Raw genomic sequence first — 57,671 nt, forward strand, 5'->3', positions numbered from 1 at the left:
TGCACGCCACCGGTGCCGTCGGGCAGCTGCACGGGGACCTGGGCCCGCAGTTCCCAGCCCAGCGGGCCCTCGACCTCGTCGATGACACCGCCCTGCTGGGTGATGCCACTGGCGATCTCCTCGCGGACCTCGCCCCAGATGCCTTCCTTCTTCGGCGCGGCGAACGCCTGCAGCTGCACGGCGCTGTCGCGCAGTACGACGGTGGCCGCGACGATCGCGTCGCCCGCCACCTCGACCCTCAGCTCCATGCCCTCGACTCCGGGCACGAAGATGCCGCCCAGGTCGACGCGGCCTTCCTCCGGCTTGGAGACCTCGGAGATGTCCCACGGTCCGTCGGGCCGGGGCGCCGGCGGAAGGTTCACCCGACGCGGCGCGCCGGCCGTGTCGACCTTGTCGACGACCTGCTCGGCCTCGCCCGCTGCGTCCTCAGCGGCACCGCTCTTCTTGCGACGTCCGAACACGTCACTGTCCTTCCCGGTCGGATACGACCGAAGCGTATCGATTCCCACCCGTTGTGCCGTCCACGGCGGCATGACCGCCGGTGGAACCGAAGCCCCCCTCGGCCCGCGCCGAGCCGGGAAGCTCCGCCACCTCGTGGAAGCGCACCTTCTCGACCTGCTGAACGACCAGTTGGGCAATCCGGTCGAACCGCTCGAACCGCACGCTCTCGCGGGGGTCCAGATTGACCACGATCACCTTGATCTCTCCACGGTACCCGGCATCCACGGTCCCCGGGGCATTCACCAGCCCAACCCCCAGCCGGGCGGCCAGGCCCGAGCGCGGGTGCACGAAGGCGGCGTAGCCGTCGGGGAGCGCGATGGAGACCCCGGTGGGCAGCACGGCCCGCTCGCCGGGGGCCAGGACGGCCGCCTCGGTGGTCACGAGATCGACCCCGGCGTCGCCGGGGTGGCCGTAGGCCGGAATCGGTACGTCCGGGTCCAGACGCCGGATGAGTACGTCGACAGGGTTGCGCATCAGGGGTTCACCTCGAAGGCGCGGGCGCGCCGGACCTGGTCGGGGTCGGACATGGCTGCCTGGATCTCCTCCGGGCGGCCGTTGTCGATGAAGTGGTCGACCTTGACCTCGATGAAGAGGGCGTCGGCGCGGACGGCGACGGGCCCTTCGGGCCCGCCGATCCGGCCGGTGGCGGTCGAGTAGATCTTGCGCCCGTGCACGGCGGTGACCTCGGCCTCCAGGTGCAGGACGGTGCCGACCGGGACGGGCCGCGCGAAGTCGGTCTCCAGTCGGCCGGTGACGGCGATGACCCGCAGCAGCCAGTTCAGGGAGCCGAGGGTCTCGTCGAGCGCGGTGGCGAGGATGCCGCCGTGCGCGAGCCCGGGGGCGCCCTGGTGGTCGGTGGTCACGGTGAACTCGGCGGTGACGGTCACGCCCTCGCCGGCCCGGGCCTCGAGATGGAGCCCGTGGGGCTGTCCGCCGCCGCACCCGAAGCAGTGCTCATAGTGCGCGCCGAGCAGCTCGCCGGGGGCGGGCGCGTCGGAGTGGCGTACCGGCGGTATGGCGTCGGCCGGCGGGGTGAGGGCGGCAGATGTTGCAGTCACAGCCGCAGACCTTACCCGCGCGGATAGGGGCGGGTCGCGCCGTGCCAAGCTTGGACGCATGCAGCCTTCCGTACCGTCCTCCGCGCCGCGCTTCGACGAACGTCTGACCGCTCCCCGCTCCTGGTGGGTCATCACGGCTCTGCTGGGCCTGTCGGGCGGTCTGGTCATGTTCCCGCTGGGGACGGTTCCGATCCTGGGCGGTGTGATCGCGGCGGCCGCGCTGGCGGCGGTGGTCGTCTCTTCGTACGGCTCCGCGCGCGTCCGGGTGGTCGCCGGTTCGCTGGTGGCGGGCGACGCGCGGATCCCGGTGTCGGCACTGGGGGCTCCCGAGGTGCTGGACGCGGAGGAGGCGCGCGCCTGGCGCACCTTCAAGGCCGACCCGCGCGCTTTCATGCTGCTGCGCAGCTACGTCCCGGGCGCGGTCCGTGTCGAGGTCACCGACCCGGCGGACCCGACGCCGTACGTCTATGTGTCCAGCCGGGATCCGGAGGGCCTGGTGGCGGCCCTGGAGGCCGCCCGTGCGGAGAGCGTGCGCACGGAGGCCTAGAAGCCGATCTCCTTGGGGTTCTCGGGCTGCTCCAGCGGGGGCAGCCCCTTCAGCTCGTCCCAGGGGACCTGGCGGCTGCGCAGATCCTTGCGCACGTGTTCGGCGAGTTTCTTGGTGTCCCGGCGGTTCATCACCGCTCCGACGGCGGCGCCGACCATGAACGGCGTCAGGCTGGGCAGATTGCGCACCATGCGCTTCGTGATCTGCTGCCGCAGTTCCCGCTTGAGCTGACCGCCGAGCGCCGCGTTGAGGGTGGTCGGCTTGGTGGGGTCGATGCCCCGTTCCTCCGTCCACGAGGTCAGATAGGCCGTCGAACGCTGGGTGAGCGAGCCGGGCGGCCGCAGTCCGTACACCTCGTGCAGTTCGGCGATGAGCTTGAGTTCGATCGCCGCGACTCCGGTGATCTCCGCGGCCAGCTCGGCCGGCATCGCGGGGGGTACGGGGAGCATCGCGGCGGCTCCGACGCCGGCGCCGACGGTCGAGCTGGCGTTGGCGGCGCCGGCGACGAGTTTGTCGGCGATCTGCTCGGGGGCGAGCCCCGGAAAGTGCTTGCGCAAGGTCGCCAGATCCCGCACGGGGACCCGGGGCGCGATCTCGATGATCCGGTCGGCGAGATAGCCGATTCCGGTTCTGGCGCTCTCGCCGCCACGCTTCACGCCGCGTTTGACGGCGTCGATCCGCGCGCGGTCGAGTTTCATGCGATCCAGCTGTGTGCGCGCCGGGCCGACGACGCGCTTGACGGCGCCGAGACGGCGGCCGCCGTGCGAGGCCTCCCGTTGCACCGGCTCCGGCGCCGTGGCTGCTTCGAGCGAGGCCGAGGGGCCTCGCCCGTCGTCACGTGCGCCGAGGGAGGGCAGGGGGGCGGTGTGCTCGGCTTCGGGGGCCTCGTGGGCACCCTCGGCCGGGCCTGGTCCGCCCTGATGCGCCTCCGGCTTGCCTGAAAGCCGGAAGCGCCGCTTCCGAGACGGGGTGTCGCCTGCCACAGCCGACCGATCTCAGTCGCAGTCGCGGCAGATCGGCTGGCCGTTCTTCTCCCGAGCCAGCTGGCTGCGGTGGTGCACGAGGAAGCAGCTCATGCAGGTGAACTCGTCGGCCTGCTTCGGCAGGACCCGTACGGCGAGCTCTTCGTTCGAGAGATCGGCGCCGGGCAGCTCCAGGCCTTCGGCGGCCTCGAACTCGTCGACGTCGACCGTCGAGGTCGACTTGTCGTTCCGGCGGGCCTTCAGTTCCTCAAGGCTGTCCGAATCGACGTCGTCGTCGGTCTTGCGTGGGGTGTCGTAATCCGTTGCCATGTCGCTCTCCCCCTCTGGGTGGTTGCGGTGTCTCCAGCGCACGTAACGCGTGAGAGGCCGGACTTGTGCCCGACCCGAGGCGGAGATTTTGCCTCACATCAAGGTCTGTTACTCAATCGACACCCAATCCGTCCTCTCGCGAGTGATCGGCTTTGGGTGGCGAACGGGACCGTACACGGTCCACCTGCCGTCCTTCACGGGCGCCACCCCGTGTACTTCCCGTCATCCAGACCCCCGGAAACCCGGACTTTTCCTGGTTTTCCGATGGAATTCTCGATCACGGAGAGTAGAGGGACGGATGCTCGCTCCTGTGATCGATCACACATGGTCGTCTCAGGAACGGGTTCCGAAAATTCCGCGCAAAGCGAACGGAACCGGCTGGTACCCGAAGTGTGTCAGATCGGCAGAGTGACACGCATCACGAGACCGCCGCCTTCGCGGGGCTCCGCGATGATACGGCCACCGTGGGCCCGCGCGACGGAGCGGGCGATCGACAGGCCGAGACCCACGCCCTTGTCGCTGCCGGTCCGCTCCTGCCGCAGCCGTCTGAACGGCTCGAAGAGGTTGTCGATCTCGTACGCGGGGACCACGGGGCCCGTGTTCGAGACCACCAGGACCGCCTGGCCGTGCTGGGTCTCGGTGGTGACCTCCACCCAGCCGTCCTCCGGGAGGTTGTACCGGACGGCGTTCTGGACCAGGTTCAGGGCGATCCGCTCCAGGAGGACGCCATTGCCCTGGACGACGGCCGACGCCCGTTCGCCACGGATCTCCACGCCCTTGGCCTCGGCCTCCCCGTGCAGCTGGTCGATGGCCTGGGAGGCGACCTCGGCGAGGTCGACGGGCTTGCGCTCGACGATCTGGTTGTCGCTGCGGGCGAGCAGCAGCAGGCCCTCCACGAGCTGCTCGCTGCGCTCGTTGGTGGCGAGCAGTGTCTTGCCGAGCTGCTGCAGCTCCACGGGCGCCCCGGGGTCCGAGAGGTGGACCTCCAGGAGGGTGCGGTTGATCGCCAGCGGGGTGCGCAGCTCGTGCGAGGCGTTCGCGACGAACCGCTGCTGGGCGGTGAAGGCCCGCTCCAGCCGGTCCAGCATCTCGTCGAAGGTGTCGGCGAGCTCCTTCAGCTCGTCGTCGGGACCGTCCAGCTCGATCCGCCGGGCGAGGTCGGATCCGGCCACCTGGCGGGCGGTCCGGGTGATCCTGCCCAGCGGTGACAGGACGCGGCCCGCCATGGCGTAACCGAAGGCGAACGCGATGATGCTCAGGCCCAGCAGGGCGAAGAGGGAACGCCGCAGGAGGTCGTCCAGAGCCAGGTCGCCCTGGTGCTGCAGACAGGCGGAGACGGCGTCGTTGAGCTGTTCTCCGGTGCCCTGGACGGGCAGCTGGCACCAGGAGGTGGTCGGCTGCACCTTGCCCTCGACGACCTTGAAGGGCAGCTCGGAGGCGCTCTCGCCCAGCGCCTGCGCGGTGAAGAGGTAGATGATCGACAGCAGCAGGATGCCGGCGATCAGGAACATCCCGCCGTACAGGAGCGTGAGCCGTATCCGGATGGTCGGACGCAGCAGCGGTCGGACCGGGTCCCTGGGGTCCCAGGTGGGCTTCGGGGGCGCCTGAGGAGGCGCCGGAGTCGCGGCCACCGGCGGTCAGATCCGGTAGCCGGAGCCGGGGACGGTGACGATGACGGGCGGCTCGCCCAGCTTGCGGCGCAGGGTCATCACCGTGACCCGTACGACGTTGGTGAAGGGGTCGGTGTTCTCGTCCCAGGCCTTCTCCAGGAGCTGCTCGGCCGAGACGACCGCACCCTCGCTGCGCATCAGCACCTCCAGGACCGCGAACTCCTTCGGCGCGAGCTGGACCTCCTTGCCGTCGCGGAAGACCTCGCGGCGGTTGGGGTCGAGCTTGATGCCGGCGCGCTCCAGGACGGGCGGCAGCGGCACGGTGGTGCGCCGGCCGAGGGCGCGGACCCGTGCGGTGAGCTCGGTGAAGGCGAAGGGCTTGGGGAGGTAGTCGTCGGCTCCGAGCTCCAGGCCCTCGACGCGGTCGCTGACGTCGCCGGAGGCGGTGAGCATCAGGACGCGGGTGGGCATGCCCAGCTCGACGATCTTGCGGCAGACGTCGTCGCCGTGGACCAGGGGAAGGTCCCGGTCGAGGACGACCACGTCGTAGTCGTTCACCCCGACGCGTTCCAGGGCGGCGGCGCCGTCGTACACGACGTCGACGGCCATGGCCTCCCGGCGCAGTCCGGTGGCCACCGCATCGGCGAGCAGCTGCTCGTCCTCGACGACGAGTACGCGCACGTCGTAATTCCTTCCTGCGAGCCCTTGTCCTCGGCCGTTGTGGGCGTGGACAGGGCGGTTCATGAGCATGGACTGTGCGTGTCCATCCTGCCCCGGACGCGCGTAAACCGGCTGTAAGACGGCTTCCGGCGGGAGGCCGGGAGGAGACGAGGGGCAGGTCCGGGCGGACGCCGGGACGGCGGGGGCGCCCGGGGCGCACCGGGGAGGGCCGTCGGGGGCGCGAGAAGAATTCACCTGATTCACGGGCTAGTTGAGGTTTCTGTGAGGAACGCCCAGGGGAGGACGTCTGCACACCCCGCGATCACGCTCTGTTCGTGCACGCCGCGAGCCGCTCTGTCCCCCAGAGGTTGCAGTGTGTGATCCACCCACCCTCGGCACACCCCCGTGCCACCGACCCATGACGAGGGGGCGCACGATGGACGCTTTCACCGCAGGACTGCTGCAGCGCATTAGGACTGCGCAGACCGACCTCACACGGGCTCGCGAGACGGGCGACGACTTCCTCGCGGACGTCGAGCAGGCCGAGCTCGACGACCTGCACCGCCTGGCCGCCGAGCACGGCGTGGAGGTCGGCGCCGCCAGCGCCTGACCCCTGGACGCGAAGGGCCCCGGTGCCGACGGCATCGGGGCCCTTCGCGTCCGAGCTCCCGCTAGTCGTGCCAGGCGCCGAGCTCCTCCAGGAGCTCCTGGAGCGGCTCGAAGACGCCCCGGGGGGCCGCGAGTGTCAGCTCGCCCGACGCGGGCTCACCGGGCCGTCCACCGGTCAGCGCGCCTGCTTCGCGGGCGATCAGGTCCCCCGCCGCGAGGTCCCACGGCATGAGGCCGCGTTCGTAGTAGCCGTCGAGGCGGCCGGCGGCGACGTCGCAGAGGTCGATGGCGGCGGAGCCGCCGCGGCGGATGTCGCGCAGCCGCGGGACGAGGTGACGGGCGACCTCGGCCTGGTGGGCGCGGCGGGTCTGGACGTAGGCGAACCCGGTGGAGATCAGGGCCTGGTCCAGCGGGGCCGGCGGACGGCAGGCGAGGCGGCGCTCGCCGAGGTGGGCGCCACCGCCGAGGACCGCGCGGTACGTCTCGCGGCGCATGGGGGCCTCGACCACGCCCACGACGGTCTCGCCGTCCAGTTCGGCGGCGATGGAGACGGCCCAGGTCGGCAGCCCGTAGAGGTAGTTCACGGTGCCGTCGAGCGGGTCGATCACCCAGCGGACGCCGCTGGAGCCGGGGCTGGATGCGCCCTCCTCGCCGAGGAAGCCGTCGTCGGGGCGGTGCTCGGCGAGGAAGCCGGTGATCAGCTTCTCGGCGGCGATGTCCATCTCGGTGACCACGTCGATGGGGCTGGACTTGGTCCTGGCCACCCCCAGGTCGTCCGGCCGCCCGTCGCGCAGCAGGGCGCCGGCCCTGCGGGCGGCCTCCAGGGCGAGGCCGAGCAGTTCGGCCCGCAGAGGGTCGGTCGGCGCGGGGTCGGACGGCGCGGAGTCGGTCGGCGCGGAGTCGGTCGGCGCGGGGTCGGACGGCGCGGAGTCGGTCGGCGGGAGGTCGGTCGGCCGGGGGTTCACGGGCTCGGTCACGGGCGCTCCTTACGCGTACGGGCTGTCGGCACCGGCCGCCGCCGGCCGTTCCGCCCTGGCCGGGCAGCAGCCGATCGGGCAGAGGTCGTGGGAGGCCCCCAGGGCGCCCAGGGCGCACCGCTCGGCCCTGACCCCGCGCTCGCGTGCCGCGCGCTCCAGGACGAGGTCGCGCACCGCCGCCGCGAACCGGGGGTCGGCTCCGACGGTCGCCGAGCGCCGTACCGGAAGTCCCAGCTCGGCCGCCTTCGCGGTGGCTTCGGTGTCGAGGTCGTAGAGGACCTCCATGTGGTCGGAGACGAAGCCGATCGGGACCATGACGGCGGCCGGGGCCCCGGCTCCGTGCAGCTCCTCCAGGTGCTCGCAGATGTCCGGTTCCAGCCAGGGGATGTGGGGGGCGCCGCTGCGGGACTGGTAGACGAGCTTCCAGGGATGGTCGACGCCGGTCTCCTCGCGGACCGCGTCGACGATCAGCCGGGCCACGTCCAGGTGCTGATTCACATAGGCACCGCCCTCGCCGTGCTCGCCCACCGGGCCGGAGGTGTCGGCCGCGGAGTCGGGGATGGAGTGGGTGGTGAAGGCCAGGTGCGCGCCGTCCCGGACGGACTCGTCGAGCTCGGCCAGCGAGGCGAGGACGCCGTCGACCATGGGACGGACGAAGCCGGGGTGGTTGAAGTAGTGCCGGAGCTTGTCGACCCGGGGCAGCGGCAGCCCTTCCGCCTCCAGCTCGGCCAGCGCGTCGGCGAGGTTCTCGCGATACTGGCGGCAGCCGGAGTAGGAGGCGTACGCACTGGTGGTGAGGACGGCGATGTGGCGTCGGCCGTCGGTGACCATTTCCCGCAGGGTGTCGGTGAGGTACGGCGCCCAGTTCCGGTTTCCCCAGTACACCGGCAGGTCGAGGCCGGCCCCCTCGAAGTCCGTGCGCAGCGCGTCGAGCAGCGCGCGGTTCTGGTCGTTGATCGGGCTGACGCCACCGAAGAGGAAGTAGTGCTGCCCCACTTCCTTGAGCCGATCCTTGGGGATGCCTCGGCCGCGGGTCACGTTCTCCAGGAAGGGGACCACGTCGTCCGGGCCCTCGGGGCCGCCGAAGGAGAGCAGCAGGAGGGCGTCGTACGGGGTGGGATCGTGCTGATCGGACATGGCACCGATCCTCCCACCCGGTGCTGACAGCCGGTGGCCCGGCCCGTCCGAAAAAGCTGCTGCCCGCATGCAGTTCAACACCGTAGGCTTTAGTAATTAATTACACGTGTTCCGTCGACACGTGACGAGCCGATGCCGGAGTACCTCTTGCCCAGTCCCTATCGCGCGATCTTCGCGGCGCCCGGCACCAGATCGTTCTCGGTGGCGGGGTTCTTCGGCCGTATGCCGCTGTCCATGATGGGCATCGGCATCGTGACCATGATCTCCCAGGTCACCGGGCGGTACGGCCTGGCGGGCGCCCTCTCCGCGACGCTGGCGATGTCGGCGGCCGTGATGGGACCGCAGGTCTCCCGGATGGTCGACCGGTACGGCCAGCGGCGGGTGCTGCGTCCGGCGACCCTCGTCTCGCTGGCGGCGGGCGCGGGGCTGCTGGTCTGCGTGCAGCAGGAAGCCCCCGACTGGACCCTGTTCGTGTTCACCGCCGTCGTCGGCTGTGTGCCGAGCGTCGGTGCGATGACCCGGGCCCGCTGGGCGGAGATCTACCGCGGCTCCGCGCGCGAGCTGCACACCGCGTACTCCTGGGAGTCGATCGTCGACGAGGTGTGCTTCATCTTCGGCCCGATCATCTCCATCGGCCTGTCGACCGTCTGGTTCCCCGAGGCCGGCCCGCTGTTCGCGGGGGTCTTCCTCGCCATCGGCGTCTTCTGGCTGACGTCCCAGCGCGCCACCGAGCCGCGGCCGCACCCCAAGGAGGAGCACACCGGCGGCTCCGCGCTCCGCTCCCCCGGCCTGCAGGTGCTCGCGCTCGCCTTCGTCGCCACCGGCGCGATCTTCGGCTCGGTGGACGTGGTGACGGTGGCCTTCGCCGAGGAGCAGGGCCACAAGGCCGCCGCCAGCCTGGTGCTCGCGGTCTACGCGCTGGGCTCCTGCCTGGCCGGCGCGGTGTTCGGACTGCTCCACCTCAAGAGCGAGCCGTCCCGCAGGTGGCTCCTGGGCGTCGGCGCGATGGCCGTGAGTATGATCCCCCTCCTACTGGCCGGGAACCTGCCGTTGCTGGCCGTGGCGCTCTTTGTCGCGGGCCTGTCCATCGCACCGACGATGGTGACCACCATGGCCCTCGTCGAAGCGCACGTACCGCGCACCAAGCTGACCGAGGGCATGACCTGGACAGGAACCGGGCTCGCCATCGGGGTGGCGCTCGGCTCCTCGGCCGCCGGCTGGGTCGTCGACGCGTCGGGTGCGGAGGCGGGGTACGTGGTGCCCGTCGTCTCGGGCGCGCTCGCGGTCGCGGTGGGACTCCTGGGGTACCGCCGGCTGCGCAGGCCGGTGCCGACTGGGGAGGGGCAGCGTGAGCGGGACCACAACGACGAGCACCAGGACGGCGAGCAGCCCGTGGCGTAACTGGGCGGGGAACGTCACCTCACGTCCGGTACGGGAGGTGAGTCCGGCCTCGGCCGAGGAGCTCGCCGAAGTCGTGCGGAAGGCCGCGGCGGACGGGCTGCGGGTGAAGACGGTCGGGACCGGCCACTCCTTCACCTCGATCGCCGCCACGGACGGCGTGCTGATCCGGCCCGACCTTCTGACGGGGATCCGGCGGATCGACCGCGAGGCGATGACCGTCACCGTGGAGTCGGGCACTCCGCTGAAGCGGCTCAACGTGGCGCTGGCCCGTGAGGGCCTGTCGCTCACCAACATGGGCGACATCATGGAGCAGACGGTCGCGGGGGCGACCTCCACCGGCACGCACGGCACGGGCCGCGAATCGGCCTCGATCGCCGCCCAGATCCGCGAGCTGGAGCTGGTCACGGCGGACGGACGCCTCATGACCTGTTCGGAGAAGGAGCACCCCGAGGTCTTCGCCGCGGCCCGCATCGGGCTCGGCGCCCTCGGTGTCGTCACGGCCATCACCTTCGCCGTGGAGCCGGTCTTCCTGCTCACCGCGCGCGAGGAGCCGATGACCTTCGACCGGGTCACCTCGGAGTTCGACGCGCTGCACGCCGAGAACGAGCACTTCGAGTTCTACTGGTTCCCGCACACCGACAACTGCAACACCAAGCGCAACAACCGCAGCGCGGGCCCCGCCGCCCCGCCCGGGAGGATCAGCGGCTGGATCGAGGACGAGCTGCTCTCCAACGGGATGTTCCAGGTCGCCTGCGCGCTGGGCCGCGCGGTCCCGCCGGTCATCCCGTCGATCGCCAGGATCTCCAGCCGCGCGCTCTCGGCCCGTACGTACACCGACATCCCGTACAAGGTCTTCACCTCCCCGCGCCGGGTGCGGTTCCTGGAGATGGAGTACGCCCTTCCGCGCGAGGCGGCCGTGGCGGCGCTGCGCGAGCTGAAGGCGATGATCGAGCGCTCGCCCCTGAAGGTGAGCTTCCCGGTGGAGGTGCGTACGGCCCCGGCGGACGACATCGCGCTCTCCACGGCCTCGGGGCGGGAGACCGCGTACATCGCCGTCCACCTCTACAAGGGAACGCCCCACCGCGCGTACTTCACCGCGGTGGAGCGCATCATGACGGCCCACGGCGGCCGGCCGCACTGGGGCAAGGTGCACACCCGGGACGCCGCGTACTTCTCCGAGGTCTATCCGCGCTTCGCCGAGTTCACGGCGGTGCGGGACCGGTTGGACCCGGACCGGCTGTTCGCCAACGACTATCTGCGCCGAGTGCTGGGCGCCTGACGGTCATTCGGCCGGCGGGGTCTGCTCTCCACCGGTGTCGGTGGACGGCGTCCCCGTCGGGTTCGGCGTGGCGGTCGGGGTCGGGGTCGGGGCCCCTGTGGACGGCGGGGGCGTGGGAGTCGGCGTCGGATCACCGCCGGTGGATCCGGAGGGCGTCGGTTCGGGGTCGGGAGTGTTCCGCCCGGTGTCCGGGGACGGGGTCACGCCGTCGCTTCCCTGCTCGCCCTGCTCGCGCTGCGGCTCGGCTCCCGGCTCCCGTGTCGGTGTCCCGTCGGTCGACGGCTCGTTCCGGCCACCGCCGTCGGCGCCACCGCCACTACCACTACCACCACCACGAACGGCCGACCCGAAGGTGGTGGCCCCCTTCGTACCGCCGAAGTCCTCTTCGGAGACCAGTTCGTAGGCGGTGATGCCGCCCATCGAGACCAGGAAGACGAGTGCGGCGGCGACGGCCGAGCGCTTCCAGCCCCGGACGCGGGTGCCGTGCGTGGTCGCTTCGCCGAACCCGTCGACGGGCGCTCCCCGGTGCGTGGTCGCCTCGCCGGACCCCTCGACGGGCGCGAGCATCCGGGTGCGGTCGAGGTCGGCGTCCCGGCGGGCCCTGGGGGGCTCGGTGTGCACGGCGGCCACCCGTATCTGCTCGCCCGTGCGCTTGAAGACATGGTGGAAGAGCGAGCCGCCACAGGTCGCGATGACACTGATCACACCGGCGCCCAGGATCGTGCCGTACACCCCCAGGGTGGAGCGAGTTTGGCGGCGACGACGGCGGCGACCGCGCTGCCCGATACCTGAGCGACGCTCAGGTCGAGCTTCTTCCTCGCGCTCTTCGGCTCCCCCTTCGCCTCACCCGTCGTGCCGTCCTTCTCGTGATCCATACCCGGCCCTTGCCTGCTCAGCTGTTCAACCATCTACCCAGAAAGGACAAATGGGCGAAGTGAATAGTTCCGTTTCTGTTGTTTCTGTGAAGAGCGACACGTGACGCCAGGGGTCACGGAGACTCAACTCCCGTACCTCCGGAGAAGTTGGGCGGCGTGCCGGTCCACCCAGGTGGCCCGAATGGAGTACTGTGTCGAGCCCTGGGTCCGTGCTCCCGCAAGGGCGCTCGGGGTCTACGGGAGGGAGCCGAAGGCGGCACTCGAACCGGCGGCGCCGCGGCACCGCACGGGCGCCTGCTGCACAGCGTGACCACTGGTCACTCTGCGTCGCAAACAGGTAACCGTGCCATAACGGCGTTCCAGGGTCCATGCCCGACACGCCGGGCAACTCGGCAAGGTTGTGGCAGGCTGCACCCGGGCAGGCCACACTCGACTAGCGGAAGCAGCGACGCACGTGACGTCGGCAGGCACCACCCGGGAGGTCCCCATGCCCGAACTGCGTGTCGTGGCCGTCTCCAACGACGGCACACGACTGGTGCTGAAGGCTGCTGACAGCACGGAGTACACGCTTCCGATCGACGAGCGGCTGCGCGCCGCCGTGCGCAACGACCGCGCGCGACTCGGTCAGATCGAGATCGAGGTGGAGAGCCACCTCCGCCCCCGCGACATCCAGGCGCGCATACGTGCCGGAGCCTCCGCGGAGGAGGTCGCCCAGCTCGCCGGCATTCCGGTCGACCGGGTGCGGCGCTTCGAGGGTCCGGTCCTCGCGGAGCGGGCGTTCATGGCGGAGCGGGCGCGCAAGACTCCCGTGCGTCGGCCCGGGGAGAACACCGGACCACAGCTCGGCGAGACCGTGCAGGAGCGGCTGCTGCTGCGCGGCGCCGAGAAGGACACCGTGCAGTGGGACTCCTGGCGCCGCGACGACGGCACGTGGGAAGTGCTGCTCGTCTACCGCGTGGCGGGCGAGGTCCACACCGCCAGCTGGACGTACGACCCGCCCAGGCGGCTCGTCCAGGCCGTGGACGACGAGGCGCGCGCGCTGATCGGCGAGACCGACGACACCATCGCCGCCGCGCCCGAGCCGAGCTTCCCGTTCGTGCCCCGGATCGCCCGGCTGCCGCGCGACAGGCCGCTGGACCGTGCCCTGGACCGCCAGCTGGAGCGGGCGCCCGCGCCCGCCCCGGAGCCGGAGGAGGAGCGGGACTCGCTGACCAGCCTGCTGGAGGCGGTACCGAGCTTCCGCGGCGACATGGTGGTCCCCGACCGGAACACCGAGCCGACCTCGAACGAGCCCTCCGACGAGCCCGAGGCGGAGGAGCCCCCGGCTCCGGCGGCCTCGGCCGGCGCGGGCGCGGCCTACGCCGACGTCCTGATGCCCCGCGCGGTCTCGGGTCACCGAGACCGCCTGACGGGCACCACGGACCGCCAGGCCGAAGCGGACGGTGTCCGTCCGGGCCGCCGCGCGGCGGTCCCGAGCTGGGACGAGATCGTCTTCGGCACCCGCCGGAAGAAGCAGGACTGAGGCTGTACGGGAAGGGGGACCGCGCCGGAACGGCGCGGTCCCCCTTTCGCACGCACCCGGGACGCCGCGGGGCGGACGCCTCCTTCGGGCGGCCGGACCCCACCGCTTCAGGGGCGGGGCCCGTCTACCTCGGGTCCCGGCCCGCCTAACTTCGGGTCGGGGCCGTTCTACTCCGGGTTGGGGCCCGTCTACTCCGGGTTGGGGCCCGGCACCTTCGGGTCGAGGCCCGATTACTTCGGGTCGGGGCCCTTCGCCACGGGGCGGGCCGGGTCGCGGGACCACTCCGACCAGGAGCCCGCGTACAAGGCCGCCGGGATGCCCGCGATCTCCAGGGCGAGTACCTCGTGGGCGCCGGAGACGCCGGAGCCGCAGTAGACGGCGACCTCCTTGTCCTCGCTGACGCCGAGTGCGGCGAAGCGGGCGGCCAGGGTCTCCGCCGGCAGGAAGCGGCCGTCCTCGTCCACGTTCTGCGTCGTCGGGGCCGACACCGCGCCGGGGATGTGTCCGCCGACCGGGTCGATCGGCTCCACATCGCCCCGGTAGCGCTCCGCGGCCCGCGCGTCGAGCAGCAGGCCCGAGTCCGCCGTGCCGGCCGCCCCGTCCGCGTCGAGCAGGCCGAGCGCCCCCGGTACGGGAACGAAGTCGCCCGGCTCGGGCTTCGGGGTCTCCGTCGACAGCTCCCCCGTCCAGGCCGCGAGACCCCCGTCCAGGACACGTACGTCCGGGTGACCCGTCCAGCGCAGCAGCCACCAGGCACGGGCCGCACCCCACCCGAGCCCGCCGTCGTAGACGACCACCGGCGTGTCGGCAGAGACGCCGGCCCGCCGCATCGTCGCCCCGAAGGCCGCCACGTCGGGCAGCGGATGCCGCCCCCCTGAGCCGGGCGGACCGGCCAGTTCCGCGTCCAGGTCGACATAGACCGCGCCGGGGAGATGACCGGCCTCGTAGGCGGGCAGTCCGGGCGGGCCGCCGAGCTCCCAGCGGACGTCCAGCAGGACCGGGGGCCTGGCCCCCGCCGACTCGCTCACGAGCTCGCTCGCCAGTTCGCTCGCGAGTTCGCTCGCGGTGATGATGGGCTTCATGGGTGCCATCCTCGCGCAGCACCCGCCGGACATCGGCACGAACGGCGCATCCGCCGCCGACGACAATCCAGGCATCCTCCTGCGGGATCGCGCCAAAAAGCGGCGCGGCCGTGGCGCACCGCGCGCCCGGTGGTGGAAGCATCGACACGGGCACGCGACCGATGCGTGCGTACGGCAGCCGGACGGCGGGAAGAGACCCACCACGGATCGACGACGGATCCCCACGGACCTCGTGTTTCCCGCCCTCGTCGCCCGGTACGAGCTCGTGCGCACGCCCTGCCCCCCGCACGGCCACGACGATGGTCCGAGGAGAGAGTGACGATGACCGAGGCCACTCGGCACACACCAGGTACACCCTGTTGGGTGAGTTTGATGGCGCACGGGATTGACGCGACGCAGGAGTTCTACGGTGCGCTCTTCGGCTGGGAGTTCGTGCCCGGACCGCAGCAGCTCGGCCCGTACGTCCGTGCGCTGCTCGACGGCAGGGAGGTGGCGGGCATCGGTCAGTTGCCCCCCGACCGGCATCTGCCGGTCGCCTGGACCCCGTATCTGGCGACGAACGACGCCGACGAGACGGCGGAGACCATTCGCTGCTGCGGCGGAACGGTCGCGGTCGGGCCGCTGGACGCGGGCGAGGCGGGACGGATGGTGATCTGCTCGGACCCGACCGGAGCCGTGTTCGGTGTCTGGCAGGCCGAGCTGCACCACGGCTCCGCGGTGGCGGGCTCGCCCGGGACCCCGGTCTGGAACGAGCTGCTGACGTACGAGACGTCGGTGGTCGGCAAGTTCTACCGGACGGTGTTCGGTTACGAGGCCGAGCCGGTCGTCTCGTCCGACATCGACTATCTGACCCTGCTCATCGAGGGACGGCCGGTGGCCTCGCTGCACGGCGTCGGCTCCGCGCTCCCGCGTGACCGGGGGGCCCACTGGATGACGTACTTCGAGGTCGCCGACACGGACGCGGCCGCCGGCCTGGTCACCGAGCTGGGCGGCCAGGTGCTGCAGCCGCCCACGGAGGGCACGACGGGACGGCATGCGCTGGTCGCGGACCCGGAGGGCGCGGTCTTCACGATCGTCCGCTCGGCGGGCGTCTGAGGCCCCCTCCCTCCGACCGGGCCGGCCCTCGCCGCCCCGGGGTCAGCCACCCTCGCTATTCCCGGGGGCCGGCCCTCGCCGCTCCCTCGGGTCAGCCAGCCTTGCCGGCCCCGAGGTCAGCCCCTGCCGCTGCGGGCCAGGCTCCGGCGGAGCCTGGAGGTGGAGCGGGGGGAGCCGCCGGGCAGTCCGAGCTCGGTCAGTCGTTCCGTCGGGAAGTAGCGCGCGGTGTCCTTCTCCCCCCGAGAGGTGCCGAGGAGCCGGGTGGTCTCGTCCCGCAGCAGGGGGTGGAGCTTCGGCTGCATGCAGTACCCCACTGCGCGGACGAGCGGAGTCAGTGTCCCGGGGGCGGTGCCGGGCACGGCCGGCGCCTTCCGCGACTCCAGGTCCGGCACGATGTGGTCCACGACGGTCAACGGCACCCGGTTGCTGTTCTCGTACGGCCGCAGCCGCTCCAGCACCGTCTCGGTGCCCACCCGGGCGATCGGGACGCCGTAGTACACGGCCGCGGTGAGCATCGCGGTGGAGAAGCAGCCGACGACGAGCCCCGGTCGGCAGCGCTCGTAGAAGGTCTCGGCGAGCAGCGGGCCGTCCAGGACGGTCAGCCGCACGCCGATCTCCTCGGCCGCCTCGTGCAGGGCCAGTGAGTAGCGGGCGGGCGCGGTCGGGTGGGGCTTGAAGACCATCGACGCGTGTCCGGCGGCCGCGGCTCCGCGCACCATGCGGACGTGCAGCTCCTCCTCTTCCTCGGCGGTGAGGATGCCGAGGGCGGCGAGGTACTGGCCGAGGAGGAGGGCCGTGGGGGCGGCCGCGACCGCCTCCGCCAGCCGGTGGTCCCCTTCGGCCGCCTCGGCGATCTCCGCGAGGACCGTGCGGAAGGCGGAGTCGGGTACCAGCTCGGGTTCGACGCCGTACTCGGACAACAGCAGCGGCCGCAGCCCCGGCACGAGGTCGAGGTGGAGCAGCCGCTGGATGCGGCAGCCGATCGACTGCGGCAGCTCGGCGCGGGTCGGCCCGTAGCTCATGAGCCCGTCGGCGTACAGGTGGACGGCGCTCTCGGCGAACACGGCGGCGAGCGCCTTGGCGGGGTTGACCTGGATGGACTCGACGATCAGCTCGACCGGCGCGTCCGCGAGGCCCCACGCCGTCCGGAACACCCGCTGCCACAGGGGCACCTCCTCGGGGCGCGGCGCCCAGGAGCTGGGGTGGTGCGGGTGGATGGCCTGGTTCCAGTCGATCGCCTCGTCGAAGCGGGCCGCGATCCGGTCGTAGCCGGTCATCTCGTCGAGCCGCAGCGCCGTCTCCGGAATCTCGGCGTTGTTCGACACCAGCAGGATGCGCCGAGCGTCCTCGCGGGCGCCGAACCGGCCGGCGTCGAGGGCTGCGGCCAGGGTGGCCGCTCCGTACAGCGTCGACACCTGGAAGATCTGCGTCGGGGTGGGCGGATGCGGGTTCATGGCTCAGGCGGTCCTTCCGGTGGTGCGCAGGCCACGGAGCAGTGTGGCGCGTGCGCTGTCCATCGTGGCCAGGGTCTCGTCGAGCACCTGCTGCGGCATGCGGTGCAGGGCGTCGGTCACGTTCTGCTTCAGCCGCTTGGTCACGGCCGGTTCGTACTGGTCGGCCTTCGCCATGTGGAAGGCGATCATGGCGCAGTAGGTGCGGACCGCCTTCGGCAGGAAGCGGTCGGCCTCCGCGTCCTCGGACACCTCTTCGAGGAGGAGGTCGTACGACGGAATGAAGTCCAGTTGGCGGTTGTCCGTGATCTGGGTGAGAGAAGTGGTGACACCCCGCCGGTAGAAGACCCCGTGCAGGCTGAGTGCCGCATAGGTCGTGGCTTTCAGATGGAGGCGCCAGATCCACAGCCGGTCCTCGGCGGTGCGCAATGTCGTCTCGAATCGCGAGGCGTTGTTCTCGAAAAGACGACCGCTGTAGATCCCGAAGGGGACGAACGGATAGTCGACCATCGTGACCATGCTCGCCGGGGCGATTCCGTCGCGCGGGTCCATCACCGTGTCACGCTTTTTGGCGGGCGCATAACGGATGCTGCGCGACTTTCCGGTCGACTGCACATGGTCGGTACGGGCGAAGTCGCAGCCCAGTGTCTCGATGGACTCGACCAGGGCGCGCAGGTGGCCGGGGGCGTACCAGTCGTCGCCGTCGAGGAAGGTGACGTACTCGCCGCTCGCCGCGTCCAGGCCGGTGTTGCGCGCCTGGGCCACGCCCTGATTCGTCTCGTGTCGGATCACGGTGGCGTTCGGGACCCGGCTCCGCCAGCGGTCGAGGACGTACGGCGTGTCGTCCGTGGAGCAGTCGTCGATCAGCAGGAACTCGAAGTCCGGATCCGCGTTGTTCGCGAGGCTGCGCATGGTGTCGGGGGCGTAGATCCCGACATTGTGGAACGGCACGATGACGGACAATTTCGGCACACGGATTCCCAACACTCACACAGTCGATCCATCGATCCATCGCTCACCCGAGCTTTTGAGCGATCGCGGCGCTCGCGTGTTCCCACGGGCGAAAGCCGGTCAGGCGGGCAGCGTATCGATCGTCAATTCCCGCCGGACGAGCCGGATGTGCACTGCGGATGAACTCTTGTCGTCCGGCGGAGGAATCGGTGCCGGAATGCGATGGCCGACAGGCAGATGAGTGCGAGGACGGCGACGGCGCCGCCGAGTCGCAGCCCCGGCGGCCGGAAGGCGCAGCTGACCCTGGTCGCCTCGCCGTCGAGGGGGACGGCCAGTAGACCGAGGTACCGCTGGGCGGGGGCGGGCGGCGCCTCACCGGCGGCGCAGATCCAGCCGGAGATCTGCGGGACGGCGATGACGGCGGTTCCGGTGCTGCCGGCCGGGAGTTCGGCGGTGAGGGTGTGGCCGGAGGTGCGTACGGTGGTGGCGCCGGTCGTCGTCAGCCGCCGCACGGCCGTGTCGAGGCGCTCCTGGACCAGGCAGCCGACCGGCTGCCTGGGGAGGACCGGGGCGCCGGCGCCGGCCCGCAGTTCGATGCGTACCGCGCCGGACGCCGGGACGGTGCCGAGCGGCCTCATGGGGCCCTGTACCGACGGCAGTCCGCCGGCGAAGGCGACGGGCGGCCGGCCGGCCAGGGCCGCCGTCCCGCGGTACTCGGGGGCCCAGAACCAGAGCTGGGCGCCGGCGGGGCAGGAGGCCGTCAGCGTGGTGGCGCCCCGGGGGCCGTCCGTGCGGCGGAGTCCGGTGGGCGCTGCGTACACCCTGGCGCCGAGCAGCAGTTCCTGGTTGGCGAAGGCGGAGTCGCCGAAGCGGATGCCGCGCGCGGGCAGCCGTACGTCCGGGCGGACGGTGACGAGCGGCGGCACGGCGGTGTCGGTGGTGGTGATGGTCGCCTCGGGCGGCTCGTCGGTCCGTACGGGCCCGGTGGGCCGGGACCGCATCCGGGTGCCGATCGAGAAGATCGCGTCCGTCACGGGGTGGTCGAGGGCGACGGGATGGCGGCCCTTGGCGTAGAAGCCGAAGCCGAGGGCGGACAGCGTCCGGGAGTACGTCTCCGACGTCAGGCTGGAGTAGTAGTCGGCGCCCTGTCCGCCGACCAGCAGGACGTCGTTGCCGCCCGGGATCTCTCCGGGGTCCGTACGGTGGTGCGGCCAGGCGTCCTCCTGTGCCGTGGACCGCGCCATGTCCGCGTGCCACGGGCCGAGGCGGGGGGCCCATGCGACCTTGTCGAGTTGCTGTTCCTCGATCCGGCCCGCGGTGACCGCCGTCTCGCCGGCCTGGGCCAGGACGAGGAGGACCACGGCCACGGCGGGCAGGGCCCGGGCCCCGACGGAAGAGTGCCGGGCGAGCAGCACGGCGGTGGCGGCGAGGACGGCGAGGGTCAGGGCGGCGGCGAAGGCGGGGTAGGTCCAGCGGTCGACGACGGCGCTGCCGCGGGCCGCGAACGTCATCCCGGCGAGCAGAGCTCCGGCGCCGAGCAGCGCGGGTGTCCGGGGCAGCCCCTGGGCGGTGGACAGCCAGGCCGCCATCAGCAGCAGACCGCAGAGCACGAAGCTCTGACGGTACGGAATGCCGTTGGGCGAGGCGCCCGCGTGCCAGAGCAGATGGGTGGGTTCCCACTGCATCGAGAGCGCCACCAGACAGATCGCCGCCGTCCAGGCGGCCCGGACACGGGGGGCCACCGCGCCGTTGAAGGGCAGGGTGAGCGCCAGCCCGAGGGCCGGGGTGCCGATGAACAGGGCGGGGCTGGCCACGCTCGCCGTGGCCGGCAGCAGCCGGGCGAAGACCTCCGTCCAGGCGACGGCGGTGAACGTCACCTCGGGCGTCGGGTCCGCGACCCGGGTGGCCAGGAAGATCACCAGGACGAGCGGCGCCGCGAGGCCGACGCCCACGAGGACGGCCCGGGCGGCACCCAGCAGTCCGGCCAGGCGCCTGCGTCCGGTGTCGTCGGCGGTCAGCAGCCGGACCACGAGGACGACGGCCGCGCCGACGGTCGCCATGTAGGCGGTGTAGAAGTTGGCGAACCAGGCCGCCGCGACGATCAGCGGGCCCAGCACCGGGCGTCGCCCCGACCTCGCCCACTCGCCGACCATGCACAGCAGCGGGAAGGCCAGCAGGCCGTCGAGCCACATCGGCACGGTGGCGCCGTAGTTCAGGGTCCAGCCGCACAGGGCGTACGCCGTTCCCAGAACGGCGGCCACCGGCCAGGGGCCGCGGCGCAGCGTCAGGAGCAGGGCCGCCATCGCTCCGCCGGCGGCGGTGATCTTCGCGGCGGTGATGACGTAGAGGGCGAGTTCGATCCGGTCCGCCGGGAAGAGCACGACCATCAGGTCGAACGGGCTGCTCAGGTACGTGCCGTAGTCGCCCAGGAAGTTCGAGCCGAACCCCGAGCTCCAGTTGAGGAAGAGATCGCCGTCGGCTCGGCCGAGCAGCAGTGTGCGCCAGTAGGCGTGGAACGGGAGGTACTGCTGGCCGAGGTCGACGGTGTTGCGGGTGGTGGGGCCGAAGGGGTGGCTGCCGGCCAGCGCTCCGCCGAGGCAGAAGACGAGGCAGGTCAGCAGCGACGCTCCGGAGGCGGCGCGCAGGCGCGGGCTGTGCCGGAGCCGGGCGAGCAACCGCCGCGACCGGCCGGACCGTTGCGGGGCGGCAGCAGGGGGCACACGTCCTCCGGGGGTGTGTCGCGCGGCGCGCGGATGCGCAGGCGGCCCGGTGTGCGTGTCAGGGGCCGACGGCCATGAGAGCCGAGCGGAACGACGCGTTTCCGATCAGGAGGCGGTGGCCGGGTTCCCCGGAGGTGAACAGGGGGTGCCGGGGCGCGGAGGGGCTTTCGGTCGGGCGGGCCCGTCGATTCCGTCAGGCCGTGGTCACCGGCAGTACGTCGGGAGAGAGAGCCGCCGCACGGGCCGTGGCGGCCGTCATGCGGCGTCGGTGGTGGCGCCGGCAGAGGACTTCGTAGCCGATCTCGTCGCCCGCGTCCACGTCCCCGACGACGACCTGTGCGCCCTCGACGACCATCGCGCCGCCCACGGTGCGTGCGTTGTGGGTCGCCCGGGCTCCGCACCAGCACAGGGCCTCGACCTGAAGAACCTCGACGCGGTCCGCGAGCTCCACGAGGCGCTGGGAGCCGGGGAAGAGCTTGGAACGGAAGTCGGTGGTGATGCCGAAGGCGAAGACGTCGAGTTCGAGGTCGTCGACGACCCGGGCGAGCTGGTCGATCTGCTCGGGCGAGAGGAACTGCGCCTCGTCCGCGATGACGTAGTCGCAGCGGCCGCCCTTCGACAGGTGGCCGACGAGGTACGCGTAGAAGTCGAAACCCTCCGCCGCCTCCACGGCGTCCGTGACCAGGCCGAGGCGGGAGGAGAGCTTGCCCTCCCCCGCGCGGTCGTCGCGCGTGAAGATCATGCCCTGGAGTCCGCGGGCGGACCGGTTGTGCTCGATCTGAAGAGCGAGGGTGCTCTTTCCGCAGTCCATCGTTCCGGAGAAGAACACCAGCTCGGGCATGGGAGGTCGAGGACCTTTCAGGTCGGAAGGAGCACGGGGAAGGAGCAGGGGAAAGGACGGCGTGGACGGGTGGGCGGGAGCGGGCGGGCGCCCCGAAGCGAGGTGACGGTCAGGAGCGGACTTGGAGGAGCGGGACCAGCTGCTCCGCGGAGGTCATCGATCCGTGCACGCCGACCATCGCCGACTCGTGCGGCTCGTTGACGGACGCGGTGATGATGACGTCGTCGTGGGCGGCCGCGACGACGTCACCGATCCTGCCGTACACCCGCTCGTCGACCACGTCGCCGAACCAGCCGAGGGCCAGCGCCTCGTCCCGGCTCGCCACCCAGAACTGCTCACCGAGCACCTCTCGCCAGCACGTGAGGACGTCGGCCTCGGCGCCCGGCACGGCGTAGACGTGGCGGGCACGGCCCTCGCCGCCGAGGAGGGCCACACCGGCGCGCAGCTCCCAGTCCTCGTCGAAGTCGATCCTGGAGTGCTCGTCGAAGGGGATGTCGACCATGCCGTGATCGGCGGTGACGTAGAGCGCGGAGCGGGCGGGCAGTTGCTCGGCGAGGCGCTGGACGAGCCGGTCGACGAACATCAGCTGGCCGCGCCAGGCGTCGGAGTCGATGCCGAAGCGGTGTCCGGCGCCGTCGAGTTCGCTGTAGTACGTGTAAACCAGCGACCGGTCGCCGGCGGCGAGCTGCTCGGCGGCGAAGTCCATGCGCTCCTCGCCGGAGAGCCGGCCGTGAAACGTTCCGCCGCTCAGCGCGATCTTGGTGAGCGGGGTGTCCTGGAAGATCGGCGAGGAGACCTGGGCGGTGTGGATCCCGGCCTCGTGCGCCAGCTGGAAGACGGTGGGGTACGGCTGCCAGACCTGCGGCGGCGTCCACGGCTTCCAGCGGAGCTGGTTCATCAGCTCGCCGGTCTCGGGGTTGCGGACGGTGTAGCCGGGCAGGCCGTGCGCGCCGGGGACCCGGCCGGTGCCGACCGAGGCGAGCGAGGTCGCGGTGGTGGCGGGGAAGCCGGCGGTGATCGGCCGCCCTGTGCCGCCGCGCGAAGAGGCGAGCAGCGAGGTGAGGTACGGCGCCTCGTCCGGATGCGCCTTGATCTGTTCCCAGCCCAGCCCGTCGATCAGGAACACGCAGTTCCGGTCGGTGGGGGTGAGCTCGGCGATCCTGGCGTCGCATCCGGCCGCTCCCTGGCCGGCGACCAGCGTCGGTAGGAGATCGGCCAGCGAGCCCGAGCCGTACTCGGGGACGGGCGCGGTGTCCAGGGCGAGCGGAAGGGGGTCGTCGGGCCAGCCCGAGGTGACGGCCGTGGGCTGGACCATCAGCGGGTCGCCGCGGTGGCTTCGGAGAGCGACTGCGCGAAGGCCAGCGTCTGGCGGACCGTGTCCGGGCCGTCGCCCGCGTCGCTGACGCGCAGGCTGAGGTCGTCGGCGGTGGCGTTTCCGGTGTAGCCGTGGTCGGCGTCGCAGTTCGGGTCGCCGCAGGCGGCGGGCTCCAGGTCGATCCGGGAGACGGCGCCCCAGCCGATGGTGAGGACGACCTCACGGGGCAGGGTGCCGGGGGTGTACGACTCCGGGTTGGCGACGACGCGGCTGACGACGACCGAGGAGATCCGGTCGAGCTTGACCGACTCGGTGGAGGTCGTGGCGTACGGCGTCGGGGAGCTGGTGTCGGCGGCCTGCTCGTCGGTGTGGCTGACGATGAAGCGGTTGGCCGTCAGGACGAGGACCGTGACATGGCGGCGGACCTCGTTGGAGTCGAAGGTGGTCTCCTGGTGCACCAGGTACGACGCGATCGCCTCGCCACCGACGGCGGCCTCCACCGCCTCGGCCACGAGGGCCGGGTAGTAGCCGCTGCGCTCGATCGCCGCGCGCAGCCCCTGGGTCGTCGTACCGGTCTTTGCCATGGACTCCATCCTAATCCGTCGGAAGGGGCGCTCCGGGCCGCTTCCGCGGGGGGGGCGGCGCCCCGCTTCAGTAGCTCGGGAGGCTGCGCGGGCCGAGGTCCGTGCGCGGTGGTGGCGGGGCGAGACGCACGGTGGCGCCGAGGACGGAGAGCCCGTGCTGGGCGACGACGACGGGCTCCAGGGCGATGGCGACGACTTCCGGGTGGTCGTCGACGAGGCGGGAGACCCTGAGCAGCAGTTCCTCCAGGGCCGGGGTGTCGACGGGAGCCGAGCCGCGCCAGCCGAAGAGGAGGGGGGCGGTGCGGATCGAGCGTACGAGCTCGGCGGCGTCCCGGTCGGTGGCGGGGACCAGTCGGTGGGACATGTCGCCGAGGAGTTCGGAGGCGGCTCCGGCGAGGCCGAAGGAGAGCACGGCGCCGACGGCCGGGTCGATGGCCGAGCGGACGACGGTGTCGACCCCGCGCGGCACCATGGCCTGGACGACCGGCTGGAGCTCCTCGGGCTTGCCGAGGGTGTCGGTCAGTTCGGCGTAGGCGGTACGGAGTTGTTCCTCGGTGGCCAGGTCGAGCCGGACGCCGCCGAGGTCGGGGCGGTGGCGCAGGTGGGGCGCGGTCGTCTTCAGCGCGACGGGATAGCCGAGGCGGGCCGCGGCCGCGACGGCGATGTCGGGGGACGGTGCGGGGAGGGTGGGTAGCACGGCGATTCCGTACCGGGCGAGCAGTTCGCCGGCCGCGTCGGCGCCGAGGGTCACGCCCCGGGCGTCCACGTCGTCCGCCAGCAGCCGCTCGATCTGGGCGGCGGCCCCGCTCTCGTCGATGTCCTCGTACTCCGGCACCCGGCCCGGCTCTTCCGCCTGGCGCCGCCACTGCCCGTACCGCACGGCCTCGGCGAGCGCCCGTACGGCTCGCTCGGCGGCGGGATAGGCCGGAATGTTGCCACTGCCGCCGGCGCCGGTCCCGTTTTCGGGGTCGGTCATGGCGGAGCCGGCGTTCCGGGCCGGGGCCGAGCCGTCCGACGGCCGGCCCCCGGCGGCCCCCGGCGCGGACGGGGCCGAGGGCGGAGTCGGGGTCGGGGCCGCGGCCGGGGCCGGGGCCGGAGTCAGGGTCGGAGTCGCGGCCGGGTCCGGAGTCGGGGTCGGAGTCGCGGCCCGGGGCGGGGGCGGAGTCGGGGTCGGAGTCGCGGCCCGGGAAGCGAGTGCGTCCGCGCGCCCGTCAGCCTTCCCGTGTCCGACGGCAGCGGAGTCCTGTGCCGGGGAGGCGGGGGCGGAAGCCGAGGAGGCGGGAGCGGAGGTCCGCGAAGACGCCTCGGCGCCTGCGTCTGCGCCCCCTGCCCGCGCTCCCGTCACCGGTCCGGAGGCCGGAGCCGCGCCGCCGGTTCCTGCCGTCGGTCTGGTGCTCGTCGCCGCGGAGAGCGCCTCCGCCAGGCCGCCCATCTCGACGTGGACCACGACCACCGGCTTCGCCGGGGCCGGGGCGGAGGCGACGGCTTCGCGGAGGACGGCCGCGAGGACCTGGCCGTCGCCGGATTCGACCGCGCCGTTCTCCCCCACCCAGGGGATCGCCGTCACGACGACCGCGTCGCAGGTCTCGTCCACGAGCGCCGCCGCCAGCGCGTCGCGGAAGTCCGCCGGGCTCGCCCCCGTCGTCAGGTCGAGCGGGCGGAGCGGCCGCAGGCCCTCCGTCAGGCAAGCGTCGTACGTCAGCAGCCCCAGCGACTCGGAGTTGCCGAGGATCGCGACCCTCGGACCGGCCGGCAGCGGCTGGCCGGCGAGGAGCAGGCCAGCGTCGACCAGTTCGGTGACCGTGTCGACGCGGATGACTCCGGCCTGCCGGAGCAGCGCGGAGACCGTGGCGTGCGGGATGCGGGTGACCGGCACCCGGTGTCCGGGCGGCGCGCTGCCGCTGTGCCGCGCGCCCTTGACGACCACGACCGGCTTGACCGCCGCCGTGCGCCGGGCCAGCCGGGTGAACTTGCGGGGGTTGCCGATCGACTCCAGGTACAGCAGGACGACGTCCGTCTCCGGGTCGTCGTACCAGTGCTGCAGCAGGTCGTTGCCGGAGACGTCCGCCCGGTTGCCGGCCGAGAGGAAGGAGGAGAGACCGGCTCCCCTGCGGTGCAGGCCGGCGAGGAGGGCGATGCCGATCGCTCCGGACTGGGTGAAGAGCCCGATCCGTCCGGCCGCCGGCATCTGCGGGGCGAGCGAGGCGTTCAGCCGGACGCCCGCCGAGGTGTTGATGATCCCGAACGCGTTGGGGCCGATGATCCGCATCCCGTACGAACGGGCCTGCCGCACCAGTTCGCGCTGGCGTTCCCGCCCCTCGGCCCCGCTCTCCGCATAGCCCGCGGAGAGGACGACGAGGCCCCGCACCCCGTGCTCGCCGCAGTCGGCGACCGCCTCCGGCACCCGTTCGGCAGGCACGGCCACGACGGCCAGGTCCACCGGTTCGCCGATGTCCCTCACCGAGCGGAAGGCCGGCACCCCGTCGAGCGCGGTCGTCCCCTCTTCCAGGGCGCGGTTCACCGCGTACGTACGCCCGGTGTATCCGGCCTCCAGGAGATTGCGCAGGACCGTCCGGCCGACCCCGCCGGGGGTCCGTCCGGCTCCGATCACGGCGACCGAGCCGGGGGCGAGGAGGCGCTGCACGGAGCGGGCCTCGGCCCGCTGCTCCCGCGCGCGCTGGACGGCCAGCGAGCGGTCGGTGGGCTCCAGGTCGAGGTGGAGCCGTACGGAACCGTCCTCGAAGCTCCGCTTCTGGGTGTAGCCGGCGTCCGTGAAGACCTTGATCATCTTCGTGTTGGCGGGCAGCACCTCGGCCGCGAACCGTCTGATGTCCCGCTCCCGCGCCACCGCCGCGATGTGTTCGAGGAGGGCGGAGGCCACCCCCCGCCCCTGGTGGGCGTCCTGGACCAGGAAGGCGACCTCGGCCTCGTCGGCGGGCGCCGAGGCGGGCAGACCTTGGGCGTTGATGCGGTCGTAGCGTACGGTGGCGATGAACTCCCCGCCGATGGTCGCCGCGAGTCCCACCCTGTCCACAAAGTCGTGATGGGTGAAGCGGTGCACGTCCTTGGCGGAGAGGCGCGGGTACGGCGCGAAGAAGCGGTAGTACTTCGACTCGTCCGAGACCTGCTCGTAGAAGCTGACCAGTCGGTCGGCGTCATCAACGGTGATGGGCCTGATGCGCGCGGTGCCGCCGTCACGGAGGACCACATCGGCTTCCCAGTGGTCGGGGTATGCGTGTTCCGGCTGTTCCGACGCGCTCTGCATGGGGCAAGCCTACGGCCGGGGTACGACAGTGACACCGGTCGCGCGCGTGGCGTGCGCGCCACGCGCGCCACGGGCAGGGTAGGAAGGCCGGACGGCCGTCCCGCCGGGGCCGAAGGTCGGTTACGAGCACGTCGTCAACCCGTGAGAGACTGGTCTAGACAACCCGCTAAGACTTGAAGGGCAACACCATGGCTGAGCGCCGCGTCAACGTCGGTTGGGCCGAGGGCCTGCACGCCCGCCCCGCCTCCATCTTCGTCCGTGCGGCCACGGCTTCCGGCGTCCCCGTGACGATCGCGAAGGCCGATGGCAACCCGGTGAACGCCGCGTCGATGCTCGCGGTGCTCGGCCTGGGTGCGCAGGGCGGCGAGGAGATCGTGCTCGCTTCGGACGCGGAGGGTGCCGAGGCCGCCCTGGACCGTCTGGCGAAGCTGGTTGCCGAGGGGCTCGACGAGCTTCCCGAGACCGTCTGACGTCGGGCCCTAACGACGCACGACGAACGACGCACGACAACGACGAACGACGAAGAAGCCGCATCTGCCGGAATTCCGGCGGGTGCGGCTTCTTCGCTTTCCAGGAAAAGCCCAGGCCTCGTTTTTCGGGCAGCACGAATTCCGTCCGGCGAATTCGCTTCTCTTTGTATACGGCCCTGCCGTTAATTCCGGACGCCGGCGGTGTTTACGACATGTTGCGAAGCCCTCACACGTCCCCGCTCCGGCCGCTTCAGCCGATGGAGCACCAGGGAGCGCTCGGCGTGCAGCGCGGTGAGCGCACGCGCCCTTTCGGCGTCACCGCGCGCCACGGCGTCCACGATCGCCCCGTGCTCCGCCCAGGTCTCGACGGGCTGGGCGGCGGGCTCGACCGCGTACATCCAGGCGATCTTGTGCCGTAGCTGGGTGAGCAGCGCGGTGAGCGCGGGACTGCCGGAGGCCTGCGCCAGCGTCTCGTGGAACCAGCCGCCCAACGAGCGCAGATCCTCGCCCTGGCCGCGCCTGGCCCGCTCCTGCCCCAGCCTGACCAGGCCACGCAGTACCTTGAGATGGGCCTCGGTACGGCGCTGGGCCGCGCGGGCGGCCCCGAGCGGCTCCAGGAGCGCCCGTACGTCCAGCAGGTCCGCGGCCTCCTGCTCGGTGGGCTCGGCGACCTGGGCGCCCGCATGGCGGCGGGTGATCACGAAGCCCTCGGACTCCAGGGTGCGCAGCGCCTCACGGACCGGGACGCGGGAGACTCCGTACCGGCGCGCCAGCTGCTCCTCCGTCAGCCGGCTGCCGCGCTCGAAGACGCCGGAGACGATGTCGTCCCGGATCGCCGTGCATACCGAGTGCGCGGGAATGCGCATGTTCGACCTCCGCCTTGATCCGCGCGAAACCCATCCGATTGACGTCTGTTCGTCTTGACGTCTGCTCGTCTTGACGTCTGTTCGTCGACTCTCGGTGACTCTATTGCAGTAGGGCGGAATTTCCGATGGGTACCGGCGATCCATGGATATCTTTTGGCAGGCAAGGACGGCAAAAAGCCCCGGCTCTGTACGAGCCGGGGCTTTTCTGACGTGCGCGGGAATGGATCAGACGTTCACACCGCGGGCGCGCAGGTAGGCGACCGGGTTGATGTCGGAGCCGTACTCGGCGGTGGTGCGGGCCTCGAAGTGGAGGTGCGGGCCGGTCGAGTTGCCGGTGGAGCCGGAGATGCCTATCTGCTCGCCCGGCGTGACGGACTGGCCGACCGAGACGGTGATGGCCGACAGGTGCCCGTACTGCGTGTAGGTGCCGTCGTTCATCCGGATGACGATGTTGTTGCCGTACGCGCCGCCCCAGCCGGCCTCGACGACCGTGCCGGAGCCGACCGAGACGACCGTGGTGCCGTAGGCGGCGTGGAAGTCGACGCCCGAGTGGCTGCCGGAGGACCAGAGCGAGCCGCCGGTCTTGTAGCCGGTGCTGACGTACGAACCGGCCACGGGAAGCTGGAAGGAGTTCAGGCGCTTGCGCTCGGCCTCGCGGGCGGCGCGCTCCTTGGCCTCGCGGATCTCCTGGGCGCGGGCCTCGGCCTTGCGCTTCGCCTCGGCCTTCCGCTTGGCCTCGGCCTTCGCCCGGGCCTCGGCCTCGGCGGCCTCGCGCTCCTGCGCGGCGGCCTGGGCGTCGATCGTGTCGGCGAGGAAGTCGGCGGCGACCACCTGGGTCAGACCGGTGTCCTCGAGGGACCGGGTGTCCGGGTCGGCGGCGAGCGCCGGGGAGGCGAGGGTTCCGATGACGCCGGTGGTGGCGAGGGTCGCGACGCCGGCGATGCCCGCGCCACGGCGCGACAGACGGCTCGGACCACGATGCTTCCCGGTGGCACGGGTGAACGCCATGAAGTGGCTGATCCTTTCCTTCCTTCTCGCCTACCGGGTTAGCTGACGGGTTCGGAGCAGGAAGGTCTCCTACGGGCCCCTCCGCACGGGTGCGAAGGCGTCCGATTCACCCCAGGGACTTCGTGTGGGTCCCCGGCTCCCCAGGCTCGCGCCTGACGGGGACTCGGCGATGACTGTCCGATGCCGCGGATGCGGCGGGTGCAACTGGCGAACAGCCGGACCGACGCTAAGCCGACCGTCTTTCAATCACCAAACAGACACGACTATTTGTAAGACATGCCACAGGGCAGACAGGCACCCTCTCCCGCAATCCGGACAAAGACGAAGGACCCCGACGTACCCTGACGTCGAGGTCCTCCGGTGAGGTGCTGGTTGCTTCGATCAGCCGGTGACAACCGTGACTTCACCGATGCCGAGGGCGCGCACCGGCTCCTCGATCTGCGCCGCGTCACCGACGAGCACGGTGACCAGACGGTCCACGGGGAAGGCGTTGACGACGGCCGCCGTCGCCTCCACCGTGCCGGTCTCGGCCAGGCGCGCGTACAACTGCGCCTGGAAATCGTCCGGAAGGTGCTGCTCGACCTGGTCGGCGAGCGTCCCGGCGACGGAGGCGGCGGTCTCGTACTTCAACGGGGCCACGCCCACCAGGTTCTGCACGGCCACGTCGCGCTCGGCGTCCGTCAGACCCTCCGCCGCGAGCGTGCGCAGGACCTTCCACAGGTCCTCCAGCGCCGGCCCGGTGTTGGGGGTGTCGACGGAGCCGCTGATGGCGAGCATCGAGGCGCCGTTTCCCCGGCCGTCGGAGCGGAGCACCTGGCCGAAGGCCCGCACACCGTAGGTGTAGCCCTTCTCCTCGCGCAGGACGCGGTCCAGGCGGGAGGTGAGGGTGCCGCCGAGGCAGTACGTGCCGAGGACCTGGGCGGGCCAGACGCGGTCGTGCCGGTCGGCGCCGACGCGGCCGATCAGCAGCTGCGTCTGGACGGCGCCCGGACGGTCCACGATGACGACCCGGCCGGTGTCGTCGGCCGTGATCGGGGGAACGGGGCGCGGCTCCGCCGTGTCCCCCGTCCAGGCCCCGAGGGTCTCGGCGAGGATCTTGTCCAGGTCCACGTCGGTCAGGTCGCCGACGATCACGGCGGTGGCCGTGGCGGGACGGACGTACCCCTCGAAGAAGGCGCGGACGGCCGCGGCGTCGATCGCGGCGACGGTCTCCTCGGTGCCCTGACGGGGCCGGGACATGCGCGAGTCGGCCGGGAAGAGCTCCTTGGAGAGCTGCTTGGCCGCCCGGCGGGCCGGGTTCGCCGTCTCGTGCGGGATCTCGTCGAGCCGGTTGCGCACCAGGCGCTCGATCTCGGTGTCCAGGAAGGCCGGGGCGATCAGAGCCTCGGCGAGCAGCCCGAGCGCCTTGGGCAGCCGGGAGACCGGGACCTCGAGGGAGACGCGCACGCCCGGGTGGTCGGCGTGCGCGTCGAGCGTGGCGCCGCAGCGCTCCAGCTCCGCGGCGAACTCCTCGGCGGTGTGCTTGTCCGTTCCCTCGGAGAGGGCGCGGGCCATGATCGTGGCGACGCCGTCCAGGCCGGCGGGCTCGGCGTCCAGCGGGGCGTCGAGGAGGATCTCGACGGCCACCACCTGCTGGCCGGGGCGGTGGCAGCGCAGCACGGTCAGGCCGTTGTCCAGCGCGCCGCGGTCCGGGGCCGGGAAGGCCCAGGGGCGGGCGGCGCCCGGCTTCGGCTGCGGGTGGAAGTCCATGCTCGTCAAAGACGCGGCAGCGTCGCTCACTGGTCCGCTCCCTCTTCCTCGTCGCTGTCGCTCTGTTCGGTGGTGACCGGCTCGTAGACCAGCACCGCGCGGTTGTCCGGGCGCAGCCGGGCCTTGGCGACCGCCTGCACCTCATCGGCGGTGACGTCCAGGACGCGGTTCACCGCGGTGAGGGCGAGCTGCGGGTCGCCGAACAGGACCGCGTAGCGGCACAGTTCGTCGGCGCGTCCGGCGACCGTGCCGAGCCGGTCGAGCCACTCGCGCTCCAGCTGGGCCTGGGCGCGCTCCATCTCCTCGGGCGTCGGGCCCTCGGCGGCGAAGCGGGCCAGTTCCTCGTCGACGGCGGCCTCGATCTCGGGGACCTCGACGCCGCCGGACGTCTTGACGTCGAGCCAGCCCAGTGAGGGCGCGCCGGCGAGCCGCAGCAGGCCGAAGCCGGCGGCCACGGCGGTGCGGTCGCGGCGGACCAGCCGGTTGTGGAGCCGGGAGGACTCGCCGCCACCGAGGACGGTCAGGGCCAGGTCGGCGGCGTCGCACTCGCGCGTGCCGTCGTGCGGGAGGCGGTAGGCGGCCATCAGCGCGCGGGCCGGGACCTCCTCGACGATCTCCTCGCGCAGCTGCTCGCCGATGACCTCGGGCAGCGTGCCGTCGCGCGGCGGCAGCTTGCCGTCGTGGGACGGGATGGAGCCGAAGTACTTCTCGATCCAGGCGAGGGTCTGCGCCGGGTCGATGTCGCCGACGACGGACAGCACCGCGTTGTTCGGGGCGTAGTACGTGCGGAAGAAGCTCCGCGCGTCCTCCAGGGTCGCCGCGTCCAGGTCGGCCATGGAACCGATCGGCGTGTGGTGGTACGGGTGGCCCTCCGGGTAGGCGAGGGCCGTGAGCTTCTCGAAGGCCGTGCCGTAGGGCACGTTGTCGTACCGCTGGCGGCGCTCGTTCTTGACGACGTCCCGCTGGTTCTCCATGGACTCGTCGTCCAGGGCGGCCAGCAGCGAGCCCATGCGGTCCGCCTCCAGCCAGAGCGCGAGCTCCAGCTGGTGGGTCGGCATGGTCTCGAAGTAGTTGGTGCGCTCGAAGCTCGTCGTGCCGTTGAGCGAACCGCCGGCACCCTGGACCAGCTCGAAGTGACCGTTGCCGTGGACCTGCTTCGACCCCTGGAACATCAGGTGCTCGAAGAGGTGGGCGAGACCGGTGCGGCCCTCCACCTCGTGGCGCGAGCCGACGTCGTACCAGAGGCAGACCGCGGCGACCGGGGTCAGGTGGTCCTCGGAGAGCACCACGCGCAGGCCGTTGGCCAGCCGGTGCTCGGTCGCTGTCAGGCCGCCGGAGCCGGCCTCGGCCGTGGCCGTGTGACCCATGGGCATGTACGTCCCTTCGATCGCGATATGGAAAAGTCCTGCCACTGTATGCAAGCGCACTGACACCTGGCGAAGTTCCCGCAGGTTCGAAGCGTCCCTCTTCCGGGTCGCGCGGGCGTCGCGTACGGCGGAGGAGGCCTCGGGACGGGGCCATACCTGGGTCGCGGTCGGCGTTGTCGGTGGGACGGTCCACAATGGTCCGCGTCAGATCAACCTTGTTGGTGAAGGAGCCGCAGCCGCGATGGCCCGCCGCAGCACGAAGACACCGCCGCCGGACGACGCGTTCGAGGAGCGAATCCTCGACATCGACGTCGTCGACGAGATGCAGGGCTCCTTCCTCGAGTACGCGTACTCGGTGATCTACTCCCGCGCGCTGCCGGACGCCCGCGACGGCATGAAGCCGGTGCAGCGCCGCATCGTCTACCAGATGAACGAGATGGGCCTCCGGCCCGACCGCGGCTATGTGAAGTGCGCCCGTGTCGTGGGCGAGGTCATGGGAAAGCTGCACCCGCACGGCGACGCGTCGATCTACGACGCGATGGTGCGCATGGCGCAGCCCTTCTCCATGCGGCTGCCCCTCGTCGACGGCCACGGCAACTTCGGTTCGCTGGGCAACGACGACCCGCCGGCCGCCATGCGGTACACCGAGTCCCGGATGGCCGCCGCGGCGCTGATGATGACGGAGTCGATCGACGAGGACACCGTCGACTTCTCGCCGAACTACGACGGCCAGGAGCGGGAGCCGGTCGCGCTCCCCGCCGCGTACCCGAACCTGCTGGTCAACGGCGCGTCCGGGATCGCGGTCGGCATGGCGACCAACATGCCGCCGCACAACCTGGGCGAGGTGATCGCGGCCGCCCGGCATCTGATCCGACACCCGAACGCCGATCTCGAGGCGCTGATGCGCTTCGTACCCGGTCCCGACCTGCCGACCGGCGGCCGGATCGTCGGCCTGTCCGGGATCAAGGACGCGTACGAGTCGGGCCGCGGCACGTTCAAGATCCGCGCCACCGCGACGGTGGAGAGCGTGACGGCGCGCCGCAAGGGCATCGTCGTCACCGAACTCCCCTTCACGGTCGGTCCGGAGAAGGTCATCTCCAAGATCAAGGATCTGGTCGGCTCCAAGAAGCTGCAGGGCATCGCGGACGTCAAGGACCTCACCGACCGCAACCACGGGCTGCGCCTGGTCATCGAGGTCAAGAACGGCTTCGTGCCGGAGGCGGTCCTGGAGCAGCTCTACAAACTGACGCCGATGGAGGAGTCCTTCGGCATCAACAACGTGGCGCTGGTCGACGGCCAGCCGCTCACGCTGGGCCTCAAGGAGCTGCTCGAGGTCTACCTCGACCACCGCTTCACCGTGGTGCGCCGCCGCTCCGAGTTCCGCCGCGGCAAGAAGCGCGACCGTCTGCATCTGGTCGAGGGCCTGCTCGTCGCCCTGCTCGACATCGACGAGGTCATCCGTCTCATCCGCTCCAGCGAGAACTCGGCGCAGGCGAAGGAGCGCCTGATCGAGCACTTCTCGCTGAGCGAGGTCCAGACGCAGTACATCCTGGACACGCCGCTGCGCCGGCTCACGAAGTTCGACCGGATCGAGCTGGAGAGCGAGCGCGACCGGCTCAACGGCGAGATCGACGAGTTGACCGGGATCCTGGAGTCCGACGCGGAGCTGCGCAAGCTGGTCTCGGCCGAACTGGCCGCCGTGGCGAAGAAGTTCGGCACCGACCGGCGTACGGTCCTGCTGGAATCGGCGGGCGCGCCGGTCGCGGCCACGTCCCTGGAGGTCGCGGACGACCCGTGCCGGGTCCTGCTCTCCTCGACGGGTCTGCTGGCCCGTACGGCGACGGCGGAGATCCCGGCCGCCGAGGACGGCAGGCGTGTCAAGCACGACGTGATCGTCTCGGCGGTCCCGGCGACCCAGCGCGGTGACGTCGGTGTGGTGACCTCGACCGGCCGCCTGCTGAGGCTCGCCGTGATCGACCTGCCCCAGCTGCCGGACACCGCCGCTGCGCCGAACCTGGCGGGAGGGGCGCCGCTCGCGGAGTTCCTCACCCTGGCCGACGACGAGACGGTCGTCTGCCTGACCACGCTCGACGAGTCCTCGCCGGGTCTGGCGCTCGGCACCCTGCAGGGCGTGGTGAAGCGCGTGGTGCCGGACTATCCGGCGAACAAGGAGGAGCTGGAGGTCATCACCCTCAAGGAGGGCGACCGGATCATCGGCGGGACCGAGCTGCGGACGGGCGAGGAGGACCTGGTCTTCATCACCTCCGACGCCCAGCTGCTGCGCTACCAGGCCTCGCAGGTACGACCCCAGGGACGCCCGGCGGGCGGCATGGCGGGGATCAAGCTGACCGCCGGCGCCGAGGTGATCTCGTTCACGGCCGTGGACCCGGCGGCGGACGCGATGGTGTTCACCGTCGCGGGCTCCACGGGCACCCTGGACGACGGTGCCGGTACGTCGGCGAAGCTGACGCCGTTCGACCAGTACCCCCGCAAGGGGCGCGCGACGGGCGGCGTGCGCTGCCAGCGGTTCCTGAAGGGCGAGGACGTGCTGGTCCTGGCCTGGGCGGGCGCGACGCCGGCCCGGGCGGCACAGAAGAACGGCGCCCCGGTGGAGCTTCCGGAGATCGACCCGCGCCGCGACGGCTCGGGCACGCCTCTCGCCAAGCCGGTCGCGGTCCTGGCGGGCCCGGCGAGTTAGCGCTCCCCGGAGGGTGCCACCGGCTCCACCAGCTCGCCCGGATCTTCGTCCGGCTGCTGTACGTACCGCAGGACGCCCCACATGCTGTGTTCATCGGGGGCGTCCTGCGGGCCGGCCGACTCGCAGCCGGCGAGTTCCTTGCGGAGGGCGTCGGCGTCGATGCCGGAGCCGATCAGGACGAGCTGGGTCAGCCGGTCCTCGCCGGCCGGCCAGGGCTCGGGGTAGAAGCGCAGGAAGCGGCCGACGGCGTGGACCGCGTACCGGTTGCCGGGGTCGGCCTCGCCGAAGTCGATGAAGCCCTTGATGCGGTAGAGGCCCTGCGGCCGGGAGTCCAGGAACTCCATCAGGCGCCTGGGGTGCAGCGCGGTCCGGGTGGAGACCGAGAGACTCTCGTAGGAGGCGTGCGGGTGGCCCGTCTCGTCGGCGCCGCCGTCGGGGTCTCCGTACAGCAGGTCCTCGATGGACATCTGCCCCTCGATCTCGCCCTCGGGCACGACCTTGTCGAAGAGCACTTCGGGGTCGATGCGCCCGTGCGCGGCGCGGATCACGGCGGCGCGTCCGGCGATCGCCGCGACCGCCTCGTGGACGGCTTCCAGTTCCCGTTCCCCCACCCGGTCCGCCTTGTTGACGACGACCAGGTCGGCGAGGGAGAGATGGCGGTCGGTCTCGGGGTGCCGCTCGCGTGTGGCGGGGAACTCGGCGGCGTCGACGACCTGCACCAGCCCGCCGTACACGATCCGCTCGTTCTCGCTGGCGAGCACCATCCGCACCAGCTCCTGGGGCTCCGCGAGGCCGCTCGCCTCGATGACGATCACGTCGAGACGGGCCGAGGGCCGGGTGAGCACCTCCAGGTACTCGTCCAGCTCGCTCGCGTCGACCGCGCAGCACAGACATCCGTTGCCGAGCGAGACGGTCGACCCGACCTGTCCCGCGACGGTCATGGCGTCGATCCCGATGTCCCCGAAGTCGTTGACCATGACCCCGATCCGGGTGCCTCTGGCGCTGCGGAGCAGATGGTTGAGCAGCGTCGTCTTGCCCGACCCCAGGAACCCGGAGAGGACGACGACGGGGATCTGCTGGGTGGTCAAGGCAAGCCCTCCGATGACTCGGCACACGTCAAAGCCCCCAGAATAGGCATCCCCCGTTCCCCTCGCGGGCGCCCACCGCCGCGTGACGCCCCGGCCCGCGACGCCCCGGCCGGCGTTCGGCACCGGAAAACCCCGCGCCCCGCCCCGCGGGCGCCGCCGGCCCGGCCCCGCATTTCCGGTCGCGCTCCCCCGCCCCGTACCGTTCCTGCATGAGCCCCGCACCGACCGTCCCCGCGCCGCCCTCCGCGCGCCGTCGGCGGTTCGGCTGGCCGCAGCGGGTGTTCTCCCAGGTCCTCCTCATGCAGCTGGCCATCGCCACCGGCGTCACCGTGCTGGCCACCGGCCTCTTCCTGGCACCGCTCAGCGCTCAGCTCGACGACCAGGCCATGCGCCGTGCCCTCGCCATCGCCGACACCGCCGCCTCACCTCAGGTCGCCGCCGCGCTGCGGACCTCGTCTCCCTCCGCACGGGGCGCCGTACAGGCGGAGGCCGAGCGGATCCGGCGGAGCACCGGCGCCGAGTACGTCGTCGTCATGGACACCCGCGGCGTGCGCTGGTCGCACACCGATCCCGCGCAGATCGGCAAGGTCGTCTCCACGGACCCCAGCGAGGCCCTCGCCGGCCACGAGGTGATGGAGATCGACAGCGGCACCCTCGGCCGCTCCGCGCGCGGCAAGACGCCGTTGCGGGACACCGACGGAGCGATCGTCGGCGCGGTGTCGGTCGGCATCGAGTACGACAGCGTCCAGGACCGTCTGCTCGGGGCGATCCCGGGGCTCCTCGCCTACGCGGGCGGCGCCCTGGCCGCCGGTGCGCTCGCCGCCTATCTGATCTCCCGACGGCTCCAGCGGCAGACTCACGACCTTGCCTTCTCCGACATCTCCGCGCTGCTCGCCGAGCGCGAGGCCATGCTCCACGGCATCCGCGAGGGCGTCGTCGCCCTCGACCGGGCCGGTCGCGTACGGCTGCTGAACGACGAGGCCCAGCGCCTTCTGGGGATCGGTCCGGAGGCCACCGGACGCCACCTGGAGGACGCGCTCGGGTCGGGTCGTACGGCCGATGTGCTGGCCGGCCGGGTCACCGGCGAGGACCTGGTCACCGTCCGCGGCCACCGGGTCCTCATCGCCAACCGGATGCCGACGGACGACGGCGGCGCCGTCGCCACGCTGCGCGACCGGACCGAGCTGGAGCGGCTCGGCCGCGAGCTGGACTCCACCCGCGGTCTGATCGACGCCCTGCGGGCGCAGGACCACGAGCACGCCAACCGTCTGCACACCCTCCTCGGTCTGCTGGAGCTGGAGATGCACGACGAGGCGGTCGAGTTCGTGACCGAGGTGGTCGGTGTCCACCGGGCCACCGCCGAGCAGGTCACCGAGAAGATCCACGACCCCCTCCTGGCCGCGTTGCTCGTCGGCAAGGCCACGGTCGCCGCTGAGCGCGGCGTCTCGCTGCGGATCGCGCCCGACTCGCTGCTCCCCGACCGTCTCGTCGATCCGCGGGAGCTGGTCACCGTCGTCGGCAACCTGGTCGACAACGCCCTGGACGCCGCCGCCGGCACCGCCGAACCGCGGGTGGAGATCGCCCTGCGGGCCGAGGGCCGCACCGCCGTCCTGCGGGTCACCGACAGCGGCCCGGGCGTCCCCGAGGACCGCCGCGAACTGATCTTCACCGAGGGCTGGACCACCAAGGCGCTCCCCTCCCACGGCAAGCGCGGCCTCGGCCTCGCCCTCGTGCGCAGGCTCGCCGAGCGCCGGGGCGGCAGCGCACGGATCGGCGCGGGCGTGGACGGAGGAGCCGAGTTCACCATCGTCCTCCCGGAGGCGCTGACCGAGCCGGAGCCCACGCCGGAGGAGACCGAGCCGGAGCCGGCGTCGGCGGAGACCGCGCCGGAGGAGACCATCGCGGAGCAGGCCCCCGCGGGGGAGCCCACGCAGACGCCCGCTGAGGCCCCGGAGACAGCCCCGGAGTCGGTCGGGGAGGCGCGATGATCGACGTGCTGGTCGTGGACGACGACGTACGGGTCGCGCAGATCAACGCGGCCTACGTCACCAAGGTGCCCGGCTTCCGGGTCGTCGCCACCGCGCATTCGACCGGTGAGGCGCTCGCCCGCCTCGCCGAGGTCCCGGTCGACCTGATCCTGCTCGATCACTACCTGCCGGACGAGACCGGCCTCGCGGTCGTACGGGAGCTGCGCCGGATCGGTCACCACACCGACGTGATCATGGTGACGGCGGCGCGCGATGTGGCGACCGTCCAGGCGGCGATGCGGCACGGCGCGCTGCAGTACCTGGTGAAACCGTTCACGTTCGCCGGCCTGCGCACCAAGCTGGAGGCGTACGCGGCGCTCCGCCACACCCTCGATGGCGGCGGCGAGGCGGAGCAGGCCGAGGTGGACCGGATCTTCGGCGCCCTCTCCGCGGGCGCGACGGAGCCCGACCTGCCCAAGGGCCACTCCCCCACCACGGCGGAGCTGGTGCGACAGGTCCTGCTCACCGCCGGCGGGCCCCTGTCCACCCAGGAGATCGCCGAGCGGGCCGGGGTGAGCCGGCAGACCGCCCAGCGCTATCTCAAGCTGCTCGAACGCGCCGGGCGCGTGCGGCTCTCGCTGAAGTACGGCGAGACGGGCCGCCCCGAGCACCGGTACGTCTGGGCCACGTCGACCGCCTCCGGCTGACCCGCTGGTACCTCCGACGCCTCCGGCTGACCCGCTCGTACCTCCGATCAGACGGCGCCCGCGCCGGTGAGGGCCCTGACCTCCGTCTCCGCGTGCCTGGCCTGGTCCGGCGGTTCGGCGGAGGTGACCGTTCCGATCCAGCCGGCCAGGAAGCCCAGCGGGATCGAGACGACCCCCGGGTTCTGGAGCGGGAAGACATGGAAGTCGACGCCCGGGAAGAGCGCGTCGGGGCTGCCGGAGACCACCGGCGAGAGGACCACCAGCAGGACGGCCGGCACGAGCCCTCCGTACACCGCCCACACGGCGCCTCTGGTGGTGAAGTTCCGCCAGAACAGCGAGTACAGCAGCACCGGCAGATTGGCGGAGGCGGCGACCGCGAAGGCGAGTCCGACCAGGAACGCCACGTTGAGGTCGCGGGCGAGCAGGCCGAGCCCGATCGCGGCCGCCCCGATGCCGGCGGCGGCGAGCCGCGCCACGGTCACCTCGCTGTACTGCTTGGCATGGGTGTTGCGGCGGCGCAGCGAGGCGTACAGGTCGTGGGCGACGGAGGCCGAGGAGGCGAGGGTGATGCCGGCGACGACGGCCAGGATGGTCGCGAAGGCGACGGCGGCGACGATGGCGAAGAGCACGGTCCCGCCGGTCGAGCCCGCGCCGCCGCCGAGGTCGAGGGCGAGCAGCGGTACGGCGGTGTTGCCCGCGGTGTTGGAGGCGCGGACGGCGTCGGGGCCGATGATCGCCGCCGCGCCGAAGCCGAGGACGATCGTCATCAGGTAGAAGCTGCCGATGAGGCCGATGGACCAGACGACCGACCGGCGGGCGGCCCGCGCGGTCGGCACGGTGTAGAAGCGGGACAGGATGTGGGGCAGGCCCGCGGTGCCCAGGACGAGCGCGATCCCGAGGCTGATGAAGTCGAGCCGTGCGGTCCAGTCACCGCCGTAGCGCAACCCCGGCGCGAGGAAGTCCCTTCCGTGCCCGCTGCGTTCGGCGGCGGTGGAGAGCAGGTGGTCGAAGTCGCCGTGGAAGCGGACCAGGACGAGCACCGTCAGCGCGATCGTGCCGGCCATGAGGAGCACCGCCTTGACGATCTGGATCCAGGTGGTGGCCCGCATCCCGCCCAACGACACGTAGATCACCATGAGCGCGCCGACGCCGATCACGGTCCAGGAACGCGCGGCCTCGCTGGTGCCGCCGAGGAGCAGGGCGACCAGGCTGCCGGCGCCGACCATCTGGGCCACCAGATAGAGCACCGAGACGGTGACGGAGGAGGTTCCCGCGGCGATCCGGACGGGCCGCTCGGCCATCCGGGCCGCGATGACGTCGGCGAGGGTGAAGCGGCCGCAGTTGCGCACCAGCTCGGCGACCAGGAGCAGGACGACCAGCCAGGCGACCAGGAAGCCGACGGAGTACAGCATCCCGTCGTAGCCGAAGAGCGCGATCAGGCCGGAGATACCGAGGAAGGAGGCGGCGGACATGTAGTCGCCCGCGATGGCGAAACCGTTCTCCATGGGGGAGAACAGGCGGCCGCCGGCGTAGAACTCCTCCGCCGAACCGTGCCGGTTGCGGCTCACCCAGGTCGTGATCCCCAGGGTCACCGCGATGAACACGCTGAACAGCAGCAGCGCCAGGGTCTGGTGGTCGCCGGTCACCGCTGCATCCCTCGCGTCATCTCCTGGGTGTCCCAGCGCAGTTCCAGCGCCGCCCGGTCCCGTCGCAAGCGGGCGTGCCTGGCATAGGCCCAGGTCAGGAGGAAGGTCGAGAGGAACTGTCCGAGTCCGGCGAGCATGGCCACGTTGATCACCCCGACGACCGGCAGGGCCATGAGCCCGGGCGCCGCCGTCGCCGCCACCACATAGGCGAGGTACCAGAGCAGGAAGGCGAGTACGGCGGGGATCACGAACCGCCGGTAGCGGCCGCGTACTTCCTGAAAGGCGGCGCTGCGCTGGACCTCCAGGTAGATGTCGGCCGCGCTGCGGACCCGCTGCTGCCGCGGTACGTCTCCGGGCCCAACCGCGCCGTGCGCGCCCTCGCCGTCCGGTGCCTCCGCGTCGGCGGGCTCGCCCCAGCCGGAAGCCAGTGCGTCGTACCAGGGGTCGTCGATCCGCACCGCGGGGGCGCCCGGCCCTTCGTGCTTCTCCACCGGTGAACTCTCCTTGTCAGCGAACCGTTTCGGCCGCGTGCCCAAGGATGGACAGAGCGGGAAGATCCAGGACTCTTCTCCCTCTCCACTTCACCCCATCAGGTGACGGAACCCCCCGGCGGCCTGACAAGCCCGTGCCGATACGCATACCGGACCGCCTGCACCCGGTCGCGCGCCCCGGTCTTGGCGAAGAGGTTGTTGATGTGGGTCTTGACGGTGGCCGTGGAGATGCCCAGGTGGGTCGCGATCTCCCGGTTGGAGAACCCTTCCGCCACCTGAGCCAGCACCTCCGCCTCGCGCTCGGTCAGACCGTCCGGCATCGGGGCGGACTGCTGCGGTTCCGGCCGCGACGCGCCGGCCCACCCCGCCTCCCGGCCCTCGTGCCGGTCCTCTTGCCGATCCCCGTGCCGGTCCTCGTGCCGATCCCCGTACCGACTCTGCTGCCGGTCCTCGTGCCGGTTCCGCGGCCCGTCCACGAGCTGTTCCAGGAGGCGCAGCTGGACCGAGGGCGCGAGTCCGGCTCGTCCGTCGAGCACGTCATGGACGGCCCGTACGATCTCCTCGCCTCCCGCGTCCTTGGTGAGGTAGCCGCGCGCACCGGCACGCAACGCGGGGAAGAGCGAGTCGTCGTCGGCGTAGGTGGTGAGGACGACGACCTCGGTGCCCGGGTGCTCGGCGCGGATGCGCCGGGTCGCCTCCACTCCGTCGCAGCGGGGCATCCGGAGGTCCATCAGCACCACGTCCGGGGCGAGTTCGGCGGTCAGGGCGACCGCTTCCTCGCCGTCCCGGGCGGATCCGACGACCTCGATGCCGGGAATCAGCCCGAGGACGAGCACGATCCCCTCCCGCACCATGGACTGGTCGTCGGCGACGATCACCCGCGCGATCCGCTCGCCGGCGTTCGGGTTGCCGGTGCCGCTCATGCCGGCACCCTCAACCGCACCGTGAAGCCCTCGCCCTCGGGCCCCGCGTCCAGCGTCCCGCCGAGGAGTTCGGCGCGCTCCCGCATGCCGAGGAGTCCGTAACCGGAACCGGAGGCGGCCAGACCCGCCCTCTCGACGACCCCGGAGGCGCCGGAGTCCCGTATCTCCAGGACGATCTCGCCCACCTCGTAGGCGAGCAGCAGTCGGGTCCTCGCACCGGGCGCGTGCTTGCGTACGTTGGTGAGGGCTTCCTGCGCCACCCTGCGTACCGCCTGCGAGGCCTCGGCGGGCAGGGGCCTGCGGCGGCCGGTCACCTCGACCTCGGCCCGGTCCTCACGCGCGAGTTCCCTCAGGTAGTCCTCGACGGGCACCATGTCCCCGCGGAGGGCGGAGAGCGCGTGGCGGGTCTCCGCCAGTCCCTCGCGAGCCATGGAACGGGCCGCGACCACCCGCTCCAGGATCTGCTCCCGGTCGGCACCGGATTCGATCTGGAGCCGCGCGGCCTCCAGGTGCACCATCTGCGCGGAGAGGCTGTGGGCGAGGACGTCGTGGATGTCGCGGGCGATCCTGGCCCGCTCGGCCAGCGCCGCCGACGCCGCCTCCGCGTCCCGGGCTGCCCGCTCCTGGGCGAGCAGCCGGAAGCCGGCGCTCCGGGCCTCCGCGTCCAGCCGGAGCGAGTATCCGGCGAGCAGCACGGCGGCGGTGGTCACGCCCGCCCCGAGGATGCCGGTGTCGTCGGCCTCGACGAATGCCGCGGCCAGGAGCAGGACGGTGACCAGGGCGACGAGGAGCGGCAGGCGCTCCATCGCCGTGATCGAGACGACGATCCAGAGCAGTGTGGCCGGGACGGGGGCTCCGGTGGCGTTGGCCGCCAGTCCGAGGGCGACGAGGACGGCGAGCAGGCCGAGGGAGCGGGACAGCTGGTTGGCGCACGTCGTCCGGTGGTAGCCGACGACCGCGGCCACGCAGAGGGCGAGGCCGAGCGGGGGCAGGACGCCGTACCAGCCGGGAAAGGCGCCGGAGACGTATGCGCTGATGACGAGCCAGCCGCAGACCCCGGCGAGCAGCAGGCCGTCCAGTACGAGCCGCCCGCGTGGAACACCGACCCTGGTCAGCGCCTCCGGCGCCGGCCACACGAGCCACCTGCCGGTCACCGTGGTTCCGTTCACGTCCGCCCCCCTCCGTTCGCTTCGATGCTACGGAGGGCGGACGCTCGTGTGATCGCCGCAGGGGTGGAGCCGGCGGCTCCACCCCTGGGTGGACGGACGGCTCAGGCGTCGATCCGCGAGCGGTCGAGGGTCGCCGCCGAGCTCGTGATGAACTCCTTGCGGGGAGCCACGTCGTTGCCCATGAGCAGGTCGAAGACCTGCTCGGCGGAGTCCAGGTCGCCGATGTTGATCCGGCGCAGCGTGCGGTGGCGAGGGTCCATCGTCGTCTCCGCCAGCTGGTCGGCGTCCATCTCGCCGAGACCCTTGTAGCGCTGGATGGCGTCCTTGTAGCGGATGCCCTTGCGCTGGTACTCGAGCAGGGTCTGGCGCAGCTCGTTGTCCGAGTACGTGTAGACGTACTTGTCCTGGCCCTTCTTGGGCTGGACGAGCTCGATCCGGTGCAGCGGCGGCACGGCGGCGAAGACCCGCCCGGCCTCGACCATAGGCCGCATGTAGCGCTGGAAGAGGGTCAGCAGGAGGCAGCGGATGTGCGCACCGTCGACGTCGGCGTCGACGAGGAGCACGATCTTGCCGTAGCGGGCCGCGTCGATGTCGAAGGTGCGGCCGGAGCCCGCTCCTATGACCTGGATGATCGCTCCGCACTCGGCGTTCTTGAGCATGTCCGAGACGGAGGACTTCTGGACGTTGAGGATCTTGCCCCGGATCGGCAGCAGTGCCTGGAACTCGCTGTTGCGGGCGAGCTTGGCGGTGCCGAGCGCGGAGTCACCCTCGACGATGAAGAGCTCGCTGCGCTCGACGTCGTCGCTGCGGCAGTCGGCCAGCTTGGCCGGCAGCGAGGAGGACTCGAGCGCGGTCTTCCTGCGCTGTGCCTCCTTGTGCTGGCGGGCCGCGATGCGCGTCCTTGCGGCCGCCACGGCCTTCTCCAGGACGGCCCTGGCCTGCGCCTTTGCGTCCCGCTTGGTGGAGGTCAGGAAGGCCTTCAGCTCCTTCGCGACCACATTGGCGACGATGCGGCGGGCCGCCGAGGTGCCGAGCACCTCCTTGGTCTGCCCCTCGAACTGCGGCTCCGCGAGCCGGACCGTCACCACCGCCGTGAGCCCCTCGAGGGCGTCGTCCTTGACGACGTCGTCCTCGGCGACCCGCAGCATCTTGGCCGAGCGGAGCACCTCGTTCACCGTCTTGGTGATGGCCTGCTCGAAGCCGGAGACGTGGGTGCCGCCCTTGGGGGTGGCGATGATGTTGACGAAGGACTTGACCGTGGTGTCGTAGCCGGTGCCCCAGCGCAGGGCGACATCGACGCCCAGCTCGCGGGTGACCTCGGTGGGCGTCATGTGCCCGCGGTCGTCGAGGACCGGAACGGTCTCCTTGAAGGTGCCCTGGCCGGTGAGCCGCAGCACGTCGCAGACGGCCTTGTCCTGGGCGAGGTAATCGCAGAACTCGCTGATGCCGCCGTCGAAGCGGAAGGTCTCCTCGCTCTTGCCCACTCCGTCCAGGTCACGCTCGTCGCGGACGACGATCGTCAGGCCCGGCACCAGGAACGCGGTCTGGCGGGCGCGCTGGTGCAGATGCTCCAGCGAGAGCTTGGCGTCCTTCAGGAAGATCTGGCGGTCGGCCCAGTAGCGCACCCGGGTGCCGGTGCGGGTCTTGGGGACTCGCTTGCCCTTGAGCAGGCCGTTGGCCGGGTCGAAGGGACTGTCGGGGCCCTGCTCGGTGAAGATGCCGGGGACGCCGCGACGGAAGCTGATCGAGTGCGTGGCGCTGTTGCGGTCGACCTCGACGTCGAGCCGGGCCGACAGCGCGTTCACCACGGAGGCACCCACGCCGTGCAGACCGCCGGAGGCCGCGTACGAGCCACCGCCGAACTTTCCGCCGGCGTGCAGCTTCGTCATGACGACCTCGACGCCCGACAGCCGGGTCTTGGGCTCGACGTCGACCGGGATGCCCCGGCCGTTGTCACGCACCTCGACGGAGCCGTCGTCGTGAAGGATCACGTCGATGTGGTCGCAGTAGCCGCCGAGGGCCTCGTCGACGGAGTTGTCGATGATCTCCCAGAGGCAGTGCATGAGGCCGCGGCTGTCGGTGGACCCGATGTACATGCCAGGGCGCTTGCGGACCGCTTCGAGCCCTTCGAGTACGAGCAGGTGCCGCGCGGTGTAGTTGGAACCGTCACGGTCTGCGGTCAGCAGCGCACTGGACGGCACGGACGTATCGGCGGTCACGCGGTTCGCTCCTCGCTGAATTTGAAAACAGGCCCCGTGGGGTAAGGGCCGGCGTCGGTCACCGGTCAGAGGGTACCGATGCCTGGTAGAGCCGTTGTCACGCCACCCTCCTGATTTCTCATGCTAGTGCAGAGTCGTATGGGTGTTCGATCCCTCGATGGGGTGACGTGAACATCACGTTCCCTTCCTGGCATGAACCATTTAGGCTCCGGGCACGTCCTCAAGAACAACCGGCAACCAGCCGGGAGGACGGCCCGAGACAAGCAATGCGAAATCCGTAGAGCGACGCAATACGGCTCATTCGCCGCCAACCGGCAGCAGACAGCCACCTTGGGAAGAAGTTTCGAGGAAAAGCCACGAGCGGGAACGTTTTCGGCCTGGTTGGATGTTGACCCTGGTACGACAGCTCGTCGAGCTAGAGAAGAGGCGACGTGACTACTGTTCTGACCCCCGCGAGCCCCCTGACGGCCGCTGACCGCTGCGACCGCTGCGGCGCCCAGGCGTACCTGCGCGTCGTCCTGACCAGCGGTGGTGACTTGCTCTTCTGCGCCCACCACGGACGCAAGTTCGAGCCGGAACTCAAGAAGATCGCCGCTGAAATACAGGATGAGACGGACCGGCTCACCGATGTGCCGGCCAAGGCAGTAGACGAGGACCGCTGACGCCTCGCATCCACGACGAGCCAAGGGCCGGTCGCTGACCGGACGACGGGCGGTCATCCCCGCAGTCACAGGGGGATGACCGCCCGTTCTCGCACCCGGGCCCGGAGCCCGGAGGCTTCCCTGCCCCGTGGCTCACCGGCGTAGGGCTCGCAGGGCCGACGGCAGGACCGCCGAAACCCGGGTGTAGACGCCCGGACTCTCTGCCTGTCCGCAGCCGCTGCCCCAGGAGACCAGACCGACGAGCCGCCCATCGGCCACCAGTGGCCCTCCACTGTCCCCCTGGCACGCGTCTTTGCCGCCCTGCGGATCGCCGGCGCACAGCATCGTCCCGGCGCGGTACGCGGCCCCGAAGCCGCCCGGGTAGGCCCGCTCACAGGCGGCGTCGGGCAGAACCTGGACGGGGGCCGACCGCAGCGCCGAGGCATAGGACCCGTTCCCCGTGGTGTCGCCCCATCCGTACACCTTCGCGGCCGTCCCCGGCTCCTCGGCGGCGTCACCCGGGCCGGCGGTTGCGATCACGTACGACCGGGGCAGGGCGCTCGCCAGCGTGAGCACGGCCAGATCGCCCGCGTTGGTCGTCGGGTCGTACTCCGGATTGACCCAGGTGCCGGAGATCCGGACCTCCTGGCCACCCTGCCCCCGCAGGGCGCTCCGGCCCGCGATGACCTTGAGGTCGGGGAGCTCCCAGGGCTCGCCGCCGAGCACGTCGCGCCCGAGGCAATGGGCTGCGGTGAGGACCCGGGTGGGCGCCACCACCACGCCTCCGCAGAACTGACCCGAGCGCGTACCTCCGAATCGGTCACGGCTGGAGAGCGCCACGACCCAGGGCGCGTCCGCGATCTGCGTGGGCTGCCCCCCGACCACGACGCTGTCGGCGGCTGCGGGCACGGCGGCGGCGAACGGCCCCGCCGCCGCCGAGAACAGGCCCAGGGCAGTGGTCACCGCTCGGGCGATGGGGCGGCGCATAGAGCCTCCTGACTCTCCGGAGATGTCGGTTCACCCAGCGTCGTCCAGGTGCCGCCGCCCTGCACCCGCGCACGACCGAAAGGGCCCGGCCCCCCTCTCGGGGAACCGGGCCCTTCGTGTGCCGGTGACGCGGCCGATGCCGGTGACTCGCCGGCGACCGCCTCCGGCGAGGATCAGTCGAGGTAGTCCCGCAGAACCTGCGAACGGGACGGGTGGCGCAGCTTCGACATCGTCTTGGACTCGATCTGACGGATCCGCTCACGCGTCACGCCGTAGACCTTGCCGATCTCGTCGAGCGTCTTCGGCTGACCGTCGGTGAGACCGAAGCGCATGGAGACCACGCCGGCCTCACGCTCGGAGAGCGTGTCGAGGACGGAGTGCAGCTGCTCCTGGAGGAGCGTGAAGCTGACCGCGTCGGCCGGGACGACCGCCTCGGAGTCCTCGATCAGGTCACCGAACTCGCTGTCGCCGTCCTCACCCAGCGGGGTGTGGAGGGAGATCGGCTCGCGGCCGTACTTCTGGACCTCGATGACCTTCTCCGGGGTCATGTCGAGCTCCTTGGCCAGCTCCTCCGGGGTGGGCTCGCGGCCCAGGTCCTGGAGCATCTGGCGCTGGACGCGCGCGAGCTTGTTGATGACCTCGACCATGTGCACCGGGATACGGATGGTGCGGGCCTGGTCGGCCATGGCGCGGGTGATCGCCTGACGGATCCACCAGGTGGCGTACGTGGAGAACTTGTAGCCCTTGGTGTAGTCGAACTTCTCGACGGCGCGGATCAGACCCAGGTTGCCCTCCTGGATCAGGTCCAGGAAGAGCATGCCGCGGCCGGTGTAGCGCTTGGCCAGCGAGACCACCAGTCGGAGGTTGGCCTCCAGGAGGTGGTTCTTGGCGCGACGGCCGTCCTCGGCGATGATCTCCAGCTCACGCTTGAGCTTGGGCGCCAGCTTGTCGGAGTTGGCCAGCTTGTCCTCGGCGAACAGACCGGCCTCGATGCGCTTGGCGAGCTCGACCTCCTGCTCGGCGTTGAGCAGCGGGACCTTGCCGATCTGCTTCAGGTAGTCCTTGACCGGGTCGGCGGTGGCACCGGCGACGGCGACCTGCTGCGCCGGGGCGTCGTCCTCGTCGTCGTCCGACAGGACGAAGCCCTTGTTCTCGCCCTCGGCCTCTTCGTCCTCGCCCTTGCCGGGCGCGACCTCGTCGAGGAGCTCCTCGCCCTCGAGGACCTCGTCGGCGTCCTTCTTGGAGGCGGTCTTCTTGGCCGTCGTCTTCTTGGCGGTGGCCTTCTTCGCCACCGTCTTCTTGGCCGCGGTCTTCTTCGCGGCCGCCTTCTTGGCCGGCGCTCCGGCCTCGTCGGCGGGGTCCGCGCTCTCTGCCGTCGGGGCCGCCGTGGCGGCCGAGACGGTCTTCGTCACGGTCGTCTTGGCGGTGACGGTCTTGGTGGCGGTGCGCTTGGCCGGGCTCTTCGCAGCGACGCTCTTGCGGGCGCGCTTCGGCGACTCCGCTGCACTGACCATCAGCGTCACACCCTCTTCCTCGAGGATCTGGTTGAGGCTGCGCAGAACATTCTTCCACTGGGTTGGCGGAATCTGGTCAGCCTCGAAGGCCCGACGCACGTCATCGCCGGCGATCTGCCCATCAGCCTTTCCCCGCTCGATGAGCGCCATCACAGACTCGGACTCGGCGATCTCCGGCGGGAGCGTACGGGATGTGCTGGCCGACACGAACAACCTCTCGGAACGATGGAAACGGCTTCCGGCCCCGCCCATGATCGGGCCGGAGCCGACGACCGTCGACGGGGAATGTGCCGACGGCGCGGGCTGGACCGGGGAACTGCACAGCGCCTCACGCGGCTGCTGTATTCCTTCCTCGGCTGTCACCTCTTAGGTCATCGCACGGCTTCGAGGAGTGTTACGCCCAATCCGCGTGGCCCGAGTCACACCTCATTTGCGACGAAACGGCCAGAACGGGTTTTCGTCGTACATCTGAGCCGCCGGGACCCGCGCGGCCCCCGGGGACACGTCATGATCCCCGGGTTCCGCGCGGGTCCGGCGACACGCGATGCGTACGGCTCCGCGCCCCTGGCCGCGGCCCGCGAGTCAGTGCTCACGGGGAGCGGGGACGACCCGCTCCACCTCCGGATGAACGGTGAGCAGCTGCCGCATGGCCGTCTCGGCACCGTTGGCGTCCCCGGCGGCGAGGCAGTCGACGATCCGCGCGTGGTGGGCGAGACAGGAGTCGCCGGGGCGGTCGCAGCCGGTGACCGGGCCGCCGGAGACCTGGAGGGCGGCGCCGACGATCCCGGAGAGGTGCTCCAGCATGCGGTTGCCGGCGAGCTGGATGAGCAGGGAGTGGAACTCGGTGTCGGCCCGGGAGAAGGTGATGCCGTCGCCCTGGGCGTAGGCGTGGCCCATGATCTCGACCATGTCGGCGAGGCGCTGCTGGACGTCCTCGCGGCCGTGGCCGGCGGCGAGCCGGGCGGCCAGCGGCTCGATCGTCCAGCGGAGCTCGTTCAGCTCACGGCGCTGGTCGTCTCGCTGCGGCCCGAAGGCCCGCCACTCGATGATGTCGGGGTCCAGCAGGTTCCAGTCGCTGACGGGCCTGACCCGGGTGCCGACGTTGGGGCGGGCACTGACGAGGCCCTTGGCCTCCAGGACGCGCAGCGACTCGCGCACGACGGTGCGGGAGACCTCGAAGCGCTGACCGATCTCTTCCGGGACCAGCGGGCGGTCGGCGCCCAGGTCCCCGGAAACGATCATCTGCCCCAGCTGCTGGACGAGCTGACCGTGCAGGCCGCGACCGCGGCTGCCGGTGGAGCGGCGACCGACCCGGCCGAGGTCCGTCTCCACTCCTTCCCAGGAGGGCGGGCCCACACGGTCGGCGACCGGCGCCTCCGTGTACGGGTATCGATCGAGATCGCCCGGGGCGCCGAGGCCGGAGTCGACGGGGCGGGCGGCGGTCATCATGGTGTGCGCAAGGGTACTCACGCATCCTTTGTCGGCGCGGCTCCCGTGGCTCTTGAGGTCTTTGGTGAAAAGCACACGAAAGGGTGATCGGCACCCCCTACACAATTGACGATTAATCGGACATATAAGGCCATTTTCAAGCGAGTTGCCAGCGAAACGAACGACTGCGATCCAGAAGTGATCACCAACGCGCTTTGCGGCGAAGGCCCGTGAACAGATAGGCGCAGAGGAGAGCGGTCAACGCCAGCGCGAACGCCACCCCCACAGGCTGGGCGACCACACGCACAGCACCCATCAGCCACTGGTCGACGGCTGCCGGCCACTCCATGCTGACGAATGCACGAAGCCGGGCGGGAAGTCCGGCGATCGAGCGGCCCGACGGGGCGGAGCGGACGCCCTTCAGCAGGGGAACCAGGGCGATCGGGACCGCGAGCACCGCCGCCACTCCCGCCGCGGCGACCCGGAAGACCCCCGCACCGAGCACCCCCGCCCAAGCGCAGCCGATGGTCAGTCCGATCCAACTCGCGCAGAGCGTGGGCCAGTTTTCCGGTACGGAGATCAAGTCGCCGCCGTAGACCAACCGAACGGCCTCCAGGTCGGCCACCACGACGAGGACGGCGAGGAACAGGCCGACCGCCGCCGCGACCGACAGCTTGGCGAGCAGCAGGCCGAAACGGCGTGGGACGGCCCCCCGGCCGGTGGTGAGCGCCGGGTAGCGGTACTCGTCCCCGAAGGAGAAGGCGCCGAGCAGCCCCGCACCGAGGGCGGCGGGCGGCAGCGGGGAGAGGCCGGGCCAGGCGGCGAGGACCACGGGAAGGGACGTCCGGCCGCTGCGCGCGAGCAGCAGCGCGATCAGCACCGAGGCGACCAGGACCGAGGCCACGACCAGCGGTGTGGCCGGGACACCGAGCAGCCTGCGGATCTCGTACCGGAGCGGACGCAGGGGCGAGCGGGGTGGCCGGCGGGCCGAGGACGGCGCCGGCTCCCGCCCGGCGGCGTGCGCGGCGCCGGTGGAGGCGGTGGAGGCAGTGGAGGCGGTGGGGGTGCCTGGGTCGGTGCCGGTGGCGGCGGAGGCGCGTGAGCCGGTGGCGGTGCCGGTGGCCGTGGTGGTGGTCTCGGAGCGGGGGCCGGAGACCTTGGAGGGGGCGTCGGGGCCGGTGTCACCCACCTCGTCGGCGAGTTGGTGGATCAGCACCCCGTGCCGGAAGGCGGTCTCCCCGACAGCGGCGCAGTCACTGCCGTAGACGGACAGCCGGTTGCCGTTCTCCGCGACGACCTCCACCGAGCGGCGCGCCGCGCGCGCCTCCTGCGTGACGGCGGCGGCGAGCCGCGCGGCATGCGGAGTGCGTACGGCCACCCGCGGCCGCAGCCGGGTACGCGCGAACTCGGCCACGTCCTGGTCGGCGGTGAGCCTGCCGTCGTGGAGCGTGATCACCCGGTCCGCGTGACGAGCAGCGTCCCTTGGATTCTCGGTGGTGTAGAGGACGGTGCCGCCCTCGTCGGCGTGGGCGCGCAGGAGTTCGTGCAGCCAGGCGTTCTCCCGGGCGGACAGACCGGCACCGGGCTCGTCGAGCAGAAGCGTGTGCGGATCGCCCAACAGGGCGGAGGCCAGCCCGAGTCGACGGTCCATCCCGCGCGGCAGGGTGCCGATGCGCTGGTCGTGGAGGCCGGTGAGCCCCACGGCACCGAGCATCTCGTCGGCCCTCGACGCGGGAACCCCGGTGGCGGCGCACAGCATCCGCAACTGGCTGCGCAGGGTCCGCGAGGGATGCCCGGGCACATCACCGAGCAGCACTCCGACCTCTCCGGCGGGGTGCGCGATGCGATGGAGGGGGCGACCACGGAAGTAGGTGACGCCGCGGCCCGGCTCCAGTTCGAGCATCAGCCGCAGGGCGGTGGTCTTGCCGGAACCGGCGGGGCCCAGCAGGGCCGTGACCTGGCCCGGCCGAGCCTCGAAGGTGAGATCGTCCACGGCGGGCGGAAGGTCGCGCCGGGGGCTGCTGGTGAGTCCGATGGCCTGGAGCATCGCTTCTCTCGCGGTAGGTGAGACCGCTCCGCGGCAGGGCGGCTACCGAAGCAAGATAACGCTACATTTCGGACTTTTGGTGCAGGGTTGAGGCCTCGGGTCGCCCCAAGGCCGGTCCTTGTCAGATCTCGGGGCGCAGCATCGGGGGATTGAGCAGGGTCGCGCCTCCCGCCCTGAACAGCTGCGCGGGACGGCCTCCCTGGCGGGTGGTGGTCCCCCCGGCCGGAACCAGGAATCCGGGCGTACCCGTCACCTTCCGGTGGAAGTTGCGCGGGTCGAGCGCCACTCCCCACACCGCCTCGTACACCCTCCTGAGCTCACCGACCGTGAACTCCGGCGGGCAGAAGGCGGTGGCCAGCGAGGAGTACTCGATCTTCGAGCGGGCCCGCTCCACTCCGTCGGCGAGGATCCTGGCGTGGTCGAAGGCGAGCGGCCCGGACTGTTCGTCCTCGCCCTGCGCGCCGCCGTCCCGCCCGAGCAGGTCCTCGACCGGCGCCCAGCGGGCGCTGTTCGCGTCGCCGCCGGCGCGCGGCGCCGGAAGATCCGGCGCCAGGGCCAGATGCGCGACGCTGACCACCCTCATCCGAGGGTCCCGGTCCGGGTCGCCGTAGGTCGCCAGCTGTTCCAGATGCGCGCCGTTGCCGAGGGCGGGCGGCGGAGCGGCGGGGTCGTGGACGCAGAGCCCGGTCTCCTCGACCAGTTCACGCGCCGCGGCCGCACCAAGATCCTCGCCTCCCCGGACGAAGCCGCCGGGCAGTGCCCACCGGCCCTGGAACGGGGGTTCTCCCCGTCGTACGACCAAGGCGCACAGGGCATGGCGCCGAACGGTGAGCACGACCAGATCGACGGTGACGGCAAAGGGCGGGAAGGCCGACGGGTCGTAGGGAGACATGCCGCGATCATAGTCGTCTTCCTGACGATAAACACGCCCCTCCGATGCATCGACCACGACTTCTTCTGCCCTCCGCGGAGCTTCCCGCGGGGCGTGCGTCCGCACCTGTTCAGCCTCCGAGCTGGAGGCCGTCGGCGGCCTCCTCGACCATGCCCAGCCCGAGCCGGCTCACCCGCACCGCGAACGGCTCTTCCGCCACGCGAAGCCCCGAGAGCCGTACCGCGCCGAGCGGCGCCGACCTGACGGGGTGCAGGGCGACGGTTCTGTCCGGCGCGTCGGGACGGACCCCGGCGAGCGTGGTCAGCAGATGGACACCGGCGGCCGCGGCCACGGCGGCGGGACGGCAGGCGGCGGGATGCGGCACGGGGACGGATCCGGCCGTGCGCTGTTCTCCGGCGTACATCTCGGGCATCCGGTGACCGAACGCCTCGGCAGCGTCGAGGACGCCGCACAGCAGGGACGCCGCCTCTCTCTCGTATCCCGCCGCGGCGAGTCCGCCGACGGCCACCGCCGTCTCGTGCACCCGCACCGCGCCGGCCCGATGGCCGAAGGGGTTGTGGCCCGGTTCCTTGGTCCCGAGGCTGCGCAGCCCCCAGCCGGAGTCCAGCACCGGAGTGCCGAGCAGTCTGGCCAGCTGTTCCGTGCCGGCCTTGTCCAACAGGCCGGGTGCGTACCGGCCGCCGCCCGACAGACCGGTGTCCAGCAGGTGCGCCGCCCAGCCGCCCAGCTGCGTCCACGGCCGGCCACCCGGCACGCGGGCCGCGGCCGGCCTGCCGCCGGACCGGTCGTCGAGCCAGAACTCCGCGCGGAACCGCTCGCGCAGGACGCCCGCCCACTCCCGCCAGGCATCCCCGCCCGGCCGGCCGCAGGCATCGAGCAGGTCGGCTCCGAGCACGGCCGCACGATGGGCGTGCGCCTGGGTCTCGGCCCGCCAGGGCCCGGCGGGCCCCGGGTCCTGGACGAACCCGTTGGCATCGGCGGCGGCCCGCAGCCATCCCAGGCAACGCTCCGCCGCGGGGAGCAGCTCGGCGAGGTCGCGCTCGGGCAGCCCCCAGCGGCGCGCCTCGGCCAGGACCGCGGGGAACGCGAGGGTGGCCTCGATTCCGGTACAGCGCGGCGGAAGGTACGGCCCGGCGTCCCTGAGGGGACCGGGGATGCGGCCCGATTCGCGGCTCGGCCCACCGAGCTGGAGCCGGGCCAGGGCGCGAAGGGTCGTGACGGCGAGCCGGGTTCCGAGCGGCAGAACCATGCGCGCGGCCCAGAGCGCCTCGGCGGTGATCGGTCCGCAGCGCCAGGGCACGCCGGCCGCGAGATGGATGTCGGCGGGATGCGAGGGGTCGCGTTGGAGGAGTGCCCGGAGGTCCTCGAGGGACGTGCGCAGGAGCTCCGCCGCGCGCGGATCGTCCCCCTCGGCACGGGCTTCGGAGAAGACCTGACCGCCGGGGCGTCCGCTGCCGGGTGCCGGGGCCCCTGCGGAACGCGGCGTGCGATCACCGCGCACTCTGAGCTCGATGGTGCGGGCCGCTCCGGGCTCCAGCTCGACCTCCCAGCGGAGGAGCCCGGCCGCGGCCATGGCGTCCGTCGGCGGGGGGTCGGCGGTGACGGCCACGTACCGGCCGTCGTCCGCGGTCCACCGCAGCCCCGTGCCGTGGACGCTGGCGGAGAGCTCGGGCCCGGCGCGCCCGGCCGCCACCGCCCACAGATCCGCGAGATCCGTCCCCAGAGCGATTTCCACCGGGAGCCGCAGCGTTCTGCCTGCGGCGCTGCGCAGAGTGATCCGCTCCGTCCCGTCGGCGCCGCGCGCACGCTCGACGACGAGTCCTGGGTCGGGGCCGATGTCTCCGACGGTGCGCAGGACTCCGAGGAAGGTGGCACGGTCGGCGCCGGCCGATCTGCCGTGGAGGGCGAGCGGTTCGCGGCCGGCCACGCGCAGGACGCAGCGGGAGAGGAGTCGCCGTCCGGCCAGGTAGACGCCTTCGATGCCGCGCCCGGTGAGCTGCCCGTGCTCGGCGCTGACGGCCAGAGCGGGCAGGGCGACGCTGATGAGCGCGTTGTGGACCGACGGCAGCTCACCCGGCCGTGCGGTGCCCGCGGATACGGGGGTCCCGGTGGCGGGCGTGTGTCCGGCCGGGAGTCCAGGGGCCGGGGCGGGACTGGGGGCCATGAGTGGTGTGCTGTGCTCTCTGTGCGGTCCGGACAGCCGGTCGGATGTCGGCGGCACGGGTCGTCGGGCTCCGCCACAGAGCTGAACGCCGCTTCGGGGGGCCTGGTCACGGGCGTCATCGCCCGCTCCTCGTCCCGCGCTGCCCACTGCGCCGGGCGGCGGTGTCCCGAAGGGCCTTGGACGGTGCCCCGCCGGGCCGGGCGCTGTCGGCCGGTCCGTTCCTCTTCCCCGCCGACCCGCTCTTCCTCCCGGCCGGCCCGGTCTTCTTCGCGGGCTGCCGGAGTGCCTGGGAACGGCCGGTGCGGGGCCGGACCCGGCGCGCCGCGAGGCGCGATTCCGCGGCCGCGGCCTCCCTGGCCTCGCGTTCCTCCCGCAGGCAGCTACGCAGTGATTCGGGGTCGAGACCCTCGTTGCAGGCCTGATGCAGCAGACGCGCGAAGACGTAGTCGGAGTCGGCCTCGAGCGCGAGGCCCAGGGCCACCCGGGCGGCCGGCTCGTCACCGGTGGACCAGGCCACCCAACCCGCGAGGGTGAGGGGCGCCGCGGCATGCTCCTCGTAGGGGGCGACGCAGCGTCGGGCCAACGCGCGCCACAGCCGCAGGGCGGCCGCGGCCTCCGGTCCCTCCATCCATTCGGCCGCCTGATCCCGGGTCTCCCGGTCCTGGAGCCCGAGGATCAGTGCGGCGGCCTCGTCGGGCTCGATCAGAGCGTCGTCGGCCGCGTCCCTCTCCGCCGTTCCCGTGCGGCGCGGAATGCCGGCCGCGGGTGTCACGTCCGGGCCGACGCCGTCTGCGGACGGCCGTCCGAACCGGCGGAGCATCTGGCGGGCGAGCTTCAGCGTCGTCTCTCGGATCTCCTCCCGGCCCTGCCCCGGCGGGCCCTCGAGGATCTTGGGGACGATGACGGCGGCGGCCGCGTTCAGTGCCGTGCGCTGCTGGTCGTCGCCCGGCGACTCGCGTGGCTTGAGCCGCGCCTGCATCTCCCGCAGCGTTCCCCTCACCTGGATTCCGGCGTAGGCCGCCGATGCCGCCATGACCGATGTACCGGTCAGTGCGAGGGGTGTGCCGTCGGGCGGGCAGCAGCGGGCGTCGGGACAGCAGTAGGAGAAGTAGAGACCGTCCGAGATGCAGAGCACTTCGTAGACCGGAATGTCGAGCTCGCCACAGGCGGTGCGCAGCCGCTGGGCGAACGGGCGCAGACGTTCCATCGTCCGGCGGCCCGTCTCACCGGGCTCGGGGTCCTGACAGAGGAAGACGACGATCCCGTCCGGGCGGGCGCCGCGCCGGGCACAGCCGTCGACGAGGCACTCCGCGAGGTGCTCCGCCGTCGAAGGCCATTCCTTGGGCGAGCTCGGGATGCCGAGCCTGACCCGGCCCCCGAATCGTCCGTGCTCGCCGTGGAGCGCGACGAGGACGACCGAGTCGTTGGGGTGGAAGCCGAGCATGAAAGGAAGTGCGTCGGCCAGTTCGGCGGGGCCGCGCAGGGTGATGTGCTGCGTTTCGGACGATCCACGTGATTCGCGGGGGTTCGTGTTCATGGTCACGACGTTCTCGCGCTCGGCGCCGACTCCGAAAGCCCTGTGGATAACTCTCGCGGGCGACCCCGAACCGGAGCCGCCCGCTCCCGCCGATTGTCCACAGGATGCACGGCTCGTTCGCGCATTGTCCGAACCATCGGGTTGCATGGGGGCATGACCAACGCAGACCGCCTCGAAGACCGCGTGGCCCTCCGAGCCGACGCCGATGCCGTACTCGCCCGCCTCGTCGGCGACACCACCGGCACGGCGAGACTCCGTGAGGACCAGTGGCGTGCCATCGAGGTGCTCGTCGCGGACAAGCGGCGCGCGCTGGTCGTGCAGCGGACCGGGTGGGGCAAGTCCGCCGTGTACTTCGTGGCGACCTCCCTGCTGCGCGAGCTCGGCAGCGGACCCACCGTGATCGTCTCCCCGCTGCTCGCGCTGATGCGCAACCAGGTGGAGGCGGCCGCCCGGGCCGGCATCACGGCCCGCACCATCAACTCGTCGAACACGGAGGAGTGGGAGTCCGTCCAGCAGGAGGTGGCGGCGGGCGATGTCGACGTGCTGCTGGTCAGCCCGGAGCGGCTCAACAACCCCGACTTCCGCGATCAGGTGCTCCCCCGGCTCGCGGCCGCCACGGGCCTTCTCGTGGTCGATGAGGCTCACTGCATCTCCGACTGGGGCCACGACTTCCGGCCCGACTACCGGCGGCTGCGCACGATGCTGGCCGATCTGCCGGCCGGCGTCCCGGTGCTCGCCACGACGGCGACGGCCAACGCCCGGGTGACGGCGGACGTGGCGGAGCAGCTCGGTACGGGTGCCGGCACGGACGCGCTGGTGCTGCGCGGTCCGCTGGACCGGGAGAGCTTGAGCCTGAGCGTGGTCCAACTCCCCGACGCCGCGCACCGACTGGCCTGGCTTGCCGATCACCTCGGCGAGCTGCCCGGCTCGGGCATCATCTACACGCTCACGGTCGCGGCCGCCGAGGAGGTCACGGCCTATCTGCGCCAATGCGGGCACACGGTGTCCTCCTACACGGGCCGCACCGAGAACGCCGACCGCCAGCAGGCGGAGGAGGACCTGCTGGCCAACCGGGTCAAGGCGCTGGTCGCGACGTCGGCGCTCGGGATGGGGTTCGACAAGCCCGACCTCGGCTTCGTCGTGCACCTCGGCTCGCCCTCCTCCCCCATCGCGTACTACCAGCAGGTGGGCCGGGCCGGGCGCGGGGTGGACCATGCGGAGGTCCTGCTGCTGCCGGGCAAGGAGGACGAGGCGATCTGGCAGTACTTCGCGTCGGTCGCCTTCCCGCCCGAGGAGCAGGTGCGCCGCACGCTGGACGTGC

The 57,671-nt window shown here is 71.8% G+C and carries 48 protein-coding genes and 1 riboswitch (2 of these 49 running past the window's edge); of the genes, 12 read left to right on the top strand and 36 right to left on the bottom strand.

Annotated elements, in window-relative coordinates:
• The 3 genes in view from J7E93_RS10710 to J7E93_RS10720 are tightly spaced (at most 1 nt apart) and all read right to left on the bottom strand, a layout consistent with a single transcriptional unit that may run on beyond the window.
• Positions 1-461, bottom strand: the 5' portion of a protein-coding gene (locus J7E93_RS10710; RefSeq protein ID WP_215067793.1) for a DUF3710 domain-containing protein. It extends 292 nt beyond the left edge of the window; only the first 461 of its 753 coding nucleotides appear in the window; the start codon lies at positions 459-461; its stop codon lies off the left edge, out of view.
• A gap of 1 nt (position 462) precedes the next feature.
• Complete coding sequence (dut, locus tag J7E93_RS10715) at positions 463-975, bottom strand: dUTP diphosphatase (protein WP_215067795.1); 513 nt, start codon at positions 973-975, stop codon at positions 463-465.
• On the bottom strand, positions 975-1,559 hold the full coding sequence (locus tag J7E93_RS10720; RefSeq protein WP_215067797.1) for a PaaI family thioesterase: 585 nt from the start codon (positions 1,557-1,559) through the stop codon (positions 975-977). The genes dut and J7E93_RS10720 overlap by 1 nt, the downstream gene beginning before the upstream one ends.
• 58 nt (positions 1,560-1,617) lie before the next feature.
• On the opposite strand from J7E93_RS10720, the gene J7E93_RS10725 reads away from it, so the two are divergent.
• On the top strand, positions 1,618-2,106 hold the full coding sequence (locus J7E93_RS10725) for a DUF3093 domain-containing protein (protein ID WP_215067799.1): 489 nt from the start codon (positions 1,618-1,620) through the stop codon (positions 2,104-2,106).
• Here the strand turns inward: J7E93_RS10725 and J7E93_RS10730 are convergent.
• The 4 genes from J7E93_RS10730 to J7E93_RS10745 all read right to left on the bottom strand — a co-directional run bounded on the left by J7E93_RS10730 (position 2,103) and on the right by J7E93_RS10745 (position 5,689).
• Complete coding sequence (locus J7E93_RS10730) at positions 2,103-3,089, bottom strand: hypothetical protein (RefSeq protein ID WP_215067801.1); 987 nt, start codon at positions 3,087-3,089, stop codon at positions 2,103-2,105. The genes J7E93_RS10725 and J7E93_RS10730 overlap by 4 nt on opposite strands.
• 12 nt (positions 3,090-3,101) lie before the next feature.
• Positions 3,102-3,398, bottom strand: a complete 297-nt coding sequence (locus J7E93_RS10735; protein WP_003955561.1) for a DUF4193 domain-containing protein — start codon at positions 3,396-3,398, stop codon at positions 3,102-3,104.
• A gap of 395 nt (positions 3,399-3,793) precedes the next feature.
• On the bottom strand, positions 3,794-5,029 hold the full coding sequence (locus tag J7E93_RS10740) for a cell wall metabolism sensor histidine kinase WalK (RefSeq protein ID WP_215067802.1): 1,236 nt from the start codon (positions 5,027-5,029) through the stop codon (positions 3,794-3,796).
• A gap of 6 nt (positions 5,030-5,035) precedes the next feature.
• Positions 5,036-5,689 carry a response regulator transcription factor gene (locus J7E93_RS10745; RefSeq protein ID WP_158991339.1) on the bottom strand — a complete coding sequence of 218 codons (654 nt, stop codon included), beginning with the start codon at positions 5,687-5,689 and terminating at the stop codon, positions 5,036-5,038.
• A 415-nt stretch (positions 5,690-6,104) separates the two neighbouring features.
• Between J7E93_RS10745 and J7E93_RS10750 the strand changes: the two genes are divergently transcribed.
• On the top strand, positions 6,105-6,278 hold the full coding sequence (locus J7E93_RS10750) for a hypothetical protein (RefSeq protein WP_189601841.1): 174 nt from the start codon (positions 6,105-6,107) through the stop codon (positions 6,276-6,278).
• 61 nt (positions 6,279-6,339) lie between these two features.
• Here J7E93_RS10750 and J7E93_RS10755 read toward each other — a convergent pair whose 3' ends face one another.
• On the bottom strand, positions 6,340-7,128 hold the full coding sequence (locus tag J7E93_RS10755) for an inositol monophosphatase family protein (protein ID WP_215068000.1): 789 nt from the start codon (positions 7,126-7,128) through the stop codon (positions 6,340-6,342).
• A 135-nt stretch (positions 7,129-7,263) separates the two neighbouring features.
• On the bottom strand, positions 7,264-8,391 hold the full coding sequence (locus J7E93_RS10760) for a ferrochelatase (protein ID WP_215067804.1): 1,128 nt from the start codon (positions 8,389-8,391) through the stop codon (positions 7,264-7,266).
• Between the two features lie 147 nt (positions 8,392-8,538).
• Here J7E93_RS10760 and J7E93_RS10765 point away from each other — a divergent pair, with 147 nt between their 5' ends.
• Entirely contained in the window at positions 8,539-9,792 is a 1,254-nt protein-coding gene (locus J7E93_RS10765; RefSeq protein WP_215067806.1) for an MFS transporter, read from the top strand.
• Complete coding sequence (locus J7E93_RS10770) at positions 9,740-11,071, top strand: D-arabinono-1,4-lactone oxidase (protein ID WP_215067808.1); 1,332 nt, start codon at positions 9,740-9,742, stop codon at positions 11,069-11,071. Before J7E93_RS10765 ends, J7E93_RS10770 begins: the two co-directional genes overlap by 53 nt.
• A 3-nt stretch (positions 11,072-11,074) precedes the next feature.
• On the opposite strand, the gene J7E93_RS10775 is transcribed toward J7E93_RS10770, so the two are convergent.
• Positions 11,075-11,803 carry a hypothetical protein gene (locus tag J7E93_RS10775; RefSeq protein WP_308368289.1) on the bottom strand — a complete coding sequence of 243 codons (729 nt, stop codon included), beginning with the start codon at positions 11,801-11,803 and terminating at the stop codon, positions 11,075-11,077.
• Positions 11,773-11,946, bottom strand: coding sequence for a hypothetical protein (locus J7E93_RS38025; protein ID WP_308368292.1), 174 nt, complete (start codon positions 11,944-11,946; stop codon positions 11,773-11,775). Before J7E93_RS38025 ends, J7E93_RS10775 begins: the two co-directional genes overlap by 31 nt.
• 454 nt (positions 11,947-12,400) lie before the next feature.
• Here J7E93_RS38025 and sepH point away from each other — a divergent pair, with 454 nt between their 5' ends.
• Positions 12,401-13,468, top strand: a complete 1,068-nt coding sequence (gene sepH / locus J7E93_RS10780; RefSeq protein ID WP_215067810.1) for a septation protein SepH — start codon at positions 12,401-12,403, stop codon at positions 13,466-13,468.
• A gap of 230 nt (positions 13,469-13,698) precedes the next feature.
• Here the strand turns inward: sepH and J7E93_RS10785 are convergent, their stop codons facing one another.
• Positions 13,699-14,550 carry a sulfurtransferase gene (locus J7E93_RS10785; protein ID WP_215067812.1) on the bottom strand — a complete coding sequence of 284 codons (852 nt, stop codon included), beginning with the start codon at positions 14,548-14,550 and terminating at the stop codon, positions 13,699-13,701.
• Between the two features lie 321 nt (positions 14,551-14,871).
• On the opposite strand from J7E93_RS10785, the gene J7E93_RS10790 reads away from it, so the two are divergent.
• Positions 14,872-15,645 carry a VOC family protein gene (locus J7E93_RS10790; protein WP_215067814.1) on the top strand — a complete coding sequence of 258 codons (774 nt, stop codon included), beginning with the start codon at positions 14,872-14,874 and terminating at the stop codon, positions 15,643-15,645.
• A gap of 116 nt (positions 15,646-15,761) precedes the next feature.
• Here J7E93_RS10790 and J7E93_RS10795 read toward each other — a convergent pair whose 3' ends face one another.
• The 7 genes from J7E93_RS10795 to J7E93_RS10825 form a co-directional block, all read right to left on the bottom strand.
• Complete coding sequence (locus J7E93_RS10795) at positions 15,762-17,099, bottom strand: alpha-2,8-polysialyltransferase family protein (RefSeq protein WP_215067816.1); 1,338 nt, start codon at positions 17,097-17,099, stop codon at positions 15,762-15,764.
• A 3-nt stretch (positions 17,100-17,102) separates the two neighbouring features.
• Positions 17,103-18,068 carry a glycosyltransferase family 2 protein gene (locus tag J7E93_RS10800; protein ID WP_215067818.1) on the bottom strand — a complete coding sequence of 322 codons (966 nt, stop codon included), beginning with the start codon at positions 18,066-18,068 and terminating at the stop codon, positions 17,103-17,105.
• A 122-nt stretch (positions 18,069-18,190) separates the two neighbouring features.
• Positions 18,191-20,767, bottom strand: coding sequence for a YfhO family protein (locus J7E93_RS10805; RefSeq protein ID WP_215067819.1), 2,577 nt, complete (start codon positions 20,765-20,767; stop codon positions 18,191-18,193).
• 193 nt (positions 20,768-20,960) lie between these two features.
• Entirely contained in the window at positions 20,961-21,608 is a 648-nt protein-coding gene (locus J7E93_RS10810) for a thymidine kinase (protein WP_215067822.1), read from the bottom strand.
• A 109-nt stretch (positions 21,609-21,717) separates the two neighbouring features.
• A complete protein-coding gene (locus J7E93_RS10815) occupies positions 21,718-22,923 on the bottom strand; it encodes an alkaline phosphatase family protein (RefSeq protein WP_215067824.1) in 1,206 nt (401 codons plus the stop codon).
• Entirely contained in the window at positions 22,923-23,507 is a 585-nt protein-coding gene (locus J7E93_RS10820) for a DUF5998 family protein (RefSeq protein WP_158991310.1), read from the bottom strand. Before J7E93_RS10820 ends, J7E93_RS10815 begins: the two co-directional genes overlap by 1 nt.
• 67 nt (positions 23,508-23,574) lie before the next feature.
• Positions 23,575-26,772, bottom strand: coding sequence for a bifunctional GNAT family N-acetyltransferase/acetate--CoA ligase family protein (locus J7E93_RS10825; protein ID WP_215067826.1), 3,198 nt, complete (start codon positions 26,770-26,772; stop codon positions 23,575-23,577).
• 188 nt (positions 26,773-26,960) lie between these two features.
• On the opposite strand from J7E93_RS10825, the gene J7E93_RS10830 reads away from it, so the two are divergent.
• The gene (locus J7E93_RS10830) at positions 26,961-27,242 is read left to right on the top strand and encodes an HPr family phosphocarrier protein (RefSeq protein ID WP_215067828.1); all 282 of its coding nucleotides are present in this window, start codon (positions 26,961-26,963) and stop codon (positions 27,240-27,242) included.
• Positions 27,243-27,424: 182 nt separating this feature from the next.
• Here the strand turns inward: J7E93_RS10830 and J7E93_RS10835 are convergent, their stop codons facing one another.
• The 4 genes from J7E93_RS10835 to J7E93_RS10850 form a co-directional block, all read right to left on the bottom strand.
• Positions 27,425-28,108, bottom strand: a complete 684-nt coding sequence (locus J7E93_RS10835) for a GntR family transcriptional regulator (protein WP_215067830.1) — start codon at positions 28,106-28,108, stop codon at positions 27,425-27,427.
• Positions 28,109-28,333: 225 nt separating this feature from the next.
• Positions 28,334-29,116, bottom strand: coding sequence for a M23 family metallopeptidase (locus J7E93_RS10840; protein WP_215067832.1), 783 nt, complete (start codon positions 29,114-29,116; stop codon positions 28,334-28,336).
• A 12-nt stretch (positions 29,117-29,128) separates the two neighbouring features.
• A riboswitch (cyclic di-AMP (ydaO/yuaA leader) is annotated at positions 29,129-29,295 on the bottom strand.
• Positions 29,296-29,497: 202 nt separating this feature from the next.
• The gene (locus J7E93_RS10845; protein ID WP_251066376.1) at positions 29,498-30,865 is read right to left on the bottom strand and encodes a pitrilysin family protein; all 1,368 of its coding nucleotides are present in this window, start codon (positions 30,863-30,865) and stop codon (positions 29,498-29,500) included.
• Positions 30,866-30,891: 26 nt separating this feature from the next.
• A complete protein-coding gene (locus J7E93_RS10850; RefSeq protein ID WP_215067836.1) occupies positions 30,892-32,238 on the bottom strand; it encodes a pitrilysin family protein in 1,347 nt (448 codons plus the stop codon).
• A gap of 235 nt (positions 32,239-32,473) precedes the next feature.
• On the opposite strand from J7E93_RS10850, the gene J7E93_RS10855 reads away from it, so the two are divergent.
• A complete protein-coding gene (locus tag J7E93_RS10855; RefSeq protein WP_215067838.1) occupies positions 32,474-34,930 on the top strand; it encodes a DNA topoisomerase (ATP-hydrolyzing) subunit A in 2,457 nt (818 codons plus the stop codon).
• On the opposite strand, the gene J7E93_RS10860 is transcribed toward J7E93_RS10855, so the two are convergent.
• Complete coding sequence (locus tag J7E93_RS10860) at positions 34,927-36,018, bottom strand: GTP-binding protein (protein ID WP_215067840.1); 1,092 nt, start codon at positions 36,016-36,018, stop codon at positions 34,927-34,929. The genes J7E93_RS10855 and J7E93_RS10860 overlap by 4 nt on opposite strands.
• A 209-nt stretch (positions 36,019-36,227) precedes the next feature.
• Between J7E93_RS10860 and J7E93_RS10865 the strand changes: the two genes are divergently transcribed.
• Both J7E93_RS10865 and J7E93_RS10870 read left to right on the top strand, forming a co-directional pair.
• Complete coding sequence (locus J7E93_RS10865) at positions 36,228-38,006, top strand: sensor histidine kinase (RefSeq protein ID WP_215067842.1); 1,779 nt, start codon at positions 36,228-36,230, stop codon at positions 38,004-38,006.
• Positions 38,003-38,692: a response regulator gene (locus tag J7E93_RS10870; RefSeq protein WP_215067844.1), complete on the top strand. Its 690-nt coding sequence runs from the start codon at positions 38,003-38,005 to the stop codon at positions 38,690-38,692. The genes J7E93_RS10865 and J7E93_RS10870 overlap by 4 nt, the downstream gene beginning before the upstream one ends.
• Before the next feature lie 47 nt (positions 38,693-38,739).
• Here the strand turns inward: J7E93_RS10870 and J7E93_RS10875 are convergent, their stop codons facing one another.
• The 5 genes from J7E93_RS10875 to J7E93_RS10895 all read right to left on the bottom strand — a co-directional run bounded on the left by J7E93_RS10875 (position 38,740) and on the right by J7E93_RS10895 (position 45,140).
• Positions 38,740-40,338 (bottom strand): cation acetate symporter, encoded by a 1,599-nt coding sequence (locus J7E93_RS10875; protein WP_215067846.1) that lies wholly within the window; start codon positions 40,336-40,338, stop codon positions 38,740-38,742.
• On the bottom strand, positions 40,335-40,829 hold the full coding sequence (locus J7E93_RS10880) for a DUF485 domain-containing protein (RefSeq protein WP_308368301.1): 495 nt from the start codon (positions 40,827-40,829) through the stop codon (positions 40,335-40,337). Before J7E93_RS10880 ends, J7E93_RS10875 begins: the two co-directional genes overlap by 4 nt.
• Positions 40,830-40,927: 98 nt before the next feature.
• Positions 40,928-41,752 carry a response regulator transcription factor gene (locus tag J7E93_RS10885; RefSeq protein ID WP_215067850.1) on the bottom strand — a complete coding sequence of 275 codons (825 nt, stop codon included), beginning with the start codon at positions 41,750-41,752 and terminating at the stop codon, positions 40,928-40,930.
• Complete coding sequence (locus J7E93_RS10890; RefSeq protein ID WP_308368303.1) at positions 41,749-42,921, bottom strand: histidine kinase; 1,173 nt, start codon at positions 42,919-42,921, stop codon at positions 41,749-41,751. Before J7E93_RS10890 ends, J7E93_RS10885 begins: the two co-directional genes overlap by 4 nt.
• 101 nt (positions 42,922-43,022) lie before the next feature.
• On the bottom strand, positions 43,023-45,140 hold the full coding sequence (locus J7E93_RS10895) for a type IIA DNA topoisomerase subunit B (protein ID WP_215067852.1): 2,118 nt from the start codon (positions 45,138-45,140) through the stop codon (positions 43,023-43,025).
• 431 nt (positions 45,141-45,571) lie between these two features.
• Between J7E93_RS10895 and J7E93_RS10900 the strand changes: the two genes are divergently transcribed.
• Positions 45,572-45,802, top strand: coding sequence for a hypothetical protein (locus J7E93_RS10900; protein WP_137992866.1), 231 nt, complete (start codon positions 45,572-45,574; stop codon positions 45,800-45,802).
• A gap of 132 nt (positions 45,803-45,934) precedes the next feature.
• Here the strand turns inward: J7E93_RS10900 and J7E93_RS10905 are convergent, their stop codons facing one another.
• From J7E93_RS10905 to J7E93_RS10935, 7 genes are all read right to left on the bottom strand, one after another.
• Positions 45,935-46,768 (bottom strand): serine protease, encoded by an 834-nt coding sequence (locus J7E93_RS10905; protein WP_215067854.1) that lies wholly within the window; start codon positions 46,766-46,768, stop codon positions 45,935-45,937.
• A 173-nt stretch (positions 46,769-46,941) separates the two neighbouring features.
• The gene (locus J7E93_RS10910) at positions 46,942-48,489 is read right to left on the bottom strand and encodes an RNA polymerase sigma factor (RefSeq protein WP_215067857.1); all 1,548 of its coding nucleotides are present in this window, start codon (positions 48,487-48,489) and stop codon (positions 46,942-46,944) included.
• Between the two features lie 375 nt (positions 48,490-48,864).
• Positions 48,865-49,752 (bottom strand): FadR/GntR family transcriptional regulator, encoded by an 888-nt coding sequence (locus J7E93_RS10915; protein ID WP_215067859.1) that lies wholly within the window; start codon positions 49,750-49,752, stop codon positions 48,865-48,867.
• A 160-nt stretch (positions 49,753-49,912) separates the two neighbouring features.
• Positions 49,913-51,757: an ATP-binding cassette domain-containing protein gene (locus J7E93_RS10920; protein ID WP_215067861.1), complete on the bottom strand. Its 1,845-nt coding sequence runs from the start codon at positions 51,755-51,757 to the stop codon at positions 49,913-49,915.
• Between the two features lie 121 nt (positions 51,758-51,878).
• Positions 51,879-52,649, bottom strand: a complete 771-nt coding sequence (locus tag J7E93_RS10925; protein ID WP_215067863.1) for an NUDIX domain-containing protein — start codon at positions 52,647-52,649, stop codon at positions 51,879-51,881.
• A gap of 109 nt (positions 52,650-52,758) precedes the next feature.
• Positions 52,759-54,813 carry a glycogen debranching N-terminal domain-containing protein gene (locus J7E93_RS10930; RefSeq protein WP_215067871.1) on the bottom strand — a complete coding sequence of 685 codons (2,055 nt, stop codon included), beginning with the start codon at positions 54,811-54,813 and terminating at the stop codon, positions 52,759-52,761.
• A 115-nt stretch (positions 54,814-54,928) separates the two neighbouring features.
• Positions 54,929-56,350, bottom strand: a complete 1,422-nt coding sequence (locus tag J7E93_RS10935; RefSeq protein WP_215067873.1) for a DUF4192 domain-containing protein — start codon at positions 56,348-56,350, stop codon at positions 54,929-54,931.
• A 153-nt stretch (positions 56,351-56,503) separates the two neighbouring features.
• Here J7E93_RS10935 and J7E93_RS10940 point away from each other — a divergent pair, with 153 nt between their 5' ends.
• Positions 56,504-57,671 carry the 5' portion of a RecQ family ATP-dependent DNA helicase gene (locus J7E93_RS10940; RefSeq protein ID WP_215067875.1) on the top strand. Its footprint extends 1,016 nt past the window's final position, so only the first 1,168 of its 2,184 coding nucleotides appear in the window; its start codon is at positions 56,504-56,506; its stop codon lies beyond the right edge, outside the window.

This window comes from Streptomyces sp. ISL-36 (assembly GCF_018614205.1).
In the GTDB taxonomy this organism is placed as follows: Bacteria; Actinomycetota; Actinomycetes; order Streptomycetales; family Streptomycetaceae; genus Streptomyces.

What these genes read in the sequence shown, in the direction of transcription:
- dut (WP_215067795.1), bottom strand. Translation starts at nt 975, where the DNA reads ATGCGCAACCCTGTCGACGTACTCATCCGGCGTCTGGACCCGGACGTA.
- J7E93_RS10725 (WP_215067799.1), top strand. Translation starts at nt 1,618, where the DNA reads ATGCAGCCTTCCGTACCGTCCTCCGCGCCGCGCTTCGACGAACGTCTG.
- J7E93_RS10735 (WP_003955561.1), bottom strand. Translation starts at nt 3,398, where the DNA reads ATGGCAACGGATTACGACACCCCACGCAAGACCGACGACGACGTCGAT.
- J7E93_RS10750 (WP_189601841.1), top strand. Translation starts at nt 6,105, where the DNA reads ATGGACGCTTTCACCGCAGGACTGCTGCAGCGCATTAGGACTGCGCAG.
- J7E93_RS10760 (WP_215067804.1), bottom strand. Translation starts at nt 8,391, where the DNA reads ATGTCCGATCAGCACGATCCCACCCCGTACGACGCCCTCCTGCTGCTC.
- J7E93_RS38025 (WP_308368292.1), bottom strand. Translation starts at nt 11,946, where the DNA reads ATGGATCACGAGAAGGACGGCACGACGGGTGAGGCGAAGGGGGAGCCG.
- J7E93_RS10785 (WP_215067812.1), bottom strand. Translation starts at nt 14,550, where the DNA reads ATGAAGCCCATCATCACCGCGAGCGAACTCGCGAGCGAACTGGCGAGC.
- J7E93_RS10790 (WP_215067814.1), top strand. Translation starts at nt 14,872, where the DNA reads ATGACCGAGGCCACTCGGCACACACCAGGTACACCCTGTTGGGTGAGT.
- J7E93_RS10795 (WP_215067816.1), bottom strand. Translation starts at nt 17,099, where the DNA reads ATGAACCCGCATCCGCCCACCCCGACGCAGATCTTCCAGGTGTCGACG.
- J7E93_RS10810 (WP_215067822.1), bottom strand. Translation starts at nt 21,608, where the DNA reads ATGCCCGAGCTGGTGTTCTTCTCCGGAACGATGGACTGCGGAAAGAGC.
- J7E93_RS10815 (WP_215067824.1), bottom strand. Translation starts at nt 22,923, where the DNA reads ATGGTCCAGCCCACGGCCGTCACCTCGGGCTGGCCCGACGACCCCCTT.
- J7E93_RS10820 (WP_158991310.1), bottom strand. Translation starts at nt 23,507, where the DNA reads ATGGCAAAGACCGGTACGACGACCCAGGGGCTGCGCGCGGCGATCGAG.
- J7E93_RS10825 (WP_215067826.1), bottom strand. Translation starts at nt 26,772, where the DNA reads ATGCAGAGCGCGTCGGAACAGCCGGAACACGCATACCCCGACCACTGG.
- J7E93_RS10830 (WP_215067828.1), top strand. Translation starts at nt 26,961, where the DNA reads ATGGCTGAGCGCCGCGTCAACGTCGGTTGGGCCGAGGGCCTGCACGCC.
- J7E93_RS10835 (WP_215067830.1), bottom strand. Translation starts at nt 28,108, where the DNA reads ATGCGCATTCCCGCGCACTCGGTATGCACGGCGATCCGGGACGACATC.
- J7E93_RS10840 (WP_215067832.1), bottom strand. Translation starts at nt 29,116, where the DNA reads ATGGCGTTCACCCGTGCCACCGGGAAGCATCGTGGTCCGAGCCGTCTG.
- J7E93_RS10845 (WP_251066376.1), bottom strand. Translation starts at nt 30,865, where the DNA reads ATGGACTTCCACCCGCAGCCGAAGCCGGGCGCCGCCCGCCCCTGGGCC.
- J7E93_RS10850 (WP_215067836.1), bottom strand. Translation starts at nt 32,238, where the DNA reads ATGCCCATGGGTCACACGGCCACGGCCGAGGCCGGCTCCGGCGGCCTG.
- J7E93_RS10855 (WP_215067838.1), top strand. Translation starts at nt 32,474, where the DNA reads ATGGCCCGCCGCAGCACGAAGACACCGCCGCCGGACGACGCGTTCGAG.
- J7E93_RS10865 (WP_215067842.1), top strand. Translation starts at nt 36,228, where the DNA reads ATGAGCCCCGCACCGACCGTCCCCGCGCCGCCCTCCGCGCGCCGTCGG.
- J7E93_RS10870 (WP_215067844.1), top strand. Translation starts at nt 38,003, where the DNA reads ATGATCGACGTGCTGGTCGTGGACGACGACGTACGGGTCGCGCAGATC.
- J7E93_RS10885 (WP_215067850.1), bottom strand. Translation starts at nt 41,752, where the DNA reads ATGAGCGGCACCGGCAACCCGAACGCCGGCGAGCGGATCGCGCGGGTG.
- J7E93_RS10905 (WP_215067854.1), bottom strand. Translation starts at nt 46,768, where the DNA reads ATGCGCCGCCCCATCGCCCGAGCGGTGACCACTGCCCTGGGCCTGTTC.
- J7E93_RS10920 (WP_215067861.1), bottom strand. Translation starts at nt 51,757, where the DNA reads ATGCTCCAGGCCATCGGACTCACCAGCAGCCCCCGGCGCGACCTTCCG.
- J7E93_RS10925 (WP_215067863.1), bottom strand. Translation starts at nt 52,649, where the DNA reads ATGTCTCCCTACGACCCGTCGGCCTTCCCGCCCTTTGCCGTCACCGTC.
- J7E93_RS10930 (WP_215067871.1), bottom strand. Translation starts at nt 54,813, where the DNA reads ATGGCCCCCAGTCCCGCCCCGGCCCCTGGACTCCCGGCCGGACACACG.
- J7E93_RS10935 (WP_215067873.1), bottom strand. Translation starts at nt 56,350, where the DNA reads ATGAACACGAACCCCCGCGAATCACGTGGATCGTCCGAAACGCAGCAC.